We start from the raw sequence: 55,692 nt of genomic DNA on the forward strand, positions 1-55,692 counted from the left end.
AAGAAGAAGGGGCTGCCCGTCGTCGTGTCGATGGGCGGCCTCGCCGCGTCGGGCGGCTATTGGGTGTCGACGCCGGGCGACGTCATCTTCGCCGAACCCGCGACGATCACCGGATCGATCGGCATCTTCGGCATCATCCCGAGTTTCGAGGCGAGCCTCGCCAAGATCGGCGTGACCAGCGACGGCGTGAAGACGACGCCGCTGTCGGGCCAGCCCGACGTCACCGGCGGCTTCACCCCGATGCTCGACACGATCCTGCAGGCGGGGATCGAGAACGGCTATCGCAACTTCCTGATGCGCGTCGCGCAGTCGCGGCACATGACGCCCGCACGCGTCGACCAGATCGCGCAGGGGCGCGTGTGGGAAGGCGGCACCGCGCGCCAGATCAACCTGGTCGACCGGTTCGGCACGCTGAACGACGCGGTCGCCGAGGCGGCGAAGCGCGCCAAGCTGGATCCGACGAAGGTCCATGCCGAATATCTGGAAAAGGCGCCGGGTTTCGCCGCGACGCTCGCCGCGTCGCTGAAGCGCGACAATGACGATGATGCCGACGCCGCGGGCGGCGACGTGTTCGCGCGGATCGCGGCGGAGCGGCGCGCGACCTTCGCGCGCGCGCTGGGCGATGCGCGGCGGCTGGCCACGTCGGGGTCAGTGCAGGCGCGCTGCCTCGAATGCGGCGGCCTCGCCCCGGCGGCGGCGACGCCCGCCGACGCGCGACTGGTCGACATGGTGCTGGCGAAACTGGGGCTCGGCGGCTGGTGATCGCGCTACGCGCGGCGACGGGCGAGGACGCAGCTGCGATCGCGGCGGTCTACGCGCCGCACGTCCTCGCCGGCACGGTGTCGTTCGAGGAGGAAGCGCCCGACGCGCGCGCGATGCGCGGTCGCATGGCGGCGGGGCACGGCCTCTATCCGTGGATCGTCGCGACGATGGCGGATCCTGGCGAGGACGCTGAGGCGGGGGTGATGGGCTATGCCTATGCCGGCGAATTTTCCGGGCGCCGCGCCTATCGCTGGGCGGTGGAGACGACGATATATGTCGCCGACGTCGCGCAGCGGCAGGGGATCGGACGTCTGCTCTATGCCGGCCTGATCGCGACATTGCGCGCGCAGGGGTTCACGCAGGCGATCGGCCGCATCGCCCTGCCCAACGACCGGTCGATCGCGCTGCACGAGGCGGTCGGCTTCCGCCGCGCGGGCGTGTTCCGCGAGGTCGGCTACAAGCATGGTCAGTGGATCGACGTCGGCTATTGGCAGCGCGAACTCTCCGAACCCGGCGTGCCCCCCGCCGAGCCGCGCACCTTCGCCGACGTCGGCGTCGTTAGGGGGTAAACGACGCCTTGCGCGCGGCGCGCTCGCGCGGCACAAGGTGCGCGATGACCGGCATGATGACCCTGCGAATTACCGGGCGGCGACTTGGCGCCGGCGGTGTCGCCGTGTCCGCGCGTCGCCGCCTGCCCTAGCAGCCCCTCGCGCGTCATCGTCGCCCGGATCGTCGGGCCCGGCACGCGAGGGTTCGCTCCTCGCGCCGAAAGTTTGGATCATGACCGTTTGCCTGCCGATGCGCGCCGCGCATCACCCTGCCCCTGCGCCCGGCCTGCACCGCGCCACGACGACATTGGTCGGCGTCACCACGTCCTGCCCGTCCGGGCTGATGCGTGTGCTCGACGCGGTCCTCGTCACCGGCGGCGTGCCGACCCAGATCGCCGTCCGCCGCGCCGCCGCATCGTTCCGGTTTAGCGTCGTCGTCGCCGACAGCGCGGCCTCGCCGGATCGCTTGCGCAATCGCATCGCGCAGATCGTCGGCGTGCGCGTCGTCGCCGCGCGCGCCTAGCGCCGGCCGCGATAGGCCGGCAGGCCGAGGTGCCAGTGAATCGCCGCCGCGCGCAGGCCGAAGCCGGCGAGCGCGGCGATCGTGGCGGCGGGCGCGCTGGGCATGCCGGCGAGATCGAGCGCGACATAGCTTGCCGACGCCAGCGCGGCGGCAGTGACGTACAGTTCGGGGCGCATCAGGATCGACGGCTCGCCCGCCAGCACGTCGCGAATGATGCCGCCGACGCAGGCGGTGACGACGCCCATCACCGCGGCGGGGATCGGCGGGATGCCGTAACCGATCGCCTTTGCCGCGCCATAGACCGCATAGGCCGCGAGCCCGACCGCGTCGAACCAGGCGAGCGCGCTGTCGCGCCACCAGCGTTCCGGCGTCAGCCAGATCACCGCCGCGACCGTCAGGCAGACGCTCGCGGCGCGCGCATCGTGCACCCAGAATACCGGCGCGCCGATCAGCAGGTCGCGCACCGTCCCGCCGCCGACGCCGGTGATGAGCGCGAAGAAGGCGAGCGTCACCGCGGTCTGCGCGCGCTTTGCCGCCGCGAGTGCGCCCGAGGCGGCAAATACGGCGAGCCCGGCGACGTCGAACCAGGGTGCGAAGGCGGGAAGCAGCAAGGCCGTGGGCGTCAGCATCGCCGCCCCGCCTAGCCCATGCGCGCGGCGAATTGTACCGCCGTCACGGGTTTCGGCCCTGCGCCGGGGCCGCGGTCAGAAGCGGTGGCCGATCACCAGATTGGCCATCGGGTTGATCGGGCTGTCGATCGCGTTGCGGTCCGCGCGGGTCTGGCGGGCGGCGTTGGCGACGTCGTTGTACGCGCGCCCCTTCATCGCCCCGACTTCGAACCCGATGCTGGTGTCGGCATCGATCCGGTCGGTATAGCCCATCGTCAGCGCCGGCGCGCGACGCATGCTGGTCTTCATGCCGGGGATGTTGAGGCGGCGCTGGCTGGGCAGGATGCCGCGCATCGCGGTTTCCGACGGCCCCATCGCCCGCGGGTTGAACATCTTGGTGCCCGCGGACAGGTGGAACCCGTGGTCACCCGCGGGGTAGAAATCGACCATCTGCCCGGCGAGGCGAGCGTGGAACATGTCGCGCGATTCCACAGGCCCGGATTGCACGGTCACGCGCAGGCTGAGCTTGTTGGTCAGCCGCGCCGAGCGTTCCACCGATCCACCGACCGCGATCGGCGCGAGCGACAGGTGCAGTGGGCCGCGCGGCGATGGCGCGGCGGACGGCGGCAGGAAGGGCAGGATGGGGATGGCCGCGCCCGCGACGGCGACGGACGAAGGCGCCGCGGTATCGGCGGCGCGCGCGGGTGCGGGTTGCGCGACCGTCGCTCCTGCGACCCCCAGACCTGCCACCGCCGCGATCCACCCCAACCGACGCATGTGTTCTCCCGCCACAGCGATATCGTGCCGCGCGGCGTTTTCCCGTCGCCGTGCGCTCGCTGTATACTCCAGACGTCGCGCGACCGATCAAAGCGCAATTGTGGCATCGCTGTCATGCGACGAACCGTTGCAAATCGCCGACAAGACGATGGAACAGCGTAATGTCTGGTCAACCAGAACCAGGACCGGTAAGGGCGCAGCCTTTCCCGTCCCTTATCGAACAGAGCATATCTTCATGGGTTTCCGCTGCGGCATCGTGGGCCTGCCCAACGTCGGCAAGTCCACCCTCTTCAACGCGCTGACCGAGACCGCTGCGGCGCAGGCGGCGAACTATCCGTTCTGCACGATCGAGCCGAATGTCGGCAACGTCGCGGTGCCCGATCCGCGCCTGTACGAGCTGGCGAAGATCGCCGGCTCGGCGAAGATCATCGAGACGCAGCTCGCCTTCGTCGACATCGCCGGCCTCGTCCGCGGCGCGTCGAAGGGCGAGGGCCTGGGCAACCAATTCCTCGGCAACATCCGCGAGGTCGACGCGATCGTCCATGTGCTGCGCTGTTTCGAGGACGGCGACGTGACCCACGTCGAGGGCAAGGTCGATCCGATCGCCGATGCCGAGACGGTCGAGACCGAGCTGATGCTATCCGACCTCGAGAGCCTGGAAAAGCGCGTCCCCGCGCTCGTCAAGAAGGGGCAGCAGGGCGACAAGGAAGCCAAAATCGGCGCCGCGGTGCTCGGCCAGGCGCTCGACCTGCTGCGCGAGGGCAAGCCGGCGCGCCTGACCCAGCCCAAGGATGCCGAGGAGGCGCGCGTCTTCGCGCAGGCGCAGCTGATTACCGCCAAGCCCGTCCTCTACGTCTGCAACGTCGAGGAAGCGAACGCCGCGACCGGCAATGCGCATTCGGCGCGCGTGTTCGAAAAGGCCGCGGCCGAGGGCGCGGAGGCGGTCGTCGTCTCCGCCGCGATCGAGGCCGAGATCGCAACGATGGCACCGGAGGACCGCGGCGAGTTCCTCAGCGAACTGGGCCTGACCGAAACCGGCCTCGCCCGCGTCATCCGCGCCGGCTACAAGCTCCTCCACCTCCTCACCTTCTTCACCGTCGGGCCGAAGGAGGCGCGCGCCTGGACCGTCCACGCCGGCGCCAAGGCGCCGAACGCGGCGGGCGAGATCCACACCGATTTCGAACGCGGCTTCATCCGCGCCGAAACGATCGCCTATGACGATTACGTCAAGTTCGGCGGCGAGAGCGGTGCACGCGATGCCGGCAAGCTGCGCCAGGAAGGCAAGGAATACGTCGTCCACGACGGCGACGTGATGCTGTTCCGCTTCAACGTGTGATCCGGGTGACAGCGCCGCGGCGCGACGGTAGGATCGGCCCATGGCCCCGTTGCTCCTCCTGCGCGCCGTCCCGGCACTGAACCGCGACATGCCGCAGTCGCGGATCCGGGACCGTGGCGTGCGGGTTCTAGGCGGCGATGCGATCGCCGACGTTTATCGAGTGTTTTGGCGCTGATCGGCCGGCGTGCCTTGCGGACCGGCATGACGATCCGGCTGTTGCTCGCGCTGCTCGCGGCGGCCCTCGCGCTGCCCGCCGTCGCGCCCGCGGCCTGTCATGACGCGGCGCAACCCGCGCCGTCGGCGCATCATGCGACGATGCCCGGTCACCCCGCCCCGCACGGCGACGCGGAGGCGGTCCACGGCTGCATCGGTTGCATCCCGCCGAGCGACTGGCTGCGCGCGCCCGTCGTCGCGGCGATCCGCGTCGCGCCGCCGGTACGTGTCGCGCGCGTGACGACGCTGGATATCGGGCGGGGATCGCCGCCCGCCCTGCCCCCTCCGCGACGCGGATGAGCCGTGCGGGGTCGCGACGCCCCCACGCCCTCGATCCCGATCATCGCGAAGAGAGACAGAAATGACAGCCCAATATTTGCTCGCGGCGCTCGCCGCGGGCACGAGCGCGCCCGTCGCGGCGCAGGACCATCCGCCTATGCCGGGCATGGCGATGCCTGCGCCGCCGGCCACCCCGAAGAGCGACCAAGTCCCCCTCCCGCCTGCGGGAGGGGTTAGGGGAGGGCCTGGAATGAATGCACCGCACGGTCATACCGGTCAGGCCCACCCCCGCCCCCTCCCACCTGCGAAAAGGGAGGCTGGCACACGCGGCATGGATCATGGCGGCATGGCCGATATGCCTATGGACCACGGCATGCCCGGCATGGCGATGAGCCCCTTCACCGCGCCCGCCGCCGATCGCGATGCCGCCGCCGATGCGCTCGCCAAGGCACCACGCGGTGCGCCGCCCGCGACGATGACGATGGGCGCGGGGGGCGGCTGGTACCAGATGGGTAGCGGCACCAGCCGTCTGCCCGCCGGCGAGGGGCCGATGCGCGGCGCGATGATCCATGCCGGCAACTGGATGCTGATGGTGCACGGTTACGCCTGGGGCGTCGCGACGCGGCAGGGCGGCCCGCGCGGCGGCGACGATGCCTTCATCGGATCGATGGCGATGCTGATGGCGGATCGCGATCTGGGCGACGCGCTCCACCTGCAGCTGCGCGGCATGGGGAGCCTCGAGCCGCTGATGGGGCCGCGTGGCTATGCGAACCTGTTTGCGACCGGCGAACTCGCCAACGGCCGCCCTCTCGTCGACCGCCAGCATCCGCACGATGCGTTCATGGAGCTTTCCGCACGGCTCGACGCGCGGATCGGCGGCGATGCCACCGCCTTCGTCTATGCCGCCCCCGTCGGCGAGCCGGCGCTGGGGCCGAGCGCGTTCATGCACCGCGCCTCCGCACGCTATCTGCCGATGGCGCCGATCACCCATCATTGGTTCGATTCGACGCATATCACGTACGGCGTCGTCACTGCGGGTTATGCGGGGCCGCGCCTGCAGATCGAGGCGTCGGCCTTTCGCGGGCGCGAACCCGACGAGCATCGCTGGGACATCGAAACGCCAAGGCTCGATTCGTGGAGCGTGCGCGGAACGTGGACGCCCTCACCCTTCTGGGCCGTGCAGGTCAGCCACGGCCGGCTGCACAGTCCGGAGGTGCAGCATGCCGACGAGGACGAGGCGCGCACCACCGCCAGCGTCGCTTATGCGCGAGGCGGGCTGGCGCTCACCGGCGCCTGGTCGCGCAAGAAAAGGCTGCCGGGCGCCGCGCTCACCGCATGGCTGGGCGAGGCGACGTTGGAGATCGACCGGCATCATGCCGTGTTCGGCCGCATCGAAAATGTCGCGAACGACGAACTGTTTCCCGACGATGCCGACCCGCGCCACGACATCGCCTATCGCATCACCAAGGTGGAGGCCGGCTACGCCTATCGCCTGCCGATCACCGGGCCGCTGGGCGTCGCGCTGGGCGGCACCGTCGCGGCGTACGGCCGGCCGCGCGCGATCGCCAACGTTTACGGCAAGCCGGTGAGCGGCACGGTGTTCGCGAAGTTTGCGGTGGGGCTGTAAGCGCGGTTGCCTTCTCCCGGCGGCGTAGCGGCCTGCCGTAGCGGCGGGTTGCCGGGCAGGGCGGGACGGGGCCGGGAGAAGGCAGCGCATCTGCCCTTCCGCCCGTCGCGGCGTACGGCTAGGGATCGCGCAGTCCGCTCGTCCTTTCGGGAAACGTCCGCGCCATGAAGCCGCTCGCCCTTGCCGCCCCGCTCCTCCTGCTGGCCGGATGCGGTCTGCCGGCGACGCCGCCGGCGCTGTCGCCCGCGACGCAACCCGCCCCCGCCGGGTCGACCGTCGCGCTGCCCACGGCGACACCGCGCAGCGCCGTGCCGGTGCGCGCCGATGCGCCGGTCACGATCCTCGTCTCGATCGACGGCTTCCGCCCCGATTACCTCGACCGCGGCGTTACGCCCAATCTGGGCGCGCTCGCCAGCGGCGGCGTACGGGCGGCGATGCGACCGTCCTTCCCCTCGATCACCTTTCCCAATCACTGGACCTTGGTGACGGGCAAGGTGCCCGACCGTAACGGGATCGTCAGCAACAAGATGGAGGATCCGCGCAGGCCCGGCGAAACCTTCACCATGGCGAGCGACGATCCCTTCTGGTGGGACGAGGCGGAGCCGATCTGGGTGACCGCCGAACGGGCGGGCATCCGCACCGCGACGATGTTCTGGCCGGGCGCCAACGTCGGCTGGGGCGGCACCCCCTCGCCGCATGGGCATGGCGAGGTGGACGGCGCGACCCGGCCGGAGGATTGGCAGCAGTTCAATCAGGCGGTGACGCCGGCACAGCGCGTCGACGCGGTAATCGACTGGCTGCGCCGGCCCGCCGCGACGCGGCCGCGCTTCGTCACGCTCTATTTCGACACGGTCGACACCGCGGGCCATCGTTATGGCCCGGCGGCACCCGAGACGACGCAGGCGGTGGCGACGATCGATACGCAGATCGGGCGGCTCGTCGCCGGGCTCGCGACGCTGGGTCTGCGCGCCAATCTGGTGATCGTCGCCGACCACGGCATGGCGGCGACGGATAGCGTGCGCACGATCGCGATGGACCGCGTCGCGAACCCCGCCGACTATCGTCTGTTCGACACCGGGCCGTTCGCGACGCTCTTTCCCGTACCGGGGCATGAGGCCGCGCTGGAGGCGGTGCTGCTCAAACCGCACGATCATCTGCAATGCTGGCGCAAGAGCGCGATTCCGGCGCGTTTCCGATACGGCACCAACCCGCGCATTCCGCCCTATCTGTGTCTGGCGGAAACCGGCTGGCTGATCCTGAAGAGCGCGCCGACCAAGGCCGTCGACGGCGGCGCGCACGGCTACGACAATCGTGCACCCGACATGGCGGCGCTGTTCATCGCCAACGGCCCGGCCTTCGCGTCGGGCAAGACGCTGGCGAGCTTCGACAACACCGATGTCGCGCCGTTGCTGCGCGACCTGATCGGGCTGCCCGCCGGCGCCGGCCTCGATGGCGACGCCGCGCCGTTCCGAACGGTGTTACGGCGATAGGAGGACGGAACATGCGCTATTTCGAGGACGTCGCGGTCGGCGACACCGCCCGGTTCGGCGATTATGCGGTGACGCGCGAAGAGGTGATCGCCTTCGCCGAGAAATACGACCCGCAACCCTTCCACCTTTCCGATGAGGCAGCGGCGAAGACGCATTTCGGCCGGCTCGCCGCGAGCGGCTGGCACAGCTGCGCGATGACGATGGCGATGCTCGTCGCGCATATGAACGAAGACCGCGCTGCCAGCCTCGGGTCGCCGGGTATCGACGAACTGCGCTGGCTGAAGCCCGTCTATCCGGGCGACCGGCTGCGCTGCGAGACAGAGGTTCTGGAAACGCGGCGATCCGCCAGCCGGCCGGAGATGGGCATCGTGCGCAGCCGGATGGCGGTGTTCAATCAGGACGACGTCGTCGTGATGACGTTCATCTCCAACTATCTGCTCGCGACGCGGCCCACCGCCGGCTGACCCGGCCGCTCAGCGGCGGCCGTGCCATCCGCCGTGGCCGCCGCCACCCGAACGGCCGCCGCCCCAGCCGCGGCCGCCACCGCCCCAAGTGCGTCCGCCCGGCGCCGGATTGCCCTGAGTCACCGCCGGCGGCGTCTGCCCGGCGTTGCCAGAGAAGCCGGGGCGGTTGCCGTTCCAGCCACCGGGACGTTGTCCATTCCAATCCGGGCGCTGGCCGTTCCAGCCGGGGCGCTGGCCGTTCCAGCCGTTGCCCGGATTGCGATCGAACCCGCCCCAATTATTTCGGAAGTTGCGGTCGCCGCGCCAGCCATTGCGCCGGTCGAGCCAGTAACGGCGCTGCCCGTCGTTCCAGCGATAGGGCCGGCGCCACTGGTCGTAGACGTAGACGCCCGTGCCCGGATAATAATAATCGCCGTACCAGCCGAAATAGCCGGGATCGCCGTATCCGCCATAGCCATAGGGGTCGGTGTAGCCGTAGCCATATCCCGTGCCGTATCCTACGGCCACGCCGCTATACCCATAGCCATCGGTGCAGGCGGCGGTACCGAGCCCTGCGGCGAGGATCAGGCCGGTGAGGCCAAGGCGCTTCAGCATCATCACGCTCTCTCCCGAAACGAAAGGGGCGCGAGCAACTGGCAGGAACGCGCCGATCATCGTAAAACGAGGGCGGATCGTCGCAGGTTCCGGATGAACCTTTACTGACCGGTAACGCTCGTTTTCCCGGCGCGGTCAGTGGCCGGGAAAGGCGAACAGCGCGTCGACGCGGATGCCGTCCGCCGCCAATGCGTCGGCCCCACCGAGATCGGGCAGATCGATTACGAATTGCGCCTGCTCGACAACGGCCCCCGCCTTGCGCAGCAGCCGGATCGCGGCGCGCGCGGTACCGCCGGTGGCGATCAGGTCGTCGACGAGCAGCACGCGCTGGCCCGGGACGAGCGCATCCTCGTGCATCGCGATACGGTCGTGCCCGTATTCGAGCGCGTAATCCTCCGCGATCGTCGCGCCGGGCAGCTTGCCGTCCTTGCGGATCAGCAGCACGCCCGCACCCAGCGGCACCGCAAGCGCGGCGGCGAACAGGAAGCCGCGCGCCTCGATCCCTGCGACCAGATCGACCGGCCCGATCGTCACGGCGGCCATGCGCGCGACCGTCTCCGCGAGCCCGTGCGGATCGAGCAGCAACGTCGTGATGTCGCGAAACTGGATACCGGGCTTGGGAAAGTCCGGGATGGTGCGGATCAGCGCCTTGAGGTCGTCGTTCATGACCGCGGGTGTCGCGTGGGGCCGGGGCAAGGTCAATGGTGGATGGCGCGCCCGCCCGTTCCTTCGTCATCCCGGCGCACGCCGGGACCCTGGACACGGTGGCGGGGCGATGGCGCACCGCCACAGGCCGCCCGCAACCATAGGTCCCGGCGTGCGCCGGGATGACAAAATTGGGAGGTCGACCGAGTCCACACCCATCATTCCCGCGACGGCGGGAATCCAGAGACGTGACGTCGGTGGCTCTTTCGTGATGTCAGCGTGTCTGGATCCCCGCCTTTGCGGGGATGACGGGTGTGGGGGGAGTACGAAAAGGGCGGGCGGTGCCCGTTCGCACCGCCCGCCCTTCGCTGTCAGTCGCCGATCAGGCGACCGGCATCAATGCTTCACGTCGCGCCAGACGTTCTGATAGGCGCCCCAGGCGAGAAAGATGAAGATCGCGATGAAGATCACCGCCGCGAACCCCGCACCGTGGCGCGTGTCGAGGTTGGGCTCCGCGGTCCAGGTCAGGAAGGCGGCGACGTCGCGGGCCATCTGGTCCTTCGTCGCCTTCGTGCCGTCGGTGTAGGTCACCTGCCCGTCCTGTGTCAGCGGCGGCGGCATCGCGATGTTGAGGTTGGCGAAATAGGGGTTGTAATGCAGCCCCTTGGGCGTCGTGAAGTCGGGGAATTCCCGCTTCAACTCCGCCGGCGGATTGCGATAGCCGGTGATTAGGGCGTGGACGTAATTCGGGCCGTCCTCGCGCGCCTTGGTCATCAGCGACAGATCGGGCGGCAATGCGTTGTTGTTCGCAGCGCGCGCGGCGACTTCGTTCGCGAACGGCGACGGGAAATGATCCGACGGCACGTTCTTGCGCGTCGAAGGCTCGCCCGTTTCCGGATTCACCGTCGGCTGCTCGATCACCCATTGATTGGCGATCGCCTTCACCTCGGCCTCCGAATAGCCGATCTTGGCGAGGTCGCGGAACGCGACGTACTTCAGGCTGTGGCAGGCTGAGCAGACCTCCTTGTACACCTGGAAGCCGCGCTGCAGCTGGCGGTTGTCGAACTTGCCGAACCAGCCGGCCGACGACAGGTGGATGTCCTCGGGATGGAGGTGGAAGACCTTTTCGGGGCCCTCCTTTGCGGGATCAGTCCAGGCGGTCTTGACCGTGCCGAACAGCGCGATGCCGAGCACGAAGACGAAGGCTGCGCCGACCAGGGATGAGATGATACGGACCATTGTTCTTGTTCCCCCTGGGCCGGATCAGGCCTGCGCCGCGCTGTGCGCGATGCTGGTGCCGCCGTGCTTCGCCAGCACCGCCTCGGTGATCGAATTGGGCAGCGGGCGCGGACGCTCAGAGCGGGCGACCCACGGCAGAATGATGAGGAAGTGCGCGAAATAATAAGCCGCCGCGATCTGCCCCATGATGACGTTGCGCGGCAGCGGCTCGGCGCCGCCGACATAGCCGAGCACCAGCACGTCGAGCAGCAGGATTCCGAGGAAGATGCGGTATTTCGGGCGATAGTTGGCCGAGCGCACCGGCGACGAGTCGAGCCACGGCAGGAAGAACAGCAGTAGGATCGAGCCGAACATCGCCAGCACGCCCCACAGCTTCGCCGGCAGGATGAAGTCCGCGGTGAAGCTTTTCAGGATCGCGTAGAAGGGCAGGAAATACCACTCGGGCACGATATGCGCCGGCGTCGAGAGCGGGTTCGCCTCGATATAATTGTCCGGATGGCCCAGCATGTTGGGCGAGAAGAAGATGAACAGCGCGAAGATGAGCAGGAAGACGCCGAGGCCGAACCCGTCCTTCGCGGTGTAATAGGGGTGGAAGGGCACCGTATCCTGTTCGCTCTTCACCTCGACGCCGGTCGGGTTGTTCGACCCCGGGATGTGCAGCGCCCAGATGTGCAGCATGATGACGCCCGCGATCACGAACGGCAGCAGGTAATGGAGCGAGAAGAAGCGGTTGAGCGCGGCATTGTCCGGCGCGAAACCGCCGAGCAGCCAGACGCGGATCGTCTCGCCGACGAGCGGGATCGCCGAGAAGAAGCCGGTGATGACCTGCGCGCCCCAGAAGCTCATCTGCCCCCAGGGAAGCACATAGCCCATGAAGGCGGTTGCCATCATGAGGAGGAAGATGACCACGCCGAGCAGCCACACCATCTCGCGCGGCGCCTTGTACGAGCCGTAATAAAGCCCGCGGCCGATGTGGATATAGACGACCGCGAGGAACATCGACGCGCCGTTGGCGTGCGCGTAGCGCAGGAACCAGCCCGCGTTGACGTCGCGCATGATGCTTTCGACCGAGCCGAAGGCGACGCCCGCATTGGCGGCATAATGCATCGCCAGCACGATGCCGGTGATGATCTGCATCGCCAGCGCGGCGCCGGCGAGCACGCCGAAGTTCCAGAAATAGTTGAGGTTGCGCGGCACCGGATAGCCGGCGCCGACCGCGTTGTAGACGAGGCGCGGCAGCGGCAGCTTCTCGTCCAGCCAGCGCATCAGCGGCTGTTTGGGTTCGTAATGCTTGGCCCAGGGAAAGCTCATGTCTCGGGTCTCCCTTAGCTGGCCACGCCGACCGTGACGGCCGTGTCGGAATCGAATTTATAATCGGGAACGAGCAGGTTCTTCGGCGCCGGTCCCTGGCGGATGCGCGCCGCGGTGTCGTAGGCCGAGCCGTGGCAGGGGCAGAAATAGCCGCCGAACGGCCCGCGGTTCTCGCCCTCGCGCGCGCCGAGCGGCACGCAGCCAAGGTGCGTGCAGACGCCGAGCGTGATCAGCCAGTTCTTCTTGCCCGGCTTGGTGCGCTGCTCCAGCGTCTGCGGGTCGCGAAGCGTCGCGAGCGACACCGCATCCGCCTCCGCAATCTCCTTGGGCATCAGGTTGCGGACGAACAAAGGCTGCTTGCGGAAGGTGGTGACGATCGCCTGCCCCGGCTCGATCTTCGACAGATCGACCTCGGTCGTCGACTGCGCGAGCACGTCGGCGGACGGGTTCATCTGGTTGATCAGCGGCAGCACGATCGCGACCGCGCCGACGCCCGCGAAGGACACGGCGGCGATATTGATGAAGTCGCGGCGACGGGGATCGGGCACCTCCTCGTGGAACGGCTCCGGCGATTCACCGGGAGGCACCATGCTGTCAGTCGCCATGCGTCTCTCACCCTAATCGTCTTTATTGCGGTGGGATCGCCCCCATCGTTTCCAGGAAGGAAACGCGACAGACACCCCGACCGAACACCGCCATCCCCTTGGCAGCCCGCCCGCGGTGATAGACGGGCCTCGCGCGCTTTGCCAACAGGGTTTTTGCGCCGCGTCCGCGACGGCGCTAGTCAGGCCGCCATGCGTCTTGCCCTCTACCAACCCGATATCGCCGGCAACGTCGGCGCGGTGATGCGCACCGCGGCCTGCCTGGGGATCGACCTCGACCTCATCGAACCCATGGGCTTCCATTGGGATGACAAGCGCGTCGCGCGCGCGGCGATGGACTATATCGACCATGTCTCGGTGACGCGGCACGCCGACTGGGACGCGTTCCAGCGCCAGGCGTGCGGGCGACTGGTGCTGCTCACCACGCGCGGCGCGACGCCGCTGCATGACTTCGCCTTTGCGCCCGACGACGTGCTGCTGTTCGGCCGCGAGAGCGCCGGCGTTCCGGAAGAGGTGCACGCCCGCGCCGACGCGCGCGTCGTCATCCCGATGGCGCCGGGCGTGCGATCGATGAACCTGTCGGTGTCGGCGGGCATCGTCGCCGCCGAGGCGCTGCGTCAGACGGGCGGTTGGCCGGGGTGATTGCGATGATCCGCATTGGGAGCGGATGCCGGTCCCTCAGCCCGTCATTGCTTCGCTATGCTCGCAATAATGCGTTTGGGGCGAACGCTGGTGTGAGTATGTGGCGCATCGCAGGACGGCGCGACGCCCCCCCTGCGACAATCCAGCCCATCGACACCCCCGCCCCACTCTCGCTAAGCCGCGACCCATGCTCGACCTCGACGACCAACAGACCGCCGCCCGATCCTGGTTCGAAGCCTTGCGGACGCGCATCTGTGCCGCGTTCGAGGCGATCGAGCGGGAGGCGGGGTCGGATGCGATGTTCGACTACACGCCTTGGGACCGCGTCGACCCGTCGGGCGAGCCGGGCGGTGGCGGCGTCCGGGGCGTGATGAAGGGTAAGGTGTTCGAGAAGGTCGGCGTCAACGTCTCGACCGTCGGTGGGACGTTCGAGGGCGAGTTCGGCAAGACGATCCATGGCGCGGGCGAGGATCCGCGTTTCTTCGCGACGGGCATCAGCCTGGTCGCGCACATGGCCAATCCGCACGTCCCCGCGGTGCACATGAACACGCGCTTCCTGCGTACGACCAAGCAATGGTTCGGCGGCGGCGCCGATCTCAATCCGCCGATCCCGGTCGAGGGCGACACGGCGGACTTCCATGCGACACTGCAGGCGGCGTGCGACGCGCATGGGGCGGACTATTACCAGCGCTTCAAGGCGTGGGCGGACGAGTACTTCTACATCCCGCACCGTAAGGTGCATCGCGGCGTCGGCGGCATCTTCTACGATCACCTGGAGGGCGATTTCGACGCGAACCTCGCCTTCACGCAGAGCGTGGGCGAGGCATTCCTGGACGTCTACCCCAGGATCGTGCGGCGGCGGATGCATGACCCGTTCGATACGGCGGACGAAGCGCGTATGCTCGAATGGCGGGGGCGTTACGCCGAATTCAACCTGGTCTACGACCGGGGCACCTTGTTCGGGCTGAAGACAGGCGGCAACATCGATGCGATCCTGATGAGCCTCCCGCCGCGCGCGAACTGGGCCTGAGGGCGATGGCGCTGATCCCGGTCGATCCGGTCGATCTGGCGACGATCGTGACGACGCTGGAAATGGCGGCGCGCCCGCCGCTGCGACCGCTGCCGGCCTCGCACTTGCGGCTGGTCGACTGGCGCGCGCCCGATCCGGCGCGATACCGCCTGCTGTTCGAACGCGTCGGCGGCCCGTGGCTATGGTATTCGCGGCTGGCCATGGACGATGCCGCGCTGACCGCGATCGTCCACGATCCCGCCGTCGCCGTCCATGCCGTGATCGACCCGCAGGGGATCGAGGTGGGGATGGTCGAACTCGACTTCCGCACGACGGGGTCGTGCGAACTGTCCTATTTCGGCCTCGTACCCGAACTCGCCGGCAAGGGGCATGGCCGCTGGATGATGGCGGAGGCGATGGCGCGCGCGTGGCGGCCGGGGATCGCTCGGGTGTGGGTGCATACCTGCACGCTCGACCACCCCTCCGCGCTCAATTTCTACCGCGCGCAGGGGTTCGTCGCGGTCCGCCGGACGATCGAGACGTTTCCCGATCCGCGCGCGCTCGGCCTGCTGCCCGCCGACGCGGGCACGCACGTCCCTTATTTCGCGCCCGACCTGCCAGGCCCGAGCCGGCGATAGGCGACGACCGCGATCAGCGCGCCGGCGACCTGCGCCGCACTCGCCACCGCCGCGGCGACCGCGTCGGCGATCGCGACGCCCAGCGGGTTGGCGCCCCCCTGCCCCAGCCAGGTCGCGAGCAGCAGGAACGGCTGCCCCGCCAGCATCGCGGCGAGATAGACGAACGCGGTCGCGCCGAGCAGCGAGAGCTGCGCGCGCCGCGTGCGCCGCCACGACCGGCCGACCGCGGCCAGCGCGCCGACCGGCGCCTCTGCCACCAGCGCCGGCCCGGTCAGCATGAACCGGCTCATCAGCCACAGCCCGGGCAGCAGGAGCAGGTACATGCCCGCCCCCGCCGGAACCGATGCGACCATGGTCGCGAGCAGGAACCGCGGATACAGCCGGATCGCGCGGCGCATCGCCTGCCCGACCGTCGGCCGCGCCGGATCGAGCATCAGGCAATAGACAAGCGCGATACCGTAATAGGTGACGAAATAGGCGAGCACGCAGCCGAGGCCGTAATCGCCCATCCAGCCGTCGACCGCGGTCATCCATGCCTGCGCCCGGGCCGGCGCGTCGGCGATCGCGTCGTCCGGCATCGGGAAGGGCGCGACGAGCAGGGTGAGCGCGAACGCCGGCAGAAAGATGAACGGTCCGGCGACCCGGATCAGCAGGTCCGAATCGCGGCGGAACAGCGCCCACCCCTCCGCGACGAGACCCGCGAACGTGGGGATGCCGGGGACGTTGTTGCGACGCGCCATGTCAGGCCGCGGTGCCGCGCCGCGCCGCCAGTGCGACGTAGAGCTGCGTCGTGAAGACGATCGCGATCGTGCTGAACACCGCCGATACCGCCGCGGTCGCGACCGTCGTGACGAACAGCACCGTCGCCACGCCGTCGCGGCCGAGCAGCAGGCCGAGCAATGTGCCCAGCACCGCCTGCGCCGCCCAGGTCGCGACGAGCAGCACGACGACCCAGAGCAGCATCACGCCGACGATCCGCCATGTGTGCCGCCGCGTCAGCCGCCACGCGCGGCCGATCGCGCCGAGTGCCAGCCGTTCGTTGACGACCACCGCATAGACCGGCGCGAGCCGCGCGCCGACGAACAGCAGCGCGATACCGAGGACGAAGATGTAGAGCCCGGCGAATGCCGCCGCTCCGGGCGCGATGTCGAGCTGCTGCGCGCCGCCCGCCGCCGCGGTGAAATCGAACCCCGCGCGCGCCATCGTCACCAGCGGCGGCAGCGCGAGCACGAAGAGCGCGACGACGAGGACGGCGGCGACGGCGAGCGTCGGCAGGAAGCGCGCAGTCGCGATCCGGCGCGCGTCCGCCGCCTGCGTTTCCGGCGCGCTCGACGCCGCGATCAGCGCGAGCTGGCCCCACAAGGTGACGAGCGCGACAACGATCGCGAGCAGACCGCCGACCCCGGCGGAGACGGGCGTGGGCGTGCCGACCGCCGGCGTCACCGCCCACAGATAGCCGGCGCGGATCACGCCGGGCAGGAACAGCGTCGGCACCGCGATCCCCGCGAGCATCGCGCCCCGGCCGCTCAGCACCGCACTGGTACGATCCCACACGCTCGCCATCCTGACCATCGCCAATCCCGCCTTTCGCCCACCCGAGGTACGGGCGGCCTAGCCCAAGCCGGAACGCTTGGCCATCACCCGCGCGCACGGCGGTCGCGCGGTGCGCAGCGGGGCGCTCGCTTGCGCGCAAGGGCCGCGTTCGCCATGTGACGCGCCATGGCCGACGCACCGCTTTCCGACGCTTTGCCCGATGCGCTCCGGGGGATCGAATGGCGCGTGACGCCCGGGCAGACGCCGTATGACGCGGCGCTGGCGGCGATGGAGGCGCGCGCCGCGGCGGTCGCCGCGGGCGAGGCGCGCGAGCTGATCTGGCTGCTCGAACACCCGCCGCTCTATACTGCCGGGACCAGCGCCGATCCGGCCGATCTGATCGACCCGCGCTTCCCCGTCCACACCACCGGGCGCGGCGGCAAATATACCTATCACGGCCCGGGGCAGCGGATCGGCTATCTCGTGCTCGACCTCAATCGTCGCGGCCGCGACGTGCGCCGTTTCGTCCATGGCGTCGAAGGCTGGGTGATCGCCGCGCTCGCGCAGCTGGGCGTCGATGCGTTCCGGGCGGAGGGGCGCGTCGGCATCTGGACGCGCGACGGCGGGCCGGAGGCGAAGATCGGCGCGATCGGCGTGCGCGTGAAGCGCTGGGTGACGCTGCACGGCTTTGCGGTGAACGTCGCGCCCGACCTGTCCCATTTCGGCGGGATCGTGCCGTGCGGCCTGTCCGAATTCCCCGTCACCAGCCTCGCGGCGCTCAGCCGGCCTGCGCCGCTGGAAACCTTTGACGCCGCCCTTGCGTTGAGCGCCCCGGCGTTCCTCGATACTCTTTCTTGTCCTACGGAAAACGAGGCTTGAGGGGCAGGCTTTATGTGCTAATGTCCACCGTGATTTGGGATTAAAGGGCCAGCAAGCCGTCCAAATCCGTTTTCTAGGGAGCTTCCAATGCGTGCAATCATCTCCAAGGTCCTGACCGGCTCGCTGATCGCCGGCGCCGCGCTCGCCGTGTCGGCTTGCGGCCCGAAGACGGAGACCACCACCGAAAATACGATGGTCACCGACATGAACAGCAGCGACGACATGGGCACCATGTCGGACAACATGACTGCGGTCGACGGCGCCACCAACGGCGGCACGATGGCCAACGACACGATGATGGCGAACGACACGATGATGTCGAACACCACCACGACCACGAACGCGATGTAATCGACCCTCTACGGGTTCATTACGTTGACGAAACGGCCGTCCGGGTAACCGGGCGGCCTTTTCTGTATGTTCCGTGAACGCGCCTCAACTTGGCGTTTTCTTGACTCGCTTCGTCGCCCCCCGCGACGAATCGAAGCGGCAGATGGTAAATGGGGGATTGGGAAACCCCACAGATTCCTGTATTCTTCGTACCATAACACACCCGGTTCGGGAGGAACGGAATCCATGACCCTGTTGCGCACCGCGCTCGCGCTGGGCGGCGCGGCGATGGCCTTGACGCTGGCCGCACCGGCCTCTGCCCAATTTTTTCTGCGCTCGCATGATTTCCGCAACGACACGCTGAAGGGTGACGCCAGCGGCGTCGCCGAACTGCTGCCCGGCGCCAATGAGGCGGAACGTCGCGCCGCGGTGACGTGGAACATGCGCGCCGCGCTCAACGTCGCCGCGTTGCAGTGCCAGTTCGAACCGACGCTGCTGTCGGTGCAGAACTACAACGCGCTGCTCACCGATCATTCGGCGGAACTGAAGACCGCGTTCGACACGCTCGCCAAATATTTTCAGCGGGTCAACAAGACGCCCAAGGCGGGCACCGCCGCGCTCGATCAGTTCGGCACGCGCCTCTACGCCGGTTTCACCCCCGTCGCCGCACAGATCGGCTTCTGCCAGACCGCGAGCGTGATCGGCCGCGACGCGACCTTCGCACCGCGCGGCACGTTCGGCAGCTTCGCCGCGGAGCGGCTGCGCGAACTGCGCGCCAGCCTGATCGCGCCGTTCGGCGAACAGCATTTCTCGCGCTACCTCGGCCGCGACTATGCCTCGAAGCCGCGCTTCGACCCGATCTGCTGGGACAAGAAGGGTGATTGGGTCGAGAAGAAGTGCGGCACGTTCAACTGGCCGCCCGCCGCCACCCCGACCGCGGTGATCGCGACCAGCGCGGCGCCGTCCGCCGCACAGACCGCGCTGCGCTGATCCTCAAGGCCCCTCCCCCGATCGGCGGGAGGGGCGTCAGCGCAGCCCGAGCATCTTGTGCGTCTGCAACGTCAGGCGCCATTGCGGGCGTGCCATCACGACGGCGATCGCCGCCGCGACATGTGCCGGCGCATCGGCATCGTCCAACGGCTGGAGCAGGCGGTGGCGAAAGTCCCAGCGCTCGACATCATCGAGGTCGGTGCCCGGCTGCGGCCAGACGAGCTTCAACTCGTCGCCCGATCGCTGCACCACAAGGCTCCCCGCCTTGGGGCTGACACACACCCAGTCGATGCCCGGGTGGACCGGCAGCGTGCCGTTCGTCTCGATCGCGATGCGAAACCCCGCGGCGTGCAGCGCGTCGACCAGCGCGTCGTCGACCTGCAGCATCGGTTCGCCGCCGGTGAGCACGACGAAGCGATGCTCGCGCCCCTCGCCCCAGAAGCCCTGGACTGCCGTGACCAGCGCGGCGGCATCGCCGAACCTGCCGCCGCCGAGGCCGTTCGTGCCGACGAAATCGGTGTCGCAGAAGCGACAGACGGCAGTGCTGCGGTCCTGTTCGCGCCCCGACCACAGGTTGCATCCGGCAAAGCGCACGAACACCGCGCGCGCGCCGGCGTTGGCGCCCTCGCCCTGCAACGTGAGGAACATCTCCTTGACCGCGTAGCTCATCGCCGTGCGTCAGGCCCGCGTCGCATAGACGGTGGGGTCGGCGATGCCCGCCTCCTCGAACCCGCGCGCGCGCAGGCGGCAGCTATCGCACAATCCGCAATGCACGCCGCCCGGCGCCGGATCGTAGCACGACCAGCTGAGCCCCATGTTGAGCCCGAGCCGCGCGCCCTCGCGCACGATGTCAGCCTTCGTCATATGCTGCAGCGGCGCGTGGATGCGGAACGGCTCGCCCTCCACCCCGGCCTTGGTGGCGAGTTCCGCCAGACTTTCGAAGGCGGCGATGAATTCGGGACGGCAATCGGGATAGCCCGAATAATCGAGCGCGTTGACGCCGATGAACAGGTCGCGCGCGCCCGCCGCCTCCGCCCAGCCGAGCGCGAGGCTGAGGAAGATGGTGTTGCGCGCCGGCACGTAGGTGACGGGAATGCCGCCGCCGTTCTCGGTCCCGACACCATCCTTGGGCACCGCGATATCGTCGGTCAGCGCCGAGCCGCCGAACGCGGACAGGTCCATGGGCAGCACGATGTGGCGTTCCGCACCCAGCGCATGCGCGACGCGGCGCGCGGCGGCCAGTTCGACGCGGTGGCGCTGGTTATAGTCGATCGACAGCGCGAGCAGGCGATACCCCGCCTCGCGCGCGCTGGCCGCGGAAATCATCGAGTCGAGCCCGCCGGAGACGAGCACGACGGCAATGGGTTGGCTTGTCATGATCGCGGGCCGCTAGGCCATATCATGCCAAAAGAAAAGGGCCGCACCAACCGGCGCGGCCCGAAAGGAGAGAGCGTCGCCGCCCTTTAGGGAGAAAGCGTGCCCAACCAAGCTGTGCACCGGATCGATCTAGACGCCTGCGGTAAAAGTGCGGTTAACGTCCTGCGTTTCCACGCTTTCGGCGCGAAAACGGACGAACCGATGCGGATATGCGGCGGATCGTACCGTCAGTGGGTGACGGCATCCGCCGGCGGTTCGGCAGCCGATTCGGCCGGCACGGGAAACTTGGTCGCGCAAAAGGCGCAGTCGACCTGGATCAGCCCGGCCTCGTCCGCTATCTCGCGTCGCTCCTCGACCGAAAATTTGGCGAGCACGCCCGCGATATAATCGGCGGTGCAGCGGCAGCCACGTGACAACGGCGTCTCGGCGAGGATGCGCACGTCCTGCTCTTCGTTGAACAGGCGCCACACCAATGTCTCCAGCGGCACCGTGGGATCGGCAAGCTCGTCGACGCCCATCGTCTCACCCAGCGCGGCGACATGTTCCCATTCGGGATGATCGAGCCGAGTGTGCAGCCGCTCGCGGCCGAGTTCTCCCTCGGGCAGATGCTGCAGGAACAGGCCGCCCGCGATCGTGCGCCCGTCGTGCTTCGCAACGCCGACGCGCACCAGGCTGGGAATCTGCTCCGACTGGACGAAATAGCTCTGCGCAGCCTCGGCCAGCGTCGCGCCATCGAGCGGCACGATCCCCTGATAGCGCTCCCCCGTCGCCGCCAGGTCGAAGGTGATCGCCAGATAGCCTTCACCGAACAGGGCGAACAACGTCGGCTGGGCGGGCAGCGCGGCAAGCCGGTCGGCATCATATTGGATATAGCCGCGCACCTCGCCGCCGCGATAATCGCACACCAGCAACGTCACCGCGCCGCGATCGGTGCGGGTCTGCAACGTCAATTGCGCCTGCGGGTCCTTGAGCATCGATCCCATCAGCGCGGCGAGCGCGATCGCCTCCGCCAGCAACGCCTCGATCGCGGGCGGATAGGCGTGCGCGGCGAGCACCTGGTCGAGCGCCGGGCCAAGCCGCACGACACGGCCACGCGCCGAACGGGTCGGGATCGCGAACGCGAGGGCGCGATCGAGGTCGAAAGTCACGGTCTGTTGCATCGCGACAAGATGGGGGTTTCGGGGCGGCGGTCAACCAGAGAGCGCGAGGCGGCCGGCGCGAACGGGATGCCGCGTCGCGGCGGAGATAGGGTGCCGAACGCGCCGTGAGGCGCCGGACGCCCGTTCACGATCCGCGGGCCCTTCAGCCCCCCTCCCGTCGTCCCGGCGAACGGCGGGACCCATGGACGCGGGGCGGTCGGCGAAGGTCCCAAGAGCGTGCCTTTAATCGTGGGTCCCCGCGTCTGGGGGTGACGATGGCATTGGATTGCGCTTCGTCGGACAGCACGCGTCTCGGCAAAATACACAGTCCGCCGAGCCACACCCCATCCGTCATTCCCGCGAAGGCGGGAATCCAGACGCGCAGGTCTTCGCTGGAACCGCACCCTCGGCGTTTCTGGAATCCCGCCTTTCGCGGGAATGACGAAAAGGGCGCGAAGCCGAGGTGCGGGACGATGATACTGTCGGGAACAAGGGCGTCGCGGGATCGCGCCTGTCGCGCTCCGCTCACCTCACCCCAAGTGTCCGAAGCACCAGCGCAGCACCGCCTTCTGCGCATGCAGGCGGTTCTCCGCCTCCGCCCAGATCAGCGACTGCGGGCCATCGATCACCGCATCGACCACTTCCTCGCCGCGGTGCGCGGGCAGGCAATGAAGGAAGCGCGCATCGGGCTTGGCGTGCGCCATCAGCGCCGCGTCGACCTGAAACGGCATCATCGCGGCAAGCTTCGTCTCGGCATGCGCCTGACCCATCGAAATCCAGGTGTCGGTAACGATGATGTCCGCGCCCTCGACCGCCTCCGCCGCGGTGCCGACGACGCGCGCGCGCCCCTGCCCCAGTGCGACGTCCGCCTCGCTCGGCTGATATCCCTGCGGGCAGGCGGCGACGACGTCGAACCGCATCAACCCGGCGGCCTCCATGATCGAGGCGAGCACGTTGTTGCCATCGCCCAGCCACGCGACCTTTAGGCCGGGCAGCGCCTTGCCGCTTTCGAGGATCGTCTGCAGGTCCGCCATGATCTGGCACGGATGCGACGCATCGGTCAGGCCGTTGATGACGGGCACGGTCGCATGGGCCGCCATCTCCTCGACCTTGGCATGATCGTCGGTGCGGATCATGATCGCGTCGACATAGCCCGACAGCACGCGCGCGGTGTCGGCGATGCTCTCGCCGCGACCGAGCTGCATCGAGCCCGCATCCATCACGATCGACGTGCCGCCGAGCTGGCGGATCGCCATGTCGAAGCTGACGCGGGTGCGCGTCGAATTCTTCTCGAAGATCATCGCCAGCACATGGCCGGCGAGCGGCGCATCCGCATCGACGCGCCCCTTGGGCCAACCCGCGCGCGCCGACTTGCGCTCCATCGCGTCATCGAGCATCGCGGCAATGCCATCGGCGCCGGCATCGGTGAGATTCAGGAAATGGCGCATGAAAAATCCTTCTTTCCCTCTCCCTCCGGGAGAGGGAGGGAGCCGCGAAGCGGCGGAAGGGTGAGGGTGCTGCCGTATGTAGAAAACGCCGCCCTCACCCTTCCCACGCCTGCGGCGCGGGCCCCTTCCCTCTCCCGATGGGAGAGGGAGTTTCGGTCAATCGTCGCTCGCCGGCGCGAACACCCGGGCGGCCGCGCTCAGTCTGTCGATGCACTCGGCGACATGGGCATCCTCGATCACCAGCGGCGGCAGCATGCGCACGACATTCTCGCCCGCCGCGACCAGCAGCAGATTGTGATTGTCGCGGGCATGCGCGACGAATTCGCGCGGCTCGACCCCGGCCTTGAGCTTCAGCCCGAGCATCAGTCCCTTGCCGCGCACGCCCTCGAAGACGTGGTCGTGATTGGGGATCATCTGCTCCAGCGCGCCGCGCAGCCGTTCGCCCATCGTCGCGACATGATCGAGGAAGCCGTCTTCGAGCATCACGTCGAGCACCGCCTGCCCCGCCGCCATCGCCAGCGGATTGCCGCCGTAGGTCGATCCGTGCGTGCCGATCACCATGCCCTTCGCCGCGCGTTCGGTGGCGAGACACGCGCCGAGCGGGAAGCCGCCGCCGATGCCCTTCGCCGACGACATGATGTCGGGCTCGATGCCGTAATGCTCGTACGCCCACATCTTGCCGGTGCGCCCGTAGCCGCACTGCACCTCGTCGAGGATCAGCAGCAGGCCGTGCTCGTCGCACGCCTTGCGCAAGCCCTGCAGGAATTCCGGCGTCGCCACCGACACGCCGCCCTCGCCCTGGATCGTCTCGACCATGAAGCCGGCGGTATGGTCGTCGACCAGCGCCAGCGCCGCGTCTAGATCGTTGAACGGCGCATAGGCGAAGCCGGGCAGCAGCGGCTCGAACCCGTCGCGCATCTTGGGCTGATTGGTCGCGGAGATCGCCCCCATCGTGCGCCCGTGGAAGGCGTTGTTGAAGGTGATGATCGTGTGCCGCTGCGGATTGCCCTCCGCGAAATGGAAGCGGCGCGCGGTCTTGATCGCGCACTCGACCGCCTCCGCCCCCGAATTGGTGAAGAACACCGTATCGGCGAAGCTGTTGGCGACGATCCGTTCGGCCAGCGCCTCGCCCTGGGGGCTGCCGTACAGGTTGCTGACGTGCATCAGCGTCGCCGCTTGCTCCGCGATCGCCTTGACCAGATGCGGGTGGCCGTGGCCGAGCGCGTTGACCGCGATGCCCGCCGCCATGTCGAGATAGCGGCCGCCGTCCTCGGAGATCAGGTAGCAGCCCTCGCCTCGGACCGGACGCACCCCGCACCGTGGGTAGACGGGCATGAGCGGCGTAATGGTCACGAAAGGTCTCCTTCTCTCCAAACGAGAAAGGGCGGCCCGTCGTGGACCGCCCGACAGCCTCATTACCGGCAATGGCCCTGGCGAATCAACACCCGCCACGCAGCGACCGATCGCGCCGCATCATGCCGGATGGTGCACCACCTTATGGCAAAATCCGCGCAGGGTTAGCGCCGTATCGCCGGACGCGCACCGCCAAAACCGCGGATTCGCGTGTGTTATGCAATTGGCACACCTGATGCAAAGGCACCAGGTAGAGGCGCGCGACGCCGCCTCGCGACACGAACCGAACCGCCAAGGGAGCTTTGCACCATGATCCGTTTTTCGACCGCGCTCGTCACGACCGCGCTGCTCGCCACCACGATCGCCGCCCCCGCACTCGCCCGCACGAAAGGACCCGCGACGATCACGATGAGCGCCAAGATGATGGACAACAAGGAAGGCCGCCTGTGCATGCCCAAGACGACGCTGGGCAACAAGGCGACCAAGGAGATGCCCGATACCCTCTGCCAGACCCGCACCGACTGGGAAGCGCAGGGCGTCACCTTCGTGGTGAAGTGAGGGCCACCCGTCATCCCCGAGTGCGATGGCACGGGGATGACGGCTTCACGCGTCGATCGCCTCTTCGTCCAGCCGCGCCGCATTTTCCTGGATGAAGGCGAAGCGGTGGGCGGGGTTGTTGCCCATCAGGCGGTCGACCAGGTCCTTTACGCCGGCGCGCTCCTCATATTCCTGCGGCAGCGTGATGCGGATCATGCCGCGCGTCTTCGGGTCCATCGTCGTCTCGCGCAGCTGGATCGGATTCATTTCGCCCAGCCCCTTGAAGCGCGCGACCTCGACCTTCTTGCCCTTGAACGCGGTGCGTTCCAGCTCGGCGCGGTGCGCGTCGTCGCGCGCGTAGAGCGATTTCGCGCCCACCGTCAGCCGATAGAGCGGCGGCTGCGCGAGATAGAGGTGCCCGCGCCGCACCAGATCGGGCATCTCCTGGAAGAAGAACGTCATCAGCAGCGTCGCGATATGCGCGCCGTCGACGTCGGCGTCGGTCATGATGACGATCCGCTCGTAGCGCAGATTGTCGGGCACGCAGTCCTTGCGCGTGCCGCAGCCGAGCGCCTGGATCAGGTCGGCGATCTCTTGATTAGCCAGGATCTTTGCGCTCGTCGCGGATGCGACGTTCAGGATCTTGCCGCGGATCGGCAGGATCGCCTGCGTCTTCCTGTCGCGCGCCTGTTTCGCCGAACCGCCGGCCGAATCGCCTTCGACGATGAACAGCTCCGTGCCCTCCGGCGAGTCGGCGGCACAGTCGGTCAGCTTGCCGGGCAGGCGCAGCTTGCGCGCACTCGTCGCGGTCTTGCGCTTGACCTCGCGCTCCGCCTTGCGCCGCAGCCGCTCGTCCATCCGGTCAAGCACATAGCCGAGCAGGGCCTTGCCGCGCTCCATATTGTGGCCGAGCCAATGATCGAAATGGTCGCGCACCGCCTTTTCGACGAGGCCCGCCGCCTCCGGGCTGGTCAGACGGTCCTTGGTCTGACTCTGAAATTGCGGATCGCGGATGAAGACGCTGAGCATCAGCTCGCTGCCGACCATCACGTCGTCCGCGGTGATGTCCTTCGCCTTTTTCTGGTTTACCAGCTCGCCGAACGCGCGCAGGCCGCGCACCAAAGCCTGGCGCAGTCCCTGTTCGTGGGTGCCGCCGTCGGGGGTCGGGATCGTGTTGCAATACCAGCTGTAGCTGCCGTCGCTCCACAGCGGCCAGGCGACCGCCCATTCGACGCGGCCCTGTTCGTTCGGGAAATCCTGTCGCCCGGCGAAGAAATCCGCGGTGGCGCATTCGCGGCCACCGATCTGTTCCTTGAGGTGGTCGGCAAGGCCGCCGGGGAACTGGAACACCGCCTCTGCCGGCGTATCCGTGCTCTCGACCAGCGAGGCGGCGCACTTCCAGCGGATTTCGACCCCGGCGAACAGATACGCCTTCGACCGCGCGAGCTGATACAGCCGCTTGGGCTTGAAGCCGAGCTCAGGCCCGAAAATCTCGACGTCGGGGGTGAAGGCGACCGAGGTGCCGCGCCGGTTGGGCGCCGCGCCGACATGCTCCAGAGGCCCCAGCGTCTGGCCGCGGCTGAAGCGCTGGCGATACAGTTGTCGGTCGCGCGCGACCTCGACCAATGTGTCGCTCGACAATGCATTGACGACGGACACGCCGACGCCGTGCAGGCCGCCGCTGGTCGCATAGGCCTTGCCGGCGAACTTGCCGCCGGAATGGAGCGTCGACAGGATCACCTCCAGCGCCGACTTATCGGGAAACTTGGGGTGCGGATCGACCGGGATGCCGCGGCCGTTGTCCACGATGGTCAGGCGGTTGCCCGGCTCCAGCGTCACCTCGATCCGCGTCGCATGGCCCGCGACCGCCTCGTCCATCGCATTGTCGAGCACCTCGGCGGCAAGGTGATGGAGCGCGCGCTCATCGGTGCCGCCGACGTACATACCCGGGCGCCGGCGGACCGGCTCCAGCCCCTCCAGCACCTCAATCGAAGAGGCGTCGTAGCTTGCCGCGGGTGCGCCCGTCGACGCGAACAGGTCATCGCTCATCGCGCGGAACCATAAGGGAACATCGCCCGTCGCGCCAGTCTCGACCCCGCCCATTTGTTGCCCGCATGTTGCCGACCGATGCATAAAAGCCACACTCGCCCCGCCACGTCGCCCGTGGCCCGAAACCAGGACTGCATGGCGCGTTATGCGGGCAGTCTTGGTTCCGGGAGTAAAATTATGCGTCATCTTATCGTCACAACGTTCGCCGCCGTGCTCGCCGCCGTGCCCGCCCTCGCGCAGGCGCAAGATGCGCTCGGAGAAACCACGGCGGACCGGCCCTTCGCCGGCGTCTACATCGGCGCGGCGGGCGGCTATGACGTCCAGCCCAACGACGTCGGCTCGAGCATTCTGTTCGATCGCAACCTTGACGGGCGGTTCGGCGACACGGTGACGACGGCGGCAGGGGCCAACGCCTTCTCGCCCGGCTTCTGCAACGGTCGCGCGGTCGGTGCGACGCCGACGCCGGGCGGTTGCCGGAACGATCGCGACGGTTGGGCCTATTACGGGCGCGTCGGCGCGGACACGCAGCGCGGCAACATCGTCGTGGGTGCAGTCGGCGAATTCGGCAAGTCGGAGATCACCGACAGCGTCAGCGCCTATTCGACGACGCCCGCGAATTACGTGATGACGCGCACCGTCGACTGGGAAGCGAGCATTCGCGGCCGCGCGGGCTATGCGGCGAACACGACGTTGTTCTACGGCACGTTCGGCGTCGGCTACGCGCGGATCGACCGCAGCTTCAGCACGACCAACACCGCCAACACCTTCACCGGTCGTGGCGACCGCAACCAATGGGGTATCCTAGGCGGCGGCGGCATCGAGCAGAAGCTCGGCCGCAATTTCTCGATCGGCATGGAATATATGTACCATCAGTATGACGACGACGCCTATCGCGTCCGCGTCACGCAGGGGACAGCGCCGGCGACCAACCCGTTCGTGCTCGCGCCCAACACGACGGGCACAGACCTGCGCCGTTCGGACACCAAGTTTCGCTGGCATTCGCTGCGCGCGACGGCCGCGTTCCGGTTCTGAGGCGAAGAGCGTTCCGCGCGCGGCGCGGGACGCTCTGGATTGCGGTCTGCCCCCTATGGCGATGTCCAACGGCTATCGCGGGGAAGCCTGGGGGCGATGCCGCCATAACCGTCATCAGAAAAGGGCGACCGGTTCCAGCCGCCCTGTTCATTGGTGACGTTCATTGGTGACCGCGGACGTGACGGGAGTGAATCCCATGACGTCGGACGCGGCTGGTGGCCGCGCCGGCCGGGCGGCACCGCGAGCGCTTGCCCGGCTTAGCGCACGCGCGGGCCGCCGAACGGCAGCGGCGGGGGGGGACGGCGGTCGCGGCGGGGGAGCTGCGCCTGATAGGCGTGGCCGCAATGCTGCACGCAATAGGGGAAGCCCGGGTTCACCTTGTCGCCGCAGAAATGGAAGTCCGGCTCGCCCGGATGGCCGATCGGCCATTTGCAGATCCGGTCGCTGAGATCGAGCAAGGTCGTCTTGCCCGCGATCTCCGGCGACGGCTTGGCCGGCACGAGGCGGCGCGGCGGCGCAGGCGTCGAGGGCGCCTGCTGTTCGCCGGGCGATTGCCGCACGAAGCCGCCGGGGCCGACCGAGCGGAGCACCGGCTGCGGATCGCGCACGGGCGGCTCGGCCGCCGGGGCGGTGGGCGCGGCCGGGACGGTTTCGGCCTCCGGCTCGGGCTCTGGCTCGGGCGCCGGGGCGGGCGGCGGCGGCGGGGTTGGCGGCGACGCGGCGGCGGCCACCGGCTCGACCGGCGCGGGCTGCGCCTTCGCATCCGGCTCGTTCGCCTTCACCGGCGACGGACGCGATTGCAGGCCCAGGCGGTGCGCCTTGCCGATCACGGCGTTGCGGCTGACGCCGCCGAGCGCATCGGCGATCTGGCTGGCGGTCTGCCCCGCCTCCCACATCGTCTTGAGCGTGTCGATCCGCTCGTCGGTCCAGGACATGATCTTTCCTTACTCGTGCGTCAGCCGGGTTGCAGGCGGCAGCCGCTGCGGTTACCCGCTTGGCGCATGAGCAGCCAGCCCCCAATCGGCCAAATTCCTTCGGCGATCCGGTCCGCACCCGGCGTCCCGGTGATCCGGAACGTGAACTGGGGCGGCCTGAAGACCCTCTATGTGAAGGAGGTGCGCCGGTTCTTCAAGGTCCAGCTCCAAACGGTGTGGGCGCCCGCGATCACCACCCTGCTGTTCCTCATCGTCTTCACCATCGCGACCGGCGCGAAAAGCCCGGTCCATGTCGGCGGCGTCGTCATCCCCTTCGCCGATTTCATCGCGCCCGGCCTCATCATCAGCCAGGGGATGATGGGCCCCGCCTTCGCCAACGCCAGCTTCTCGCTACTCGTCGGCAAGATCCAGGGGACGATCGTCGATTACCTGCAACCGCCGCTGTCGACCGCGGAGCTGCTCGCCGCGCTGGTCGGGGGCGCGATGACACGCGCGTTCCTCGTCGGCTTCATCTGCTGGTGCGCGATGGCGCTCTATCCCGGCGTCCACGTCGCGGTCAGCCATCCGCTCGCCGTCCTGTGGTTCGGGTTCCTCGGCGCAGGCTTCCTCGCATTCCTGGGCGTCCTCACTTCGATCTGGGCGGAGAAGTTCGACCATGCCGCCGCGGTGACCAATTTCGTCATCGCGCCGCTGTCGCTGTTGTCGGGCACCTTCTATTCGGTCGACCGGCTCGCGCCCGCGTTTCGTGCGTTCAGCCACGCCAATCCGTTCTTCTACATCATCTCAGGGTTCCGTTACGGTTTCCTCGGCACCGCCGATTCGCCGATCCTGGTCGGCAGCATCGCGATCCTCGCCGCCGACGTCGCGCTCGGCATCGCCTGCTACATGCTGCTGCGCCGCGGCTGGAAGCTGAAGAGCTGATCCGCGCTGCCGCCCCGCTGGCCCTGATCGCGGCCGTTCCGGTTACCGCGGCGGCGCAGGCGGCGCCGGCGATCGACCCGACGCTGGACCAGCGCGCGCACCAGCTGATCGCGGTCCTCGCCGGCACCGCGGACTACGACACCTATTTCGCCCCCGCTTTCCGCACCGCGGTGCCGCGCGCCAAGTTCGACGCGCTCGCCGCGCAACTGCGCGCGAGTCTCGGCGCGCCGGTCGGGATCGCCGACATCGTGCCGGAGGGCCGCTGGGCCGCACAGCTGACGATCGCCTACCACCGCGGGACTGCCACGATGCGACTCGCGGTCGACCTGATGCCGCCGCATGCGGTATCGGGCCTGCTCGTCACCGGTACGCAGGTGGCAGACGATTCGGCGACGCGCATCGCCGCGGAGGTCGCCGCGCTGCCGGGGCATGCCGCGCTCGCGCTCTACCCGCTTGATGGCACGCCGCCGCCGATCGACGTCGCCGGCGCTCGGCCGATGCCGCTCGGCTCGGCCTTCAAACTGTGGGTGCTCGCCGAACTCGCGCGCCAGGTCGCCGCCGGCACGCATCGCTGGGATGAGGTGGTGGCGACCGGTGTCCCATCCCTGCCGTCGGGCATCCTGCAAGGCTGGCCGCGCGGCACGCCGATGACGGTGCAGGGGCTCGCGACGCTGATGATCGCGGCCAGCGACAATACCGCGACCGACACGCTGATCGCACTGCTCGGCCGCGACGCGGTCGATGCGACCGCCGCCCGATACGGCGCGACCGGCCCGGTGCTGACGACGCACGAGGCGTTCGCCATCAAGGCCGATGCCGCGCTGACCGCGCGCTGGGCCGCCGCCGATGCCGCCGCGCGGCGCGCGATGTTGCGCGATCCCGCGCTGGCGCTCGCCACGCGCGCGCTCGACGCGATGATGTTCTCCGGCGCACCGCTCGCCACCGACAATGTCGAATGGTTCGCCGCGCCCCGCGACATTGCCCGACTGCTCGGGGACCTGCGCGATGCGGGACCGGTGGTGCGCGCCATCCTCGCGGTCAATCCCGGCGTCGACCCGGGCAACCGCGCCCGGCTCGCCTATGTCGGGTTCAAGGGCGGCTCCGAACCCGGCGTCGCCGCGCTCGCCTATCTGGTGCAGGCGAAGGACGGCCGCTGGTACGCGCTCGTCGCCGGCTGGCACCGTCCCGACGCTGCGGTCGACGAGGCGCGCCTAGCCGCGCTGGCGATGCGCGCGCTGACGCTTGTCGGCCGATAACCGGCGTTGCGCGGCGGGAAGGGGCCACTGTCGCACTCAGGTGCGACACATCGGGCCTAAAGCTCGGCGGTGCCCCGATCCCGCTCCTCCGCCAGCAAGCCGTAGATCAGCGAATCGCGTATGCCGATATGCGTCTGCCATTCGCCGCGCAGCCGCCCCTCCAGCGTGAAGCCGAGTCGCTCGAGCAGACGGATCGAGGCCTTGTTGTCGGGATCGGTATCGGCGAAGACACGGCGATAGCCTTCGGCGAAGAGGCGATCGATCACTGCGGCCACCGCCTCGCGCGCGATCCCCTGCCCGGTCGCGTCGCGCGCGATCAGATAGCCGATCTCGGCGACGCCGCCCTGCCGCTTCGGCCCCGCGGCGACGAAGCCGACCGCGCGCGCCTCGCCCGTGCGCAGGATCGCCCAGGCACGCCATGGTCCATCGCCGCGCTCCGCGAAATGCGCGGCGAGGTCGTCGACGCTGGCGAAGGGCGGATGCGACCACCAGCGCATCGCATCGGGATCGGCCATCGTCGCGAACAGCGCCGCGGCGTCCTGCGCCCCACGCGGCCGCAGCGTCAGCCGCGCCGTGGTCAGCGTCGGCGTCGGCGTCGGCGTGGGCGTCACGCGGTCAGCGCGTCGACCAGCGAGCGTACCTTTGCCTGTCGCCATTGCGGCAACGGTGCCACCAGCCAATAACCCATGCGCGAGGGCTGCGGCTCGCCCACCACGACCAGCCGGCCCGCCGCGATGTCGCGCGCGGCAAGCAGTTCGGGCACGGTCGCCTGGCCCAGCCCGGCCGCGGCGGCATCGATCGCCAGTCCCGCGTCGGCGACACGGACGAGCGCCGCGCCGTCGCCATCGCCGGGCCAGCCGATCCGCGCGGTGCCGCCCGCACCGGGGGCGGCGACGGTCACCATGCCCTCCGACTCGATCGCCTCGCCCTCATGCTCGCCCGGCCCCTCGCCCCAACGGACCGCCAGGTCGAGGTTCGCCTCGGTAAAATCGATCGCGCTGCCCGCGCCGTGGCTGTCCGCGGCGACCAGGACGAAGCGCAGATCGGGATCGCGCGCGGCGATCGCCGCGAGCCGCGGCATCAGCCATTTCTCCGTGACGTCGCGCGGCGCGGCGATGGTCAGCGACTTGGACGACTGGCCCGCCTGCATCGCGCGCACCGCTTCCTCGAACTGGAGGAAGCCATCGCGCAACGGGGCGAGCCCGGCTTCCGCCTCCGGCGTCAGTTCCAGCCCGCGCGTCGTGCGGCGGAACAGCACGACGCCCAACGTATCCTCCAGCGCGCGTATCTGCTGGCCGACCGCAGCCGGCGTCACCGCCAGCTCGTCCGCCGCGCGCGTGAACGACAGGTGCCGCGCCGCGGCGTCGAGCACGCGGAGCCCGTTCAGCGGCAGATGCGTGCGCTTCATGTCTCCACCGCCGGCGCGATCAGCGCGAAACGGGGAATCGCGACGTCGAACGCGCCGCCGTCGGCACCGACCATGCGGTAACTGCCCTGCATCGCGCCCGACGGCGTCGCCAGCGGGCAGCCGGAGACATAATCGTAGCTGCCGCCCGGCGCGATCACCGGCTGGTCGCCGACGACGCCCTCGCCCTCGACGCTGTGCCGCGCGCCGCGGCCATCGGTGATGATCCAGTGGCGGGTGAGCAGCTGGACGGGCGTGCGCGTCGCATTCTCGATGCGGATGTGATAGGCCCAGCACCAGCGGCCGCGCGTCGGCTCCGACTGATCGGACAGATAGCTGACCGCCACGCGCACGGTGACCCCGTCGGTGGTTTCGGCATGCGGGAAGAACTGCTTCACGCCGCCATCCTCACAACCCCGCGACCCGCAACGCCTGGTCGAGGTCGTCGATCAGGTCCTGCGCATCCTCAAGCCCGACGTTGAGGCGCAGCAGCCCCTCGGTCACGCCCATCTCCGCGCGAACCTCCGCCGACACGCCGGCATGCGTCGTCGAGGCGGGATGCGTCATCAGCGAGCGCGAATCGCCGATGTTGTTCGAAATGTCGATCAGCGTCAGCGCGTCGAGCAACGCATGCGCCTGCTCACGCCCCTCCACCTCGAACGCGAAGATCGGACCGGTCGCGCGCATCTGGCGCATCGCGAGGTCGTGCTGCGGATGGCCGGGCAGGCCGGGGTGCAGGATGCGCGGCACGCGCGGCTCCAGGAAGCGGCCGACCGCGAGCGCATTGTCCGACTGGCGCATGATCCTGAGGTCCAACGTCTCCAGCCCCTTCATCACCACCCATGCGTTGAAGGGCGACAATGTCGGCCCGGTGTTGCGGGTGAAGGGCAAGAGCGTGTTGGTGATGAAATCCTCGGTCCCGCACACCGCGCCCGCCAGCACGCGCCCCTGCCCGTCCATCATCTTCGTCGCCGAATAGGCGGTGACGTCGGCGCCGAAATCCATCGGCCGCTGCAAGGCGGGCGTCGCAAAGGCGTTGTCGACCACCGTCGTGATACCGCGTTCGCGCGCGATGGCGCAGATCGCCGACAGGTCCGCGACGTCCATCGTGGGATTGGCGGGCGTTTCAAAGAAGAAGACCTTCGTCTCGGGCCGTACCGCATCGAGGAACTGCTGCGGGTCGCGCGCATCGACGATCGAGGTCGCGATGCCGAATTTGGGCAGCAACGTGTCGGTCAGCCAGCGGCACGATCCGAACGCCGCGCGTCCGCCGACCAGATGGTCGCCCGCCTGCAACTGGCACAGCAGCACCGCGGTCATCGCCGCCATGCCGCTCGCCATCGTCCGGCACGCCTCTGCGCCCTCGAGCAGCGCGATCCGGTGCTCCAGCATCTCGACGGTCGGATTCTGCAGCCGGGAATAGGTCATCCCCTGCTGCTCGCCCGCGAACCGGGCCGCCGCGTCCGCCGCGCGGTCGTAGGTGTAGCCGGACGTTAGGAACAGCGCCTCGCTCGTCTCGCCATATTCGCTGCGCGCGGTGCCGCCGCGCACCGCGAGCGTCGCGGGACGCCAGTTCTGGGTGATCGAGCGGTCCTGGCCTGCCTTGCGCTTCATGACGATGCGCTTTGCCGGGAAGCGGCGCGGGGGGCAAGGGCGCGCAGGGGTGCGTGCGTCTTGCCAAGCGGCGCGGCAGCGGGGAGAACGCAGCTCTCGTGCGCCCCGTGTCCCGCTCCCTGCCCCGTCCCCTGGCCGCCGCCGTCCTCATCGGCCTCGTCGCGCAGGCCCTGTTCGCCTGGCGGCTGGCAACCCCGCATACCTATGTCTTCGACGAGGTGCATTACGTCCCCGCCGCGGAGGTGCTCGGCCGCTTGTGGGGGCCGACCAACACCGAACATCCCCTGCTCGGCAAGACGCTGATCGCGCTCGGCATGCGGCTGTTCGGTAACGACCCGCTCGGCTGGCGGGCGTTGTCGACGCTGGCGGGCACGGGCGTCGTCCTCGGCGTGTTCGCGATCCTGTGGCTGGGGCTCGGCCGCCTGCGCCCCGCGGTGGTCGGCGCGCTCCTCGCGATGCTCAATTTCACCGTCTTCGTGGAGGCGCGGATCGCGATGCTCGACGGGTTCATGGCCGCCTTCGTCGTGCTCGGCCTCGCCGCCTTGCTCTGGGCGATGCGCGGCACGGGCGGCGCGGTGTGGCGGCGCTGGCTGCTTGGCGGTGTGCTGCTCGGCCTCGCGATGGGATGCAAATGGACCGCTCTGCCGTACGTCGCGCTCGCGGGCGCGGGGTTCGTCTGGCTGCGCCGCGGCCGGCCGGATCGCTGGCCGGGCCTGCCCTGGGCGGCGGGGCTCGGGGTGCTTGGCCTGGCGAGCGGGGGCGCCTATCTTGCGACTTTCCTGCCCGCCTTCTTCTACGCCAGCGCGCCGATGACGTTGGGGCGGCTGATCCCCTTCCAGCTCGACATGTACCGCCAGCAGACCGAGGTGTTGCCTGCGCACGCCTATCAGTCGCCCTGGTACAGCTGGCCGTTCGCCTATCGCCCGATCTGGTATTTCTACGCACCCGCCGATGGCGCGCAGCGCGGCATCCTGATGCTCGGCAATCCGGCGGTGATGTGGGGCGGCCTCGTCGCGGTCGCGGCCTGCCTGTGGGCGGGACTCCGGCATCGCGCGACACCGCCGCTGCTCGCCGCTTTGCTGTGGATCGCCAGCCTCGCGATGTGGGCCGTTATCCCGAAATCGCTCGGCTTTTATTATTATTACTATCTGTCGAGCATCTGGCTGGCGATCGCACTCGCCGTCGCCTTCGACTGGTGGCGCGACCGCCTACGCTATGCGGACGAGGCGTTTCTGCTGCTCAGCGCCGTGCTGTTCGTCCACTTCTACCCGATCCTCGCCGCCACCGCGCTCGCTGGTCCCGACACGTTTCGGCGCTGGATGTGGTTGCACAGCTGGATCTGATCAGGATGCCGGCACGCTCGCCGCCACCGGCGCGGCGGCGTCGCTCGCCGCCGGCGTATTGGGCGCCCCAGCGACGGGTATTGCGGCCGGCGTCTGCGCAACGGTGTCGGCGGGCGTCGCGGTCGGCGTGGGTGCCGCGGTCGGGGCGGGGACGGCGACTTCGGCGACCGCCGGCGGGGGCAGCGTCGCGACCACCACCGGCGGCGTCACGCGCGGCTCGTAATAATCGCGCCACTTCTCGAAGGCGGAGAAAAAGGCGATGAACGGATGGTCGATCCGCGCCAGCGACGCGCGCGCAAAGGTCGGCAGGTTCGGATCGGTGACGTTGAGCACCGCCGCAATCTCCTGCCGCGCAACCGCGCAGAAGGCGACGCGGATCGCCGGCGCGCTGTAGAAATTGTATAGCCGCGTCTGGTTGTCGTCGAACGCCGCCTCCCAGTCGCTCCAGCCCGTCTCCTGCCACTCGTCGCGATATTTGCGGATATACGTATCCAGCCCGACGCGATGGCCGATCAGCCATGCGTTATAGGGTTCGACCACGCCGCCACCCGCGGCCTCGCACGCCAGCGCCGCGACGTTGAGCGCACCGCGCAGATGCCAGACCGCGGCGGCATCGGTCATGCGGAAATTGGGCGTGACGAAGGTGCCGTCCTCGCGCTTCGCCGGGATATCCATCCCGGCATAGCCGCCGCGCGGCATCGTCGGCGGGGGTGGCGGGGGCGGCGGCAGCGTCGCGACGACGGGGGGCGGCATCACCGGCTGGGTGGCGCACCCGGCCAGCATCGCCGCGGGCACGAGGATCGGCAGCCAGCGTCCGCGCATCGTCATCGTTTGTCTCAACCTCCAGCCACCACGACCACGCCGCAATGGTGCCGCAGCATCATGCCCGGCACGCATCGTGCGCAGCTAGTCGCTGCCCGCCGAACGCCGCAAGGGGCGCTGCGATCCCCCGGCCTCGGTACGCGGCGACCTGCGCGCCGCCCCGACCCCGATGGTCAGCGCGCCCCCGCCGCCCCATAACCGGCGGCAGGGCCCGACGCCGCGATCGGCCCGCCCGCCGCCTGGAACATCGCCACCGTGTCGGTCAGGCGCGCGGCGCGCGCCTGGACCAGTTGCTGGCGCGCCTGGGCATCGGCAGCGGTGGCGTTGAGCAGTTGCAGCGTGCCGACGCTGCCCAGCGCAAGCTGTCGCCGGGCAAAGGTCAGCGCCTGGTCCGCCGCATCGCTCGCCCGCGTCGCCGCGGTCAGCGCATCGCCGTCGGTGCGCAGCGCGGTCAGCGCATTGGCGACGTCGCCGAACGCCTGCAGCACCGCTGCGCGATATTGCGCCTTCGCCCCCTCCAGCGCGGCCTCGGCGGCCTTTTGCTGATGACGCAGCGCGCCGCCGTGGAAGATCGGCTGCGTGATGCCGCCGATCAGGCTCCAGAACGGATTGCCGGTGGCGAACATGTCGCCAAAGCGCTGCGCCGCGCCGCCCGCATTGGCGCCGAGCTGGATGCTCGGCAGCCGCGCCGCGATCGCCGCGCCGACATCGGCGCCAGCGCCTTCCAGCTGCGCCTGCGCCGCCCGCACGTCTGGCCGCCGCGCGACCAGGTCTGACGGCACCACCGCGGGCAACGCCTGCGGAAGCGTCAGCGACGCCATGTCGGGCAGCGGCGGCAGCGCGATCCCCGCCGCACGGCCGATCAGCGTCCCGATCAGCACGCGCTGCTGCGCCTCCGCCCGCACCAGTGGCGGCAACGCGCCTTCCGCGGTGGCGAGCGCCGTCTGCTGCGTTGCGACGTCGGCGAGGCCGATGTCACCCAGCCGCTGGCGCTGCTGCATCTTGCCCAGGATGTCGCGATTGACCGCGATGCTCGTCTGCGCCGCAGCGATCTGGTCGGCAAGGCTGGCGCGCGCGATCGCCGCGGTGACGAGGTTCGCGACCACCGTCATCCGCGCGGCGTCCAGCCGGTGCGCCTGCACCGCGGCGGCGGCACGCGCGGAACGCAGCTTCGCGCGGTTGCCACCGAACAGATCGAGGTCGTAGCTGACCGTCCCCTGCACCGTATGCAGCGTGTAGAGCTGCTGATTCTGATCGGCGACGGCGGGCGACAGCGCGTTGGACACGCGCGTGCGCTGCGCCTGGTAACTGGCATCGACCTGCGGCAACAGCGCCGCGCCGGTGACGCGCGCCTGTTCCTGCGCCTGGCGCAACGTCGCCTCCGCCACCGCGACGTCGGTGCTGTGCGCCAGCGCCTCATCGACGAGCGCGTCGAGCGCGGGACTGCGAAACGCGCGCCACCAGTCGGCGGCGACCGCCGCCGTGGCGGTCGCCTGCACGGGGCCGCCAGCGGGCGTGATCGTCACCGCGGCGGGCGTCGGGGGCAACGCGGCGTGCGCATCGAGATCGCGGGGCCCGACGGTGCAGCCGGCCAGCAGCGCGGCCGTCGTCGCGCTTGCCAGCGCGAGAATGATCGACCGCGTCATGCCGGCACCTCCCCCTCGATCGCATCGGGTCGATGCTCACCCACATCCCGGCCATGCGCGCCCCGGTCCGCCGGCGACACGCGATGCGAGAATCGCGCGATCAGCACGGGAAGCAGCAGCAGGATCAGCACCGGCGCCAGCGTCATGCCGCCGACGACGACGAGCGCGAGCGGCTTTTGCACCTGGCTGCCGATACCGTGGGACAAAGCGGCTGGCAGCAGGCCGATCGCCGCGACCAGGCAGGTCATGACGACAGGACGCAGGCTGTTCTTCACCGTCGTCGCCAGCGCGACGTCGCGGTCCGCGCCTTCGTCGATCGCATTGTTGTAGGTCGTCACCACCAGAATGCCGTCCATCACCGCGATGCCGAACAGCGCGACGAAGCCGATCGCGGCGGATATGCTGAACGCCGTGCCGGTCAGCGCCAGCGCGATCACGCCGCCGACGATCGCCATCGGGATCGCGCTGAACGCGAGCAGGCTGTCGCGGATCGAGCCGAAATTGGCGTAGAGCAGCAGCAGGATGACGACGAGGCTGATCGGCACGACGATCTCCAGCCGCGCGATCGCGTTCTTGAGGTTGTCAAGCTCGCCCGCCCATTCCAGGTGATAGCCAGCGGGCAGGTGGACGTTGCGCTGGATGTGCGTGCGCGCCTCGTCCACCGCACCGCCGAGGTCGCGGCCGCGCACCGAGAATTTGATCGGGATGTAGCGTTCCTGATGCTCGCGATAGATGAACGAGGCGCCCGTCGTCAGCTTGATGTCGGCGACCTGCGACAACGGCACCTGGATCGTCCCCGATCCGTCGGGCGCGGGCGCGGCGATCGCGATCTGGCTGACCGATTCAATCGAATCGCGCTGCGCCGGCTTCAGCCGGACGACGATCGGGAAGTGCCGGTCGGTCCCCGCTTCGTACAGGTCCGACACCGAATTGCCGCCGATCGCCGCGGCGACGGTCGCGTTGACGTCGTCGGGCGTCAGGCCATACCGCGCCGCCTTGACCCGGTCGACATCGATGCGGACCGTCGGCTGGCCGAGCGACTGGAAGACGCCAAGGTCGGTGATGCCCTGCACCTTGGCCATCTGGTCCTTGATCTGGTCGGCGTATTTTTCCAGCGTCGGCAGGTCGGGGCCGAACAGCTTGATCGAATTGGCGCCCTTCACGCCCGATGCCGCCTCTTCGACATTGTCCTCGATGTATTGCGAGAACGAGAAGTCGACTCCGGGGAAACGCTGTTGCAGCTTCTTCGACAGTTCCTCGGTCATCGTCTCCTTGGTGACGCCGCTTGGCCAGGTGTCGAACGGCTTCAGGGGCACGAAGAATTCGGCGTTGAAGAACCCGGTCGAATCGGTGCCGTCGTCCGGGCGCCCCTGCGCCGACAGGACGGACTGCACCTCCGGATATTGCATGATGATCCGGCGCACCTGGTTGACCATCGGCTGCCCCGATTCGAGGCTGATCGACGCGGGCATCGTCGCGCGGATGTACATATTGCCTTCTTCGAGGTGCGGCAGGAACTCGATGCCCAGCGAGCGCACGCCGACCACCGCGAGCGCCAGCATCACCACGCCGCCGCCGATCGCCAGCACGCGGTTGGCGAGCGCGAAGGCGGCCGCCGGTTCGTAGGCGCGGCGCAGCTTGCCGACGATCCACGTCTCCACTTCCGATAACTTGTCGGGCAGCAGCAATGTCGCCAGCACCGGCGCGACGGTGAAGGTCGCGAGCAGGCCGCCGGTTATCGCATAGGCATAGGTCTTCGCCATGGGCCCGAAGATGTGGCCCTCGACGCCCGTCAAAGTGAACAGCGGCAGGAAGCTGGCGATGATGATCGCCGCGGCGAAGAAGATGCCGCGGCTGACCTCGCCCGACGCGCCCAGCACCGCGGAGAAACGGTTGGCCACCGTATAATGCCCGCGGCCGCTTTCGACGTGCGCGGAGCGTTCGACCATGTGGCGGAAGATGTTCTCCACCATGATGACGCTCGCGTCGACGACCAGGCCGAAATCGAGCGCGCCGACGGAGAGCAGGTTGGCGCTTTCCCCCTGCAACACCAGGAGCAGGATCGCGAAAGCGAGCGCGAACGGGATCGTCGCCGCCACGATCACCGCGCTCCTCAGATTGCCCAGGAACACCCACTGGAGCGCGAAGATCAGCAGGATGCCGACCACCATGTTCTCCAGCACGGTGTGGATGGTCAGGTTGATGAGGTCGGAGCGGTCGTAGATGCGCTGCAGCTGTACGCCCGGCGGCAGGATGCCCGACGCGTTGATGTCGGCGACTTCCTTCTGCACCGCCTTGATCGTCGGCATCGACTGCGCGCCGCGCTGCATCAGCACGATGCCCTGCACGATGTCGTCCTGGTCGTTGTAGCCGGCGATGCCGAGCCGCGGCGCATTGCCGATCTTCACATGCGCGACGTCCTTCAGGAAGATCGGCTGGCCGCCCGCGGTGCCCACCAGCACGTTCTCGATCCCGCTCGGCGACTGGATCAGGCCGACGCCGCGCACGATCGCGGCCTGGCTGCCGAAATTGATCGTCTGGCCGCCGACGTTGCCGTCGCTCTTCGACAGCGCGGTCAGCACCTGCGGGATCGACACGTTGTGCGCGACGAGCCGGTCGTTGTCGATGACGACGTCATACGTCCTGAGCTTGCCGCCCCAGCCGGTAACGTCGATAACGCCCGGGATCCGCTTGAACCGGCGGTCGAGGATCCAGTCCTGGATCGTCTTCAGATCCATCACCGAATAGCCCGGCGGCGCCGTCAGCTTGTAGCGGAAAATCTCACCCACCGGGCTTGTCGGCGAGATTGACGGCTGCGCGCCCCCGGCGAGCGGGGGCAGCTGCGACAGGCGATTGATGACCTGCTGCTTCGCCTGTTCGTTGGTGTAATCGTAGGTGAACTGGATCTTGATGTCGGACAGGCCGAACAGGCTGATCGCGCGGATCGCGGTCATGTGCGGGATGCCCGCCATGCCCACCTCGATCGGGATGGTGACGTTGCGCTCCATCTCCTCCGCGGACAGGCCCTTGGTCTGGGTGATGACCTCGACCATCGGCGGCACGGGATCGGGATAGGCTTCGATATTGAGGTTCGCGAAGCCGATCACGCCCGCGACCAGCATCGCGACGAAGACGCCGACGATCAGCAGCCGCTGGCGCAGCGCGAAGGAGACGATGCGGTTCATTCGCCCAGACCCGCCTCGTTGACGAACAAGGCGCCGGCGGTGACGATCTTCTCGCCGGGCGCAAGGCCGCTGGTCACGGTCACCTGGCCGTCGGTCGAGTCGCTCGTCTGCACGTTGCGCGCGGCGAGCAGGCCGTCGGGCCGCACCACCCAGACGCGCGCGGCGTCGCCTTCGTGGATCACCGCGGCGGCGGGTACGCGGATCGCCTCGCCCTGCCGGCGGCTGCGGATCGCAAAGCTCGCGAACATCTGCGGCTTCAGCGCGCCATCGGGATTGGCGATGCTCGCGCGCACCGGCAGGCGGTGCGTCTGCGGGTCGAGCGCCGCGCCGACGAGGTCGATCGTCGCGTAGAAGGTGCGGCCCGGCAGCGCCGGCGTCGTCACCGTCACCGCATCGCCGACATGGACGTCGCTCGCGTCGCTCTCGGCGACCTGCGCGACCAGCCAGACGCGCGACGGATCGGTGATCGTCATCACCGGCTTGTCGCCACCCTGCGCGACATATTGCCCCGCCGCCACGTCGCGCGACGCGATCAGCCCGCCGATCGGCGCGTGCAGCGTCGTCACGTCGTGGATGCCGGATACTTCGCCCACCGACTCCAGCCGCGCGATCTCGCCCGGCGTCTTGCCGAGAATGGCGAGCTTGTCGCGCGCCGCGCCGAGCGCGGCCGCCGCGGTCCGCGCGCTCGCCTGCGCCGCGACCAGATCGGCGCGCGCCTGCTGATAATCCTTCAGCGCGCCGCCCGCGGTCTGGTACATCTGCTGCTGGCGATCCGCGGTCCGCTGCGCCGCGACGAGCTGCGCCTGTGCGTTCTGGAACGCCGCGCGCGCCGAAAACAGCCCGCTGCGCGCATCGACGAAGTCGCTGGTCTTGATGAGCAGCAGCGGCTGCCCCTGCCGCACGCGCTGCCCCGCATCGGCGAGCACGCGGACGACCTGCCCGGAATAGGGCATGAGGACCGGCGTCGAATGGTTTCCGTCGACGGTGATCGCGCCCGTCGCCAGCGTCCGATCGCCCGTCGCCGCGACGCCGACGCGCATCGTCGTCAGCGACGCCATCTGCTGCGGCGTCAGGCGCAGCGTCCCCGGCGGGGTCGACGGTGGCGGGGCGGGCTCGTGATGCGTCAGCTTGCCGATCAACATGACGAGGATCGCGATCCCGACGAGCACGCCGACGACGATGCCCAGCCAGCGCACCTGCTGCGCGCGCGACAGCGTCCGGGTGGGGGGCAACGGTTCGGCGGGGGAAGAAGCGTGCATTCGGCGGTCCTGACGATATCCGACTGGCCCCGATACGGACGCTTCCTTACAAGTAGCTTACGGATGCTGCGCTGCGGGAAGGGACAACCGGGTTTTGCGGATTTTGCTGGTCGAGGACGATCCCGATCTCGCCCGCGAGCTGACCGACGCGCTGGAGCGGCGCGGGATGACGGTCGACCTCGCACGCGATACGGAGGAGGGCGCGGCGTTCCTGCATGCCGGCGCGCACGATGCCTTGCTGCTCGACCTCGGCCTGCCCGATGGCGACGGGCTCGCGCTGCTCCGGTCGCTGCGCGCGCGCGGCATGACGCGCCCCGTGCTGCTGCTCACCGCGCGCGGGACGGTGGAGGCGCGGATCGCCGGGCTCAACGCCGGCGCGGACGATTATCTCGTCAAACCGTTCGACACCGATGAGCTGCATGCGCGCATCCTCGCGGTGCTGCGTCGCCAGGGCGGGTATGTCGGAGAAACGCTCGGCTGCGGCGCGCTGTCGTTCGACATCGCCGCGCGGCGCGCGCGGATCGGCGACGCGGTGCTGACGCTGTCGACACGCGAGACGGAGCTGCTCGAACTGCTGCTGCGCCGGCAGGGCAGCGTCGTTCCCAAGCGGCTGGCGGAGGATCAGCTGTTCGGCGTCGGCGGCGATCTCGGCTCCAATGCGATCGAAGTCTACGTCCACCGCCTGCGCAAGCGGCTGGGCGATGCCGGCGGCGGGGTCCGGATCGAAACCGTGCGCGGCGTCGGCTACATGATCGTGGCGGATCGCCCCGGCGAGGCGGCATGACGCGCCCGCCGATCGCCGCGCGACTGCGACGCTTCTGGCCGCGGTCCCTGTTCGGACAGTTCATCGCGCTCCACGTCCTGCTGGGCGTGGTCGCCGCGGCCGTCCTGTCGCTGGGCGTTTCGGTGCTGCTGCACCGCACTGCCAACCATTATCAGCACGACCTGTTGCTGCAGCAGGCGGCGGCGGCGGAGCGCGTGCTGGCGCGTCGGCCCGACGCGACGATCGTCGCGGCGACCGACCTCCCGGTCAGCGGCCTGTCGATCGCGGTGCTCGACGCACGCCACGTCGCGCGCGTCGTTCACGGCCCGCCGCGCCCCGGCATCGCCGCCGCCGCGCCGCTGACCCGCGGGACGGTGTTCTTCCACCGCGGCAGCGTGCGCGCGCTCAGCCGCCCGTTCCGCCGTGGCTGGATCGTCGTGTCGCAGGATTCGGATGCGCCGCAGGTCGTCACCGACGATATCGTCCGCGCCTTCCTCACCCGTTTCGCACTCCTGCTCCTGCCATTCGCCGCGCTGCTGCCGCTGATCGGCGCGCTGCTCACCCGGCGGCTGACGCGGCGGATGCGGACCGTGTCCGCGATCGCGGCGGGGATCGGGCCGCGTGCGATCGACCAGCGGCTGCCGCGCGGTACCCTGCCCCTGGAGGTCGAACCCCTGGCGATCGCCACCAATGCCGCGCTCGACCGCCTCGAAAAGGGCTTTCGCGCGCAGGCCGCCTTCGCCGCCGACATCGCCCACGAACTGCGCACCCCGCTCGCGATCGTGCGATTGCGCGCGGAAAAGGTTGCGGACGACGACCAGCGCCGCGCGCTGCTCGACAGCCTCGACCGCGCCTCGCGCGTCGTCGGCCAGTTGCTCGGCCTCGCCGACCTCGAACGGCGCGTCGAGGATGCCGGCACGCGCATCGACCTTGCCGCGATCGCCGAAGACGTCGTCTCGGCGCGCGCGCCCGCCGTCCTCGCCGGCGGTCGGACGATCGGGCTGGAGGATCACGGCGCGATCCCGCTGCACGGCTTTGCCGGCCCGCTGACGCTGGCACTCGAAAACCTCGTCGACAATGCCGCACGCCACACGCCGCCCGGCACGCAGATCACCGTCACGATCGGCCCCGGCGCGCGCCTGTCGGTGCGCGACGACGGCGAGGGCATCGCCCCCGACCAGGCGGACCGCCTCACCGAGCGCTTCTTCCGCGGCGACGCCCCCCGTACGGAGGGTCATGGCATCGGTCTGTCGATCGTCCAGCGCGTGGTGGAGGCGCATCACGGCACGCTGATGATCGCCGCCGGGCCGGATGGACGCGGTGCGGTATTCGCGATGACGTTCCGGGGGGCGTGACGGCAGCGTCCAACGAGCGCCACCACCCGACTTCCCGCGCGTGACGGATCGGCCTCAAACCAGCAGGATTCCCCTATGCCTTCCTCCCGCCATCTTCTCGCCTTTGCCGCTCTTTTGGCTGGCGATCCCGCACTGGCCGCCGTACCGTCCGGCAGTCTTGCCAAGCGCGCGTGGATTCTCAGCGAAATCGACGGCCGGGCGGTCGGGACCCGCCCTGACGAGGCGACGCATGTCATCTTCGGCGCCGATCACCGGGTCGGCGGCGGCACCGGCTGCAATAGCTTCGCCGGCGATGCGATCCGCTGGTCCAGCGACCGGACCGGAACGCGCGGACGCTTCCGCTTTAACCCCACGGTCGGGATGCCGTGGACGTTGGTGCAATGTCGGCCGTCTCCGGCCGAGCGGGACGGCGCGTCGTTCTGGCAGAGGATGCGTCGGCCCGCGTCGTGGCGCGCCTCCGCGACGCAGCTGACGAGCACCTTCGCCGACGGACGCATCGCGCGGCTCACCCCGGCACCTCGCCCCTAGCCGGCACGCGATGGCGCACCGCCGACCACCGCTTATATTGTCCTGATGCACCGCGTCGCCGAAGCCCTGGTCCTTGCCGTCCGTGTTCACGGCGAGCATGGCGCGGTCGTCCGCGCGCTGACCCGCGACGACGGCGTCCAGCCCGGCTACGTCCGCGGCGGGCGATCGCGCGCACTGAGACCGATTCTGCAACCCGCCAACACCATCCGCGGCGAATGGCGCGCACGGACCGGGGAACAGCTCGCCGCGCTCACCGTCGAGCCGCTGCACAGCCGCGCCGCGTTGCATTCCCAGCCGCTGCCCGCCGCCGCGCTCGCCTGGGTCGCCGCGTTCACTGCCGCCGCACTGCCCGAGGCGCAGCCGTATCCACGCGTCCATGATGCGCTCTCCGGCCTGCTCGACGCGATCGAGGCGGCGCCCAGCGCACGTGGCTGGGCGGCGGCGCTGGCGCGTTACGAACTGCTGCTGCTCGCCGAACTCGGTTTCGGCCTAGACCTTTCGGCGTGCATCGTTACCGGCGCATCCGACGATCTGGCCTTCGTCAGCCCGAAAAGCGGCGGCGCGGTGTGCGCCGGGGCGGCATCGGGCTACGAACGCCGCCTGTTTCCGCTGCCCGCCTTCCTGCGCGACGGCGGCAGCGCGGACTGGCCCGAGGTGTTCGATGGCCTGCGGATCACCGGCCATTTCCTGGCGCGCGACCTGCTCGTCGACCGCCGCGTCGACGCAATGGCGGCGCGCGCGCGGCTCGTCGACCTGATGCAAAGGGCGGTTGCCTGAACGCTGCGCCCTCGCCATGAAGCCGCGACGACAGCAATCGCGTGACAGGAAAGCGTCCATGCCCCTCGTAGCAATCCTCGCCGGCGACGGCATCGGCCCCGAGGTGACGGCCGAGGCGCGGCGCGTGCTCGAGGCGCTGGAGCTAGACCTGACGTTCGAGGAAGCGCCGGTCGGCGGCGCGGGCTATGAGGCCGCGGGCCATCCCCTGCCGCCCGAGACGCTGGCGCTCGCGCGCCGCGCGGATGCGATCCTGTTCGGGGCGATCGGCGATCCACGCTACGAGAAGCTCGACCGGCATCTGCGCCCAGAGGCAGCGCTGCTCGGCCTGCGCAGCGCGCTCGGCCTGTTCGCGAACATCCGCCCCGCGACGATCTTCCCCGCGCTCACCCACGCCTCCAGCCTCAAGCCCGACGTGGTCGAGGGCCTCGACATCGTCATCGTGCGCGAACTCACCGGCGACGTCTATTTCGGCGACAAGGGCCAGCGCACCACCGACGCAGGGCTGCGCGAGGGCTACGACCTGATGCGCTACGACGAAAACGAAGTGCGCCGCATCGCCACCGTCGGCTTCGAGATCGCGATGCGGCGGAAGCGCAAGCTCTGCTCGGTTGACAAGGCGAACGTGCTCGAAACGTCGCAGGTGTGGAGGGACGTCGTCATCGCGCTGTCGGCGGACTATCCCGAGGTCGCGCTGACGCACATGTACGTCGACAATGCCGCGATGCAGCTGGTGCGCGCGCCGACGCAGTTCGACGTCATCGTCACCGGCAATCTGTTCGGCGATATCCTGTCCGACCAGGCGAGCATGTGCGCCGGATCGATCGGCATGCTGCCCAGTGCCTCGCTCAGCGCATGGAGCGGTGCCAACGGCATGTACGAACCGATCCACGGCTCCGCCCCCGACATCGCCGGTCAGGGGCGCGCCAATCCGTGTGCCGCGATCCTCTCCGCCGCGATGCTGCTGCGCCATTCGCTGGACGACGAAGCATCGGCGCAGCGCGTCGAGGCGGCGGTGGCACGTGCGCTCGACGGCGGTGCGCGGACGGCGGACCTCGGCGGCACGCTGTCGACGCGCGCGATGGCGGATGCGATCCTCGCCGCGCTATGAGCGACCTTCTCGAGATCGCGGTCGTCATCCCGACCTTCAACGAGCGCGCGAACGTGCCGACGCTGGTGGCGAAGCTCGACCAGGCGCTGGCGGGACGCGCGTGGGAAGCGATCTTCGTCGACGACGACAGCCCCGACGGCACCGCCGATGTGGCGCGCGAGCTGGCGCGGCTCGACCGGCGCGTGCGCGTCATCCAGCGGATCGGTCGGCGCGGCCTGTCGTCCGCCTGTATCGAAGGGATGTGCGCCACCGCCGCGCCCGTCGTCGCGGTGATCGATGGCGACCTTCAGCATGACGAGACGTTGCTGCCCGCGATGCTCGACCTGCTGCAGCGCGATGCCGAACTCGACGTCGTCGTCGGATCGCGCTTCGTCGCGGGCGGCGGCACCGGCGACTGGGATCGCGACCGCGTCGCCAAGTCGGCCTTCGCGACGAAGCTGTCACGCCGGGTGCTGAAGGGCGATCTGTCCGATCCGATGAGCGGCTTCTTCGCGATCCGCACGGACCACGTCCGTCGCCTCGCGCCCGATCTGTCGGCGATCGGCTTCAAGATCCTGCTCGACCTGATGACCGCGGCGCCCGAACCGCTGCGCTTTGCCGAGCTGCCCTACACCTTCCGCGTGCGGACCGCCGGGGAGAGCAAGCTCGATCACGTCGTCGCCATGGAATATCTGATCGCGCTTTACGACCGCTTGTTCGGGCACGTCGTGCCGGTGCGCTTCGCGATGTTCTCCGGCATCGGCGTGCTCGGCGTCGGCGTGCACATGGGCGTGCTCGGCACCGCGCTCGAACTGGGCGCAAGCTTCCTGTTTGCCCAGATTCTGGGTGCGTTCAGCGCTATGACTTTCAACTTCTTCCTCAACAACACCCTAACCTACCGCGAACGAAGACTTAAAGGATTTCGGCGATTACTTGACGGCTGGGTCACTTTTTGCATTGTTTGCTCTGTCGGATTGATCGCCAATATCGGCATTGCTGCCTTTCTTCACGATTTTAAGAACGGAGGCGCTGCAGGTTCTGCGATGATAGGGATTTTGGTCGGCGCTGTCTGGAATTATGCATTGTCATCGAAATTCATATGGGGTCGATACTGATTTTGCTCGAAGGAACGAGTAATTCGATCGATGCGGACGACAGGGCCGTTAATTTCGGGTCGAGCCCGAAAGCAAGCATAGCAGTGAGCCGCGCCTAGTTTGCCGGAGGCTCCAATTCCTGAAAAGGCGCCGTATGAGCAAAGCAGCGAATATGTTTTGCTCGGAGGTCTGCGAACGGGCGGTGCGGCTGGCGCGGGATCACGAGCGTGACCCGCCGTCGATGGGCGGCGGCGAACTGCGTAAAGCAAACGACATCCCGCGCAAGGCGTCCGCATATTGGCCCGGGCGGAGCGCGATCGCCCGTTCCGGCGATTATCGCCTGCATTGACGAAGGCCGCGATGCCCATGAGATGAATTACCATCTCTGAGCGGTTATGATCTGCGCCTCCGTAGCACCGCCTGGACCACAGTTGCCGCTAGATCGCGATCTCTGAGCGGTTATGATGCGGGCACGCCGCTCACCCGCGCACACCTGGTTGCCGCTGGACCGCGATCTCTGAGCGGTTATGATGCGCTCAATAACTTTCTCGGGCAGTCTACCGTTGCCGCTGGACCGCGATCTCTGAGCGGTTATGATGCGACCGATAAGGACGCGCCCGCCCGACTGGTTGCCGCTGGACCGCGATCTCTGAGCGGTTATGATGTCGTGAGCGAGGACGCAAAGCCGATCGTCGTTGCCGCTGGACCGCGATCTCTGAGCGGTTATGATTCGCTGTTCGGCAGTACGACGACCGTTACGTTGCCGCTGGACCGCGATCTCTGAGCGGTTATGATCGTCATTGTGCGGCTGAAACCGCCCGAGATGTTGCCGCTGGACCGCGATCTCTGAGCGGTTATGATCTCGCGCATCGCTGCGGCGTCCTACAGCAGGTTGCCGCTGGACCGCGATCTCTGAGCGGTTATGATGCGAAGCCCGCCAGCCCGGCCCGTCAGGGCGTTGCCGCTGGACCGCGATCTCTGAGCGGTTATGATCAGCAAGTAGGGCGTTCGACAGCGAAGCTGGTTGCCGCTGGACCGCGATCTCTGAGCGGTTATGATCTCGCCCCGCGACAAGCGCGCGCAGATCGCGTTGCCGCTGGACCGCGATCTCTGAGCGGTTATGATGTCCGGATCGTTCGGGTCCGTCTTGCCAGTGTTGCCGCTGGACCGCGATCTCTGAGCGGTTATGATTCCACGGCCGGCAGCGTCGGCAGCACGTCAGTTGCCGCTGGACCGCGATCTCTGAGCGGTTATGATAACAAGTACGCTCCGGTGCGATAGACGTGGGTTGCCGCTGGACCGCGATCTCTGAGCGGTTATGATAGACCGTGCGACCGGCGGACAGAATGGAATGTTGCCGCTGGACCGCGATCTCTGAGCGGTTATGATCTAACGGGGTTTTCGGTGGTCACGCGCAATGTTGCCGCTGGACCGCGATCTCTGAGCGGTTATGATGCATGCGGGCGTTGGCCCGCTTTTCACAAGGTTGCCGCTGGACCGCGATCTCTGAGCGGTTATGATACGGTCGGCCCCGTCAAGGCCAAGGAAGGGTTGCCGCTGGACCGCGATCTCTGAGCGGTTATGATGTCTTCATGTCAAACATGGCGAAGGAAATTGTTGCCGCTGGACCGCGATCTCTGAGCGGTTATGATAAACGTCAACGTCATGTTGAAGGTCAAGGAGTTGCCGCTGGACCGCGATCTCTGAGCGGTTATGATTGCCGCTGCATTCGCCGCAGCGAACCAGTCGTTGCCGCTGGACCGCGATCTCTGAGCGGTTATGATGAATGGTGTCGACGCTAAGCCCCGTCTCTTGTTGCCGCTGGACCGCGATCTCTGAGCGGTTATGATGGATGTCGAGTTATCCTCCTGGATTTAGGTAGAATTGCTCGACATCCATTGTAAAAAAGCGGGTTCTGGCAGGGTGGGAATGCGCCGGAGGGGCGCATTTTTTGCGCGCGTACTGGTAGATCGTCGGGTCGGAGCCGGCCTGCATGGGTTCGCGGCACGATGGCGGCGTCTAGGACGCGCCGCGATGAGGCGGCGGCAGGCATGGGCGCGACGTTCGGGCGGTCCGCCGGTCGATCGTCGGGGCGCATCCGGTGGCCAGAACATTCCGCGCTGCCGATCACCAACGCGCGCAGGCGGGCGGCGGCACGACGTGCGGCGGCTGCTTGCGCCAGCACGATAGTGCATCTGCCGCCAAACGGCGCTGCGGTGGCGCGACGAGCGACAGGGGCATGCGACCGCACGACAGCACGTTCGCAGCCGGAGGGTGGAGCAGCGGCGGCGGGACGCGCGGCGGGGGCGTGCCCTCGGCCGCCCGCAGAGGGCGCGCAGGTGCCGGCGGCGCGGGTCGGGGCGACGGGGCGGGCATAAAGGGCGTCGCGCATCGTCAGAACAGCGCCAGCTGGTCGGGGTTCCTGCGCGGGCGGCGGCGGGTCTGGCCGGCGTAGCGGACGATGTTTTCATATTGCCGGTCGGTGAAGCTCAGCACATGGACCTCGCCCTTGTCGGGCAGATGCGCCTCGATACGCCGCATATAGGCCTCCTGCGCCTCCTTGCCGCTGCAGAAACGCGCGTAGACCGAAAACTGGCTCTTCTCGAACCCCTCGTCGAGCAGATATTCGCGGAATTTCGTCGCCGCGCGCGCCTCCGCCTTGGTGGTCACGGGCAGGTCGAACATCACGAAAATCCACATCAGCCGATAGCCGCTCAATTGGGTGGCGCTCGCCAGCGCAGGTTGGGCGATGCTCATCCGAGCAGCGCGTCCAGCCCCGCCAGCTCGAGCGCCGAGGGCGGCTGCGGCAGGACGAGATCGGCGGCACGTCCGCTCTGGAAACACAGCGCCAGCGTCTGCGCCGCGCGCGTCGCGGCGAGCGAGGCGGTCGTCACCATGCCCCCCGCCCCCGGCAGATCGAGCGCGATCAGCCCGGCATAAGCGCGCTTCGCCTCCGGCCCGACCGCCTCGACGCCGCGCGCGCGCAGCCGCACGGTGAGCGCGTCGACCAGCGGGCGGAACGGTTCGATCAGATCGTCGGCGAGCGCGAAGGGATTGCCGCGATTGGCGTGGTGGACGCCGATCGACGGATGCAGCCCCGCCGCGACGATCGCCCGCGCGCACATCGCGCGCATCACCGCATAGCCATAGTTGAGCAGGCCGTTGACGCCGCCGGCATCGCGATCGCGGCGGAAATCGGCGCCCATCAGCATCCCCCAGTAGCGCCGCGCCGCCTGCGCCTCGACATTGTCGGGATCGCCCGAGCCGACGCGCCGCGCGAGCAGGTCGAAAGCGCCCGCATGATGGCCGTTGGCGTCGAGCACCGCGCCCTGCCAACGGATCTTGGCGACGATGATCGCCTTCCACACCTGCTTGGCGAGCGGCCGCTTCGCCTCCCACTGCGCGCGCATCCGCCCGTTCTGCGCATGATGGCCGTCGATCGGCAGACAGACCGCGACGGGCGTGTGGTTGGGCCCGCACAGAAGCAGGATCGCGCCGCGTTCGGCGAGCGCGACGACGAGGTTGGTCGACCAGGTGACGCCGTGCGCGTGGACGATGACCGCGGCGACATCGTCGAGCGGCACGCGCCCGACCTCGACCCGATCCTCCGCCACGATCAGAAAGCCGCGCTGCGCCGAAAGATGGCGGCCGTCGGTGGCGATATCGACGATCCGCTCCATGGTGCCGCCCCTATTCCGCAGCCTTGCGCGTCGGACGCACCGTCTTGCGCGCAGGGAAGCCGGGATCGAGCACGCGGCCGATCTGATCGACGCGCACCTGCCGCGCCTGCCACGCCTTCAGCGTATTGGGCGACGGATAACTGTATTTGAACGGGTCGTCGCCGTCCGCATCGCGCGCCTTCAGCGCGCCGCCTTCATTGGGCGCTGCGACGGCGAACTGCTTGTCGGAGAATTTGACGACCCGCACCAGTTCGCGGCCGCTGCCACGGTCGATCGCGAGCATGTCGTCACGCTGCAGGCTGAGTACCTTGCGCGCAGCGGGGTGCGGCCGGGGCCGCTCGCCCGGCTGATGCGCATCGAACATCGACACGACCGTCGCGCGCCATTTGCCGTCGGGCATTTCCCAGACGTCGTAGCGATAGTTGGAGTCGCCCTTATACCCCTTGTAGGCGCGGCCGGCCGCGTCACGGATCGGGATGACGGTAAGCGGTTCGATGATGCGGACGCGGCGGATACCCCGGTAGTCCAGTGGTCCCAATTCGGGGAACTCACCAATCCGCCGCTCGAAGTCCTTGCCGGAAAAGCCTGCGGTGAAAGCCGACAACGCGTCGCGCAGCAGGGGATCACGAACGCGTTCGATATCGGCGGCCTTCTTGAGCGATCCGATTGGAATGCGATGGACGACCAGATCGGTGCCCTTCGCATCGGTCGCGCCGGTCAGACCGTAGGCGGTGTCGTTGTGCAGCCGCCCGGCGGTCTTGTCTCCGCCCTTGGGCAGGCCCGCCTTCGACACCGTGCCATGGTCGGGACGATGCGCGACGACGATAGCGTCGACCGTCCGTTTGAGATCGTCGCGGAAACCCTCCCACGGCGTGGGCACGAGGATGCGCAGCATGTCGGCATCGGTCGCGCCCTGCCCCGATTCGTACGCGATCCGTTGCAGCATCGCGCGATCGAGGATCGCGACCACGACCGCGTCGATCGCGTGATGGCGGTGATCCTTGCGGTTCTTCGGCTGGTCCGCGCCGAGATTATGGTCGCCGAGCAGATCGTTGAGCCCGAGCTTTCGCCGCACCATCTCGGTCAGGCGCCCCGGCGATACCCAGACACGCCCGCTGTCCTCGCCGCGCACGGGATAGAGCGACGACAGATAGTCGCGCGCCAGCCGGCCGAGATATTGCGTGTCGATCAACTGGCGGGCGAGGAAGCCGCCTTCCTTCTCGAATCGCTCCATCGCGTCGGGTTCGAATCGCCAGCGTTTATTGCGCGGCAATCGCGCGGCGCGTTCGGCGATTTCCGGCCAGAGAGGGGTATGTCCCCAGGCGTCGTAGGGGGAGCGCTTGCGCTTATCGCGATTGGCGCTGCGCATGCACACGATCTTGTTGCCGTTCGAATCGTCGAGCGTCGCGGTGAACGGCAGTATGTGATCGACCTCGACGTCGTTCGAAAACAGCATGTCGATCGAAATCTGCGTGCCGGTGTAGACGCAGCGGCGATCGAGCACGTTGCCGGGGTTCAGCTCTTCCCACAATTTGAGCAACGCGCGATTGGCGCCGGTGTCGCGCTGACCGATCTCGCGCAATTTCTCCGACCGCTTTTCCGCATCCTGCCGGTTTCGGGTGTTTTCCAGATTGCGCTGCTTCTTGTCGTCGTCGGACAGCTTCAGCTCGCGGGCGAGCTCGACCGCAATCTCATGCGGCGGGCCGTAGGCGCGGATCAGGCGGTTGACGACCTGGCGCAGTTGCCCCAGCGCGATGTGCACCGTCGGATTGGTCAGCCGGCCGTGCCGCACGGCGTCATCCGCCTCGCGCGGGTCGGCGGTACCGGGCATGACATGGCGTTCGAGCGGGATGGCGTAATAGGGCAACGCAGGACGGCCCGCCGCGTCAGTGAATATCTCGCCGGTGCGATGGTCGCTGTGGTGACCATAGCCTGCGATCACGACCGCCTCACTGTAGACGACGACGCGGTCCGGCTCGATCGGCGCGGCATCGGGCGTGCGCCCCTCAGGCGTGCGTCCGTCCGCGAGTGCAGCGACCAGTTTGGTCGTCGCGGTGAGCCCGAAACGCCCGTAACCGGCGGGCAGCGGCGCGCGCGCGACCGCCTTCGCCTGCTCGGGCGTGAGCGCGTGCACCGCCTCGAGCCAGGCGCGGAAGGCCGCGTCGTCGGCGTCGCTTTCGACCGCCTGTTGGCGCGCGATCACGTCCCATTGCTGATCCAGCGAGAGATGCAGCCAGCGCGTGCCGAAGCGCTGCTTCGATTGCATGACGGCGGCGACCTCGTCGCCCTTCAGTTCGGTGCGATGCTCGCTTTCCTTGTTGAAGCGTGCGGCGGGGTCGAGCTTCAGGTCCTTGCGCAGTTTCTCGAACGAAACCTTCGGCTTGTCCTTCAGGCGCCGGTAGAGTGTGTCGCGCTGCTCGGGCGTCAGCCGCACGGCCGCCTCGCCGGGGCGGACGATCATCAGCGCGTTGACCTCCTCGAGCAGACGGCGGCGCTGGAACAGCGGATGCGCCTTGGGCAGGCGCTCTTCGGCATAGGGGGGCAGCGAGCAGCGGCCGACCGCGGGCGTTTTCAGCGGACGCTGCCAGAACACGATCTCGTACAGGCAGTCGTGCACCGCCTGCGTCATCGTGTCGGGATGATGTGGCGCCTGCGCGTGCCAGATCGCCTCGAACTCCGCCTGGATCAGCGCGCGGCCTGGGTAGAAATCATAGCCGTCGCCCTTCGCCCCCTCCCCCGTTTCGGGACGCAGGCGGGTGCGGACGCTGGGGATGGCGTTGCGATTCTCGGCGGATTCGCGGCGCAGGTGCAGGAATTCGCCGAAGGTGCGCGCGCCGGCCTCCTCGATCCTGTCTTGCAGCCGGTCGATGCCGATCGCAACCTTGCCCGCCTCGTCGTCCTTGCGATCCGCCTTGCGGTTGGACTGGAACCCGCGGCGCTGGTTGAGGTGGAAGATCGCGCGCCCGATTTCGGGCAGCGACAGTTCCTCGTCGAGCGCGCGGGCGCGCAACGCATAGGGGTCCTTGTTGGCGAGCGCCCGGCGCGCCTCGGGATCCGAAGGGAAGAACCCGTCCGCCTGCAGGTACTTGAGCAGCGCGGCCTGGCGCTGCTTGAACCGGTCGCGGCCGCGGCGCATCGCGCGGGCCGCGCGGCGATCGACGGCGAGCGAGGCGCCCGACTTGGGATCGCGCCCCGCCCCCGCGATGCCCGCGCCGAAGATGCGCGATCCCGCCTTCAGGAAGCCCTTTGGCTTCAATGTATCGGCATCGAGCTCGACCGCCGCCCAGCCGAGCGAGTTCGTGCCGACATCCAGTCCCAAACGCCACACCATCGTCCATCCCCCGGCAACGGCTGCAGGACACCAGTCTTTGCCCACCGGAGCAAGCCCGGCGCGGCAATCGCTCGACGGGAATTTGCACGGTTTTGGAGGCAATTGTCGCCGGTGCGGCGGGGATGGGGATTGACGAAAGCGTGCCTTCGCGCGATCCTGGGGCTTCAGAGATCGCGGTACTGGCGGCTAACAAGCAGTCATGTCTGCACCAGATAAGGGCGGCGCTACGGCGCCGCCTTTTTACTGTCCGGCGATCACCGTGCTCAATTCCCTTCGCCCGCCCAGACGCTGAGCAACGTATGCGCGATCGCGTAGGGCGGCGGCGGCAGGAAGGCGCCGGGTTCGCCCGCCAGCGCGCGGGCGACGTCGGCGCGCGGGACCCAGATCGCATCCTCCAATTCGTTGCGGTCGAGCGTCAGCGCGTCGTCGTCGGCGGTCGCGACGCAGGCGATCATCAGCGACGACGGGAAGGGCCAGGGCTGGCTGGCGATGTAGCGGACGTCGCGCACCGCGATGCCGGCTTCCTCCGCGATCTCGCGCGCGACCGCTTCCTCGATCGATTCGCCCGGCTCGAGGAAACCGGCGAGTGCGGAATAGCGGCCGGGCGGGAAGCTCGGCTGGCGGCCGAGCAGGGCGCGCCCGTCATGCTCGGCAATCATGATGACGACGGGGTCGACGCGCGGGAAATGCTCGGTGCCGTCGGCGTCGCATTTGCGC

General features: G+C 68.7%; 55 protein-coding genes and 1 CRISPR repeat array (2 of these 56 running past the window's edge). Of the genes, 27 read left to right on the forward strand and 28 right to left on the reverse strand.

Annotation, left to right across the window (positions count from 1 at the left end):
- The 3 genes from sppA to DM480_RS03920 all read left to right on the forward strand — a co-directional run.
- Positions 1 to 762 carry the 3' end of a signal peptide peptidase SppA gene (sppA, locus tag DM480_RS03910; protein ID WP_115377661.1) on the forward strand. 1,134 nt of this gene lie to the left of the window's left edge, so 762 of the gene's 1,896 nt are visible here — the last part of the coding sequence; its start codon lies off the left edge, out of view; its stop codon occupies positions 760 to 762.
- Positions 759 to 1,331 carry a GNAT family N-acetyltransferase gene (locus DM480_RS03915; RefSeq protein WP_115377663.1) on the forward strand — a complete coding sequence of 191 codons (573 nt, stop codon included), beginning with the start codon at positions 759 to 761 and terminating at the stop codon, positions 1,329 to 1,331. The genes sppA and DM480_RS03915 overlap by 4 nt, the downstream gene beginning before the upstream one ends.
- A 211-nt stretch (positions 1,332 to 1,542) precedes the next feature.
- Positions 1,543 to 1,833, forward strand: a complete 291-nt coding sequence (locus DM480_RS03920) for a hypothetical protein (RefSeq protein WP_125471463.1) — start codon at positions 1,543 to 1,545, stop codon at positions 1,831 to 1,833.
- Here DM480_RS03920 and DM480_RS03925 read toward each other — a convergent pair.
- Together DM480_RS03925 and DM480_RS03930 are read right to left on the reverse strand one after the other, a co-directional pair.
- A complete protein-coding gene (locus DM480_RS03925; protein ID WP_115377666.1) occupies positions 1,830 to 2,462 on the reverse strand; it encodes a trimeric intracellular cation channel family protein in 633 nt (210 codons plus the stop codon). The genes DM480_RS03920 and DM480_RS03925 overlap by 4 nt on opposite strands.
- A gap of 75 nt (positions 2,463 to 2,537) precedes the next feature.
- Complete coding sequence (locus DM480_RS03930; RefSeq protein WP_115377668.1) at positions 2,538 to 3,218, reverse strand: hypothetical protein; 681 nt, start codon at positions 3,216 to 3,218, stop codon at positions 2,538 to 2,540.
- Positions 3,219 to 3,453: 235 nt separating this feature from the next.
- Between DM480_RS03930 and ychF the strand changes: the two genes are divergently transcribed.
- The 6 genes from ychF (at position 3,454) to DM480_RS03955 (ending at position 8,627) form a co-directional block, all read left to right on the forward strand.
- Positions 3,454 to 4,554: a redox-regulated ATPase YchF gene (gene ychF, locus DM480_RS03935; protein WP_115377670.1), complete on the forward strand. Its 1,101-nt coding sequence runs from the start codon at positions 3,454 to 3,456 to the stop codon at positions 4,552 to 4,554.
- Between the two features lie 40 nt (positions 4,555 to 4,594).
- Positions 4,595 to 4,729 carry a hypothetical protein gene (locus DM480_RS18690; RefSeq protein ID WP_269801932.1) on the forward strand — a complete coding sequence of 45 codons (135 nt, stop codon included), beginning with the start codon at positions 4,595 to 4,597 and terminating at the stop codon, positions 4,727 to 4,729.
- A gap of 26 nt (positions 4,730 to 4,755) precedes the next feature.
- Entirely contained in the window at positions 4,756 to 5,067 is a 312-nt protein-coding gene (locus DM480_RS03940) for a hypothetical protein (RefSeq protein WP_125471465.1), read from the forward strand.
- 325 nt (positions 5,068 to 5,392) lie between these two features.
- The gene (locus DM480_RS03945; protein WP_232834110.1) at positions 5,393 to 6,673 is read left to right on the forward strand and encodes a hypothetical protein; all 1,281 of its coding nucleotides are present in this window, start codon (positions 5,393 to 5,395) and stop codon (positions 6,671 to 6,673) included.
- Positions 6,674 to 6,837: 164 nt separating this feature from the next.
- Positions 6,838 to 8,163: an alkaline phosphatase family protein gene (locus DM480_RS03950; RefSeq protein ID WP_115377676.1), complete on the forward strand. Its 1,326-nt coding sequence runs from the start codon at positions 6,838 to 6,840 to the stop codon at positions 8,161 to 8,163.
- Between the two features lie 11 nt (positions 8,164 to 8,174).
- The gene (locus DM480_RS03955; protein WP_115377678.1) at positions 8,175 to 8,627 is read left to right on the forward strand and encodes a MaoC family dehydratase; all 453 of its coding nucleotides are present in this window, start codon (positions 8,175 to 8,177) and stop codon (positions 8,625 to 8,627) included.
- A 9-nt stretch (positions 8,628 to 8,636) separates the two neighbouring features.
- On the opposite strand, the gene DM480_RS03960 is transcribed toward DM480_RS03955, so the two are convergent.
- The 5 genes from DM480_RS03960 to petA form a co-directional block, all read right to left on the reverse strand.
- Complete coding sequence (locus DM480_RS03960; protein WP_115377679.1) at positions 8,637 to 9,224, reverse strand: hypothetical protein; 588 nt, start codon at positions 9,222 to 9,224, stop codon at positions 8,637 to 8,639.
- A gap of 132 nt (positions 9,225 to 9,356) precedes the next feature.
- Positions 9,357 to 9,887, reverse strand: a complete 531-nt coding sequence (locus tag DM480_RS03965; RefSeq protein ID WP_115377680.1) for an adenine phosphoribosyltransferase — start codon at positions 9,885 to 9,887, stop codon at positions 9,357 to 9,359.
- Positions 9,888 to 10,262: 375 nt separating this feature from the next.
- Positions 10,263 to 11,105 (reverse strand): cytochrome c1, encoded by an 843-nt coding sequence (locus DM480_RS03970; RefSeq protein ID WP_115377681.1) that lies wholly within the window; start codon positions 11,103 to 11,105, stop codon positions 10,263 to 10,265.
- 24 nt (positions 11,106 to 11,129) lie between these two features.
- Positions 11,130 to 12,416, reverse strand: a complete 1,287-nt coding sequence (locus DM480_RS03975) for a cytochrome b (protein WP_115377682.1) — start codon at positions 12,414 to 12,416, stop codon at positions 11,130 to 11,132.
- A 14-nt stretch (positions 12,417 to 12,430) separates the two neighbouring features.
- The gene (gene petA / locus DM480_RS03980) at positions 12,431 to 13,006 is read right to left on the reverse strand and encodes a ubiquinol-cytochrome c reductase iron-sulfur subunit (protein ID WP_232834177.1); all 576 of its coding nucleotides are present in this window, start codon (positions 13,004 to 13,006) and stop codon (positions 12,431 to 12,433) included.
- Between the two features lie 204 nt (positions 13,007 to 13,210).
- Between petA and DM480_RS03985 the strand changes: the two genes are divergently transcribed.
- The 3 genes from DM480_RS03985 (at position 13,211) to DM480_RS03995 (ending at position 15,307) form a co-directional block, all read left to right on the forward strand.
- Positions 13,211 to 13,660 carry a tRNA (cytidine(34)-2'-O)-methyltransferase gene (locus DM480_RS03985; RefSeq protein ID WP_115377684.1) on the forward strand — a complete coding sequence of 150 codons (450 nt, stop codon included), beginning with the start codon at positions 13,211 to 13,213 and terminating at the stop codon, positions 13,658 to 13,660.
- 187 nt (positions 13,661 to 13,847) lie between these two features.
- The gene (hemF, locus tag DM480_RS03990; RefSeq protein ID WP_115377685.1) at positions 13,848 to 14,690 is read left to right on the forward strand and encodes an oxygen-dependent coproporphyrinogen oxidase; all 843 of its coding nucleotides are present in this window, start codon (positions 13,848 to 13,850) and stop codon (positions 14,688 to 14,690) included.
- Positions 14,691 to 14,695: 5 nt separating this feature from the next.
- Positions 14,696 to 15,307, forward strand: a complete 612-nt coding sequence (locus DM480_RS03995; RefSeq protein WP_115377686.1) for a GNAT family N-acetyltransferase — start codon at positions 14,696 to 14,698, stop codon at positions 15,305 to 15,307.
- On the opposite strand, the gene DM480_RS04000 is transcribed toward DM480_RS03995, so the two are convergent.
- Entirely contained in the window at positions 15,268 to 16,047 is a 780-nt protein-coding gene (locus DM480_RS04000; protein ID WP_115377687.1) for a hypothetical protein, read from the reverse strand. The genes DM480_RS03995 and DM480_RS04000 overlap by 40 nt on opposite strands.
- Position 16,048: 1 nt before the next feature.
- Positions 16,049 to 16,879, reverse strand: a complete 831-nt coding sequence (locus DM480_RS04005) for a hypothetical protein (RefSeq protein WP_115377688.1) — start codon at positions 16,877 to 16,879, stop codon at positions 16,049 to 16,051.
- Positions 16,880 to 17,026: 147 nt separating this feature from the next.
- Here DM480_RS04005 and lipB point away from each other — a divergent pair, with 147 nt between their 5' ends.
- From lipB to DM480_RS04020, 3 genes are all read left to right on the forward strand, one after another.
- Positions 17,027 to 17,719, forward strand: coding sequence for a lipoyl(octanoyl) transferase LipB (gene lipB, locus DM480_RS04010; protein WP_115377689.1), 693 nt, complete (start codon positions 17,027 to 17,029; stop codon positions 17,717 to 17,719).
- A gap of 87 nt (positions 17,720 to 17,806) precedes the next feature.
- Positions 17,807 to 18,070 (forward strand): hypothetical protein, encoded by a 264-nt coding sequence (locus DM480_RS04015; protein WP_115377690.1) that lies wholly within the window; start codon positions 17,807 to 17,809, stop codon positions 18,068 to 18,070.
- Between the two features lie 225 nt (positions 18,071 to 18,295).
- Positions 18,296 to 19,039 carry a hypothetical protein gene (locus DM480_RS04020; protein WP_115377691.1) on the forward strand — a complete coding sequence of 248 codons (744 nt, stop codon included), beginning with the start codon at positions 18,296 to 18,298 and terminating at the stop codon, positions 19,037 to 19,039.
- A gap of 36 nt (positions 19,040 to 19,075) precedes the next feature.
- Here the strand turns inward: DM480_RS04020 and queE are convergent, their stop codons facing one another.
- From queE to DM480_RS04050, 5 genes are all read right to left on the reverse strand, one after another.
- Positions 19,076 to 19,708, reverse strand: a complete 633-nt coding sequence (gene queE / locus DM480_RS04025) for a 7-carboxy-7-deazaguanine synthase (protein WP_115377692.1) — start codon at positions 19,706 to 19,708, stop codon at positions 19,076 to 19,078.
- Between the two features lie 9 nt (positions 19,709 to 19,717).
- Entirely contained in the window at positions 19,718 to 20,416 is a 699-nt protein-coding gene (gene queC / locus DM480_RS04030) for a 7-cyano-7-deazaguanine synthase QueC (RefSeq protein WP_115377693.1), read from the reverse strand.
- A gap of 227 nt (positions 20,417 to 20,643) precedes the next feature.
- The gene (gene hslO / locus DM480_RS04035; RefSeq protein ID WP_115377694.1) at positions 20,644 to 21,576 is read right to left on the reverse strand and encodes an Hsp33 family molecular chaperone HslO; all 933 of its coding nucleotides are present in this window, start codon (positions 21,574 to 21,576) and stop codon (positions 20,644 to 20,646) included.
- A gap of 509 nt (positions 21,577 to 22,085) precedes the next feature.
- Positions 22,086 to 23,003 carry an ornithine carbamoyltransferase gene (gene argF, locus DM480_RS04040; RefSeq protein ID WP_115377695.1) on the reverse strand — a complete coding sequence of 306 codons (918 nt, stop codon included), beginning with the start codon at positions 23,001 to 23,003 and terminating at the stop codon, positions 22,086 to 22,088.
- Between the two features lie 156 nt (positions 23,004 to 23,159).
- Positions 23,160 to 24,356, reverse strand: coding sequence for an aspartate aminotransferase family protein (locus DM480_RS04050; protein ID WP_115377696.1), 1,197 nt, complete (start codon positions 24,354 to 24,356; stop codon positions 23,160 to 23,162).
- A 309-nt stretch (positions 24,357 to 24,665) separates the two neighbouring features.
- Between DM480_RS04050 and DM480_RS04055 the strand changes: the two genes are divergently transcribed.
- The gene (locus tag DM480_RS04055; protein WP_115377697.1) at positions 24,666 to 24,914 is read left to right on the forward strand and encodes a hypothetical protein; all 249 of its coding nucleotides are present in this window, start codon (positions 24,666 to 24,668) and stop codon (positions 24,912 to 24,914) included.
- A 45-nt stretch (positions 24,915 to 24,959) separates the two neighbouring features.
- Here DM480_RS04055 and parE read toward each other — a convergent pair whose 3' ends face one another.
- Positions 24,960 to 26,942 carry a DNA topoisomerase IV subunit B gene (gene parE, locus DM480_RS04060; protein WP_115380767.1) on the reverse strand — a complete coding sequence of 661 codons (1,983 nt, stop codon included), beginning with the start codon at positions 26,940 to 26,942 and terminating at the stop codon, positions 24,960 to 24,962.
- A gap of 177 nt (positions 26,943 to 27,119) precedes the next feature.
- Here parE and DM480_RS04065 point away from each other — a divergent pair, with 177 nt between their 5' ends.
- Positions 27,120 to 27,974, forward strand: a complete 855-nt coding sequence (locus DM480_RS04065) for an outer membrane protein (RefSeq protein WP_115377698.1) — start codon at positions 27,120 to 27,122, stop codon at positions 27,972 to 27,974.
- A gap of 257 nt (positions 27,975 to 28,231) precedes the next feature.
- On the opposite strand, the gene DM480_RS04070 is transcribed toward DM480_RS04065, so the two are convergent.
- On the reverse strand, positions 28,232 to 28,909 hold the full coding sequence (locus tag DM480_RS04070) for a GcrA family cell cycle regulator (protein WP_115377699.1): 678 nt from the start codon (positions 28,907 to 28,909) through the stop codon (positions 28,232 to 28,234).
- 66 nt (positions 28,910 to 28,975) lie between these two features.
- Between DM480_RS04070 and DM480_RS04075 the strand changes: the two genes are divergently transcribed.
- Complete coding sequence (locus DM480_RS04075; RefSeq protein ID WP_115377700.1) at positions 28,976 to 29,830, forward strand: ABC transporter permease; 855 nt, start codon at positions 28,976 to 28,978, stop codon at positions 29,828 to 29,830.
- A gap of 170 nt (positions 29,831 to 30,000) precedes the next feature.
- Positions 30,001 to 31,086 carry a serine hydrolase gene (locus DM480_RS04080; RefSeq protein ID WP_232834111.1) on the forward strand — a complete coding sequence of 362 codons (1,086 nt, stop codon included), beginning with the start codon at positions 30,001 to 30,003 and terminating at the stop codon, positions 31,084 to 31,086.
- Positions 31,087 to 31,142: 56 nt separating this feature from the next.
- Here DM480_RS04080 and DM480_RS04085 read toward each other — a convergent pair whose 3' ends face one another.
- Genes DM480_RS04085 through DM480_RS04100 form a run of 4 tightly spaced genes read right to left on the reverse strand, consistent with a single transcriptional unit; the run spans position 31,143 to position 34,105 of the window.
- The gene (locus tag DM480_RS04085; protein WP_232834112.1) at positions 31,143 to 31,697 is read right to left on the reverse strand and encodes a GNAT family N-acetyltransferase; all 555 of its coding nucleotides are present in this window, start codon (positions 31,695 to 31,697) and stop codon (positions 31,143 to 31,145) included.
- Positions 31,694 to 32,494 carry a LysR family transcriptional regulator gene (locus tag DM480_RS04090; protein WP_115377702.1) on the reverse strand — a complete coding sequence of 267 codons (801 nt, stop codon included), beginning with the start codon at positions 32,492 to 32,494 and terminating at the stop codon, positions 31,694 to 31,696. The genes DM480_RS04085 and DM480_RS04090 overlap by 4 nt, the downstream gene beginning before the upstream one ends.
- On the reverse strand, positions 32,491 to 32,889 hold the full coding sequence (gene apaG, locus DM480_RS04095) for a Co2+/Mg2+ efflux protein ApaG (RefSeq protein ID WP_115377703.1): 399 nt from the start codon (positions 32,887 to 32,889) through the stop codon (positions 32,491 to 32,493). Before apaG ends, DM480_RS04090 begins: the two co-directional genes overlap by 4 nt.
- Positions 32,890 to 32,899: 10 nt before the next feature.
- The gene (locus DM480_RS04100; protein ID WP_115377704.1) at positions 32,900 to 34,105 is read right to left on the reverse strand and encodes a trans-sulfuration enzyme family protein; all 1,206 of its coding nucleotides are present in this window, start codon (positions 34,103 to 34,105) and stop codon (positions 32,900 to 32,902) included.
- A 98-nt stretch (positions 34,106 to 34,203) separates the two neighbouring features.
- Between DM480_RS04100 and DM480_RS04105 the strand changes: the two genes are divergently transcribed.
- The gene (locus tag DM480_RS04105) at positions 34,204 to 35,448 is read left to right on the forward strand and encodes a phospholipid carrier-dependent glycosyltransferase (RefSeq protein ID WP_232834113.1); all 1,245 of its coding nucleotides are present in this window, start codon (positions 34,204 to 34,206) and stop codon (positions 35,446 to 35,448) included.
- Here DM480_RS04105 and DM480_RS04110 read toward each other — a convergent pair whose 3' ends face one another.
- The 4 genes from DM480_RS04110 to DM480_RS04125 all read right to left on the reverse strand — a co-directional run bounded on the left by DM480_RS04110 (position 35,449) and on the right by DM480_RS04125 (position 42,360).
- Positions 35,449 to 36,276: a hypothetical protein gene (locus DM480_RS04110; RefSeq protein ID WP_115377705.1), complete on the reverse strand. Its 828-nt coding sequence runs from the start codon at positions 36,274 to 36,276 to the stop codon at positions 35,449 to 35,451.
- A gap of 167 nt (positions 36,277 to 36,443) precedes the next feature.
- Entirely contained in the window at positions 36,444 to 37,916 is a 1,473-nt protein-coding gene (locus DM480_RS04115) for an efflux transporter outer membrane subunit (RefSeq protein ID WP_115377706.1), read from the reverse strand.
- On the reverse strand, positions 37,913 to 41,101 hold the full coding sequence (locus DM480_RS04120) for an efflux RND transporter permease subunit (RefSeq protein ID WP_115377707.1): 3,189 nt from the start codon (positions 41,099 to 41,101) through the stop codon (positions 37,913 to 37,915). Before DM480_RS04120 ends, DM480_RS04115 begins: the two co-directional genes overlap by 4 nt.
- Positions 41,098 to 42,360, reverse strand: coding sequence for an efflux RND transporter periplasmic adaptor subunit (locus tag DM480_RS04125; protein WP_115377708.1), 1,263 nt, complete (start codon positions 42,358 to 42,360; stop codon positions 41,098 to 41,100). The genes DM480_RS04120 and DM480_RS04125 overlap by 4 nt, the downstream gene beginning before the upstream one ends.
- 94 nt (positions 42,361 to 42,454) lie before the next feature.
- Between DM480_RS04125 and DM480_RS04130 the strand changes: the two genes are divergently transcribed.
- From DM480_RS04130 to DM480_RS04160, 7 genes are all read left to right on the forward strand, one after another.
- Positions 42,455 to 43,144, forward strand: coding sequence for a response regulator (locus DM480_RS04130; RefSeq protein WP_115377709.1), 690 nt, complete (start codon positions 42,455 to 42,457; stop codon positions 43,142 to 43,144).
- Positions 43,141 to 44,478 carry a sensor histidine kinase gene (locus tag DM480_RS04135; RefSeq protein ID WP_115377710.1) on the forward strand — a complete coding sequence of 446 codons (1,338 nt, stop codon included), beginning with the start codon at positions 43,141 to 43,143 and terminating at the stop codon, positions 44,476 to 44,478. The genes DM480_RS04130 and DM480_RS04135 overlap by 4 nt, the downstream gene beginning before the upstream one ends.
- Positions 44,479 to 44,553: 75 nt before the next feature.
- Complete coding sequence (locus tag DM480_RS04140) at positions 44,554 to 45,006, forward strand: META domain-containing protein (protein ID WP_115377711.1); 453 nt, start codon at positions 44,554 to 44,556, stop codon at positions 45,004 to 45,006.
- Positions 45,007 to 45,051: 45 nt separating this feature from the next.
- Positions 45,052 to 45,783: a DNA repair protein RecO gene (gene recO / locus DM480_RS04145; protein WP_115377712.1), complete on the forward strand. Its 732-nt coding sequence runs from the start codon at positions 45,052 to 45,054 to the stop codon at positions 45,781 to 45,783.
- A gap of 58 nt (positions 45,784 to 45,841) precedes the next feature.
- Positions 45,842 to 46,891, forward strand: a complete 1,050-nt coding sequence (gene leuB, locus DM480_RS04150) for a 3-isopropylmalate dehydrogenase (RefSeq protein ID WP_115377713.1) — start codon at positions 45,842 to 45,844, stop codon at positions 46,889 to 46,891.
- The gene (locus tag DM480_RS04155; protein WP_115377714.1) at positions 46,888 to 47,985 is read left to right on the forward strand and encodes a glycosyltransferase; all 1,098 of its coding nucleotides are present in this window, start codon (positions 46,888 to 46,890) and stop codon (positions 47,983 to 47,985) included. Before leuB ends, DM480_RS04155 begins: the two co-directional genes overlap by 4 nt.
- A gap of 133 nt (positions 47,986 to 48,118) precedes the next feature.
- Complete coding sequence (locus DM480_RS04160) at positions 48,119 to 48,313, forward strand: hypothetical protein (protein ID WP_115377715.1); 195 nt, start codon at positions 48,119 to 48,121, stop codon at positions 48,311 to 48,313.
- A gap of 81 nt (positions 48,314 to 48,394) precedes the next feature.
- A CRISPR array of direct repeats spans positions 48,395 to 49,814; the repeat unit is 36 nt; unit sequence GTTGCCGCTGGACCGCGATCTCTGAGCGGTTATGAT.
- Between the two features lie 544 nt (positions 49,815 to 50,358).
- Here the strand turns inward: DM480_RS04160 and cas2 are convergent.
- The 4 genes from cas2 to nudC form a co-directional block, all read right to left on the reverse strand.
- On the reverse strand, positions 50,359 to 50,721 hold the full coding sequence (gene cas2 / locus DM480_RS04165) for a CRISPR-associated endonuclease Cas2 (protein ID WP_198665893.1): 363 nt from the start codon (positions 50,719 to 50,721) through the stop codon (positions 50,359 to 50,361).
- A complete protein-coding gene (gene cas1, locus DM480_RS04170) occupies positions 50,718 to 51,644 on the reverse strand; it encodes a type II CRISPR-associated endonuclease Cas1 (RefSeq protein WP_115377716.1) in 927 nt (308 codons plus the stop codon). The genes cas2 and cas1 overlap by 4 nt, the downstream gene beginning before the upstream one ends.
- Before the next feature lie 10 nt (positions 51,645 to 51,654).
- Positions 51,655 to 54,975: a type II CRISPR RNA-guided endonuclease Cas9 gene (gene cas9, locus DM480_RS04175; protein ID WP_115377717.1), complete on the reverse strand. Its 3,321-nt coding sequence runs from the start codon at positions 54,973 to 54,975 to the stop codon at positions 51,655 to 51,657.
- A gap of 263 nt (positions 54,976 to 55,238) precedes the next feature.
- Positions 55,239 to 55,692 carry the 3' portion of an NAD(+) diphosphatase gene (gene nudC, locus DM480_RS04180; protein WP_115377718.1) on the reverse strand. 428 nt of this gene lie beyond the right edge of the window, so 454 of the gene's 882 nt are visible here — the last part of the coding sequence; its start codon lies beyond the right edge, outside the window; the stop codon is at positions 55,239 to 55,241.

It is taken from the genome of Sphingomonas sp. FARSPH (assembly GCF_003355005.1).
Lineage (GTDB): Bacteria > Pseudomonadota > Alphaproteobacteria > Sphingomonadales > Sphingomonadaceae > Sphingomonas.

Bases quoted from the DNA above. Each gene is read 5' to 3' on its own strand.
- DM480_RS04155 (WP_115377714.1), top strand. From the start codon at position 46,888: ATGAGCGACCTTCTCGAGATCGCGGTCGTCATCCCGACCTTCAACGAG.
- DM480_RS03995 (WP_115377686.1), top strand. From the start codon at position 14,696: ATGGCGCTGATCCCGGTCGATCCGGTCGATCTGGCGACGATCGTGACG.
- leuB (WP_115377713.1), top strand. From the start codon at position 45,842: ATGCCCCTCGTAGCAATCCTCGCCGGCGACGGCATCGGCCCCGAGGTG.
- parE (WP_115380767.1), bottom strand. From the start codon at position 26,942: ATGAGCGATGACCTGTTCGCGTCGACGGGCGCACCCGCGGCAAGCTAC.
- ychF (WP_115377670.1), top strand. From the start codon at position 3,454: ATGGGTTTCCGCTGCGGCATCGTGGGCCTGCCCAACGTCGGCAAGTCC.
- DM480_RS03920 (WP_125471463.1), top strand. From the start codon at position 1,543: ATGACCGTTTGCCTGCCGATGCGCGCCGCGCATCACCCTGCCCCTGCG.
- DM480_RS18690 (WP_269801932.1), top strand. From the start codon at position 4,595: ATGGCCCCGTTGCTCCTCCTGCGCGCCGTCCCGGCACTGAACCGCGAC.
- DM480_RS03965 (WP_115377680.1), bottom strand. From the start codon at position 9,887: ATGAACGACGACCTCAAGGCGCTGATCCGCACCATCCCGGACTTTCCC.
- queC (WP_115377693.1), bottom strand. From the start codon at position 20,416: ATGACAAGCCAACCCATTGCCGTCGTGCTCGTCTCCGGCGGGCTCGAC.
- queE (WP_115377692.1), bottom strand. From the start codon at position 19,708: ATGAGCTACGCGGTCAAGGAGATGTTCCTCACGTTGCAGGGCGAGGGC.
- DM480_RS03960 (WP_115377679.1), bottom strand. From the start codon at position 9,224: ATGATGCTGAAGCGCCTTGGCCTCACCGGCCTGATCCTCGCCGCAGGG.
- DM480_RS03955 (WP_115377678.1), top strand. From the start codon at position 8,175: ATGCGCTATTTCGAGGACGTCGCGGTCGGCGACACCGCCCGGTTCGGC.
- DM480_RS04135 (WP_115377710.1), top strand. From the start codon at position 43,141: ATGACGCGCCCGCCGATCGCCGCGCGACTGCGACGCTTCTGGCCGCGG.
- recO (WP_115377712.1), top strand. From the start codon at position 45,052: ATGCACCGCGTCGCCGAAGCCCTGGTCCTTGCCGTCCGTGTTCACGGC.
- DM480_RS04065 (WP_115377698.1), top strand. From the start codon at position 27,120: ATGCGTCATCTTATCGTCACAACGTTCGCCGCCGTGCTCGCCGCCGTG.
- cas1 (WP_115377716.1), bottom strand. From the start codon at position 51,644: ATGGAGCGGATCGTCGATATCGCCACCGACGGCCGCCATCTTTCGGCG.
- DM480_RS04075 (WP_115377700.1), top strand. From the start codon at position 28,976: ATGAGCAGCCAGCCCCCAATCGGCCAAATTCCTTCGGCGATCCGGTCC.
- hslO (WP_115377694.1), bottom strand. From the start codon at position 21,576: ATGCAACAGACCGTGACTTTCGACCTCGATCGCGCCCTCGCGTTCGCG.
- DM480_RS04120 (WP_115377707.1), bottom strand. From the start codon at position 41,101: ATGAACCGCATCGTCTCCTTCGCGCTGCGCCAGCGGCTGCTGATCGTC.
- DM480_RS03945 (WP_232834110.1), top strand. From the start codon at position 5,393: ATGGCCGATATGCCTATGGACCACGGCATGCCCGGCATGGCGATGAGC.
- DM480_RS03975 (WP_115377682.1), bottom strand. From the start codon at position 12,416: ATGAGCTTTCCCTGGGCCAAGCATTACGAACCCAAACAGCCGCTGATG.
- DM480_RS04000 (WP_115377687.1), bottom strand. From the start codon at position 16,047: ATGGCGCGTCGCAACAACGTCCCCGGCATCCCCACGTTCGCGGGTCTC.
- DM480_RS04160 (WP_115377715.1), top strand. From the start codon at position 48,119: ATGAGCAAAGCAGCGAATATGTTTTGCTCGGAGGTCTGCGAACGGGCG.
- DM480_RS04115 (WP_115377706.1), bottom strand. From the start codon at position 37,916: ATGACGCGGTCGATCATTCTCGCGCTGGCAAGCGCGACGACGGCCGCG.
- DM480_RS04125 (WP_115377708.1), bottom strand. From the start codon at position 42,360: ATGCACGCTTCTTCCCCCGCCGAACCGTTGCCCCCCACCCGGACGCTG.
- DM480_RS04100 (WP_115377704.1), bottom strand. From the start codon at position 34,105: ATGAAGCGCAAGGCAGGCCAGGACCGCTCGATCACCCAGAACTGGCGT.
- DM480_RS04005 (WP_115377688.1), bottom strand. From the start codon at position 16,879: ATGGTCAGGATGGCGAGCGTGTGGGATCGTACCAGTGCGGTGCTGAGC.
- DM480_RS04015 (WP_115377690.1), top strand. From the start codon at position 17,807: ATGCGTGCAATCATCTCCAAGGTCCTGACCGGCTCGCTGATCGCCGGC.
- DM480_RS03985 (WP_115377684.1), top strand. From the start codon at position 13,211: ATGCGTCTTGCCCTCTACCAACCCGATATCGCCGGCAACGTCGGCGCG.
- cas9 (WP_115377717.1), bottom strand. From the start codon at position 54,975: ATGGTGTGGCGTTTGGGACTGGATGTCGGCACGAACTCGCTCGGCTGG.
- DM480_RS03930 (WP_115377668.1), bottom strand. From the start codon at position 3,218: ATGCGTCGGTTGGGGTGGATCGCGGCGGTGGCAGGTCTGGGGGTCGCA.
- DM480_RS04070 (WP_115377699.1), bottom strand. From the start codon at position 28,909: ATGTCCTGGACCGACGAGCGGATCGACACGCTCAAGACGATGTGGGAG.
- DM480_RS03950 (WP_115377676.1), top strand. From the start codon at position 6,838: ATGAAGCCGCTCGCCCTTGCCGCCCCGCTCCTCCTGCTGGCCGGATGC.
- cas2 (WP_198665893.1), bottom strand. From the start codon at position 50,721: ATGAGCATCGCCCAACCTGCGCTGGCGAGCGCCACCCAATTGAGCGGC.
- DM480_RS04055 (WP_115377697.1), top strand. From the start codon at position 24,666: ATGATCCGTTTTTCGACCGCGCTCGTCACGACCGCGCTGCTCGCCACC.
- lipB (WP_115377689.1), top strand. From the start codon at position 17,027: ATGGCCGACGCACCGCTTTCCGACGCTTTGCCCGATGCGCTCCGGGGG.
- DM480_RS04140 (WP_115377711.1), top strand. From the start codon at position 44,554: ATGCCTTCCTCCCGCCATCTTCTCGCCTTTGCCGCTCTTTTGGCTGGC.
- DM480_RS04110 (WP_115377705.1), bottom strand. From the start codon at position 36,276: ATGACGATGCGCGGACGCTGGCTGCCGATCCTCGTGCCCGCGGCGATG.
- petA (WP_232834177.1), bottom strand. From the start codon at position 13,006: ATGGTGCCTCCCGGTGAATCGCCGGAGCCGTTCCACGAGGAGGTGCCC.
- DM480_RS03940 (WP_125471465.1), top strand. From the start codon at position 4,756: ATGACGATCCGGCTGTTGCTCGCGCTGCTCGCGGCGGCCCTCGCGCTG.
- DM480_RS04020 (WP_115377691.1), top strand. From the start codon at position 18,296: ATGACCCTGTTGCGCACCGCGCTCGCGCTGGGCGGCGCGGCGATGGCC.
- DM480_RS04090 (WP_115377702.1), bottom strand. From the start codon at position 32,494: ATGAAGCGCACGCATCTGCCGCTGAACGGGCTCCGCGTGCTCGACGCC.
- argF (WP_115377695.1), bottom strand. From the start codon at position 23,003: ATGCGCCATTTCCTGAATCTCACCGATGCCGGCGCCGATGGCATTGCC.
- hemF (WP_115377685.1), top strand. From the start codon at position 13,848: ATGCTCGACCTCGACGACCAACAGACCGCCGCCCGATCCTGGTTCGAA.
- DM480_RS03925 (WP_115377666.1), bottom strand. From the start codon at position 2,462: ATGCTGACGCCCACGGCCTTGCTGCTTCCCGCCTTCGCACCCTGGTTC.
- DM480_RS03970 (WP_115377681.1), bottom strand. From the start codon at position 11,105: ATGGTCCGTATCATCTCATCCCTGGTCGGCGCAGCCTTCGTCTTCGTG.